This window comes from Microbulbifer epialgicus, assembly GCF_041447265.1.
Lineage (GTDB): Bacteria > Pseudomonadota > Gammaproteobacteria > Pseudomonadales > Cellvibrionaceae > Microbulbifer > Microbulbifer epialgicus.
This window is the reverse complement of sequence record NZ_JBGMEK010000033.1, coordinates 1-53,002: the sequence shown is the minus strand read 5'-3', so window position 1 is coordinate 53,002 and position 53,002 is coordinate 1. Positions and strand designations below refer to the sequence as shown.

Annotated in this window: 45 protein-coding genes and 1 pseudogene; 17 read left to right on the top strand and 29 right to left on the bottom strand. The window is 50.4% G+C overall.

All coding sequences use genetic code 11. The annotated features are described in order from the left end of the window. Positions 1-368 precede the first annotated feature (368 nt). The 5 genes from ACCI49_RS14610 to ACCI49_RS14590 form a co-directional block, all read right to left on the bottom strand. The gene (locus tag ACCI49_RS14610) at positions 369-1,304 is read right to left on the bottom strand and encodes an SPFH domain-containing protein (RefSeq protein ID WP_371839774.1); all 936 of its coding nucleotides are present in this window, start codon (positions 1,302-1,304) and stop codon (positions 369-371) included. 960 nt (positions 1,305-2,264) lie between these two features. After that, complete coding sequence (locus ACCI49_RS14605) at positions 2,265-5,411, bottom strand: efflux RND transporter permease subunit (protein ID WP_371839773.1); 3,147 nt, start codon at positions 5,409-5,411, stop codon at positions 2,265-2,267. Between the two features lie 13 nt (positions 5,412-5,424). Then, positions 5,425-6,678: an efflux RND transporter periplasmic adaptor subunit gene (locus ACCI49_RS14600; protein WP_371839772.1), complete on the bottom strand. Its 1,254-nt coding sequence runs from the start codon at positions 6,676-6,678 to the stop codon at positions 5,425-5,427. Positions 6,679-6,692: 14 nt separating this feature from the next. Then, positions 6,693-8,024: a TolC family protein gene (locus ACCI49_RS14595; RefSeq protein WP_371839770.1), complete on the bottom strand. Its 1,332-nt coding sequence runs from the start codon at positions 8,022-8,024 to the stop codon at positions 6,693-6,695. A gap of 75 nt (positions 8,025-8,099) precedes the next feature. Next, entirely contained in the window at positions 8,100-8,546 is a 447-nt protein-coding gene (locus ACCI49_RS14590) for a hypothetical protein (protein WP_371839769.1), read from the bottom strand. 201 nt (positions 8,547-8,747) lie between these two features. Here ACCI49_RS14590 and ACCI49_RS14585 point away from each other — a divergent pair, with 201 nt between their 5' ends. Continuing rightward, the gene (locus ACCI49_RS14585) at positions 8,748-9,671 is read left to right on the top strand and encodes a DUF2092 domain-containing protein (RefSeq protein WP_371839767.1); all 924 of its coding nucleotides are present in this window, start codon (positions 8,748-8,750) and stop codon (positions 9,669-9,671) included. Continuing rightward, complete coding sequence (locus ACCI49_RS14580) at positions 9,668-10,177, top strand: hypothetical protein (RefSeq protein WP_371839766.1); 510 nt, start codon at positions 9,668-9,670, stop codon at positions 10,175-10,177. Before ACCI49_RS14585 ends, ACCI49_RS14580 begins: the two co-directional genes overlap by 4 nt. Before the next feature lie 35 nt (positions 10,178-10,212). Here the strand turns inward: ACCI49_RS14580 and ACCI49_RS14575 are convergent, their stop codons facing one another. Both ACCI49_RS14575 and ACCI49_RS14570 read right to left on the bottom strand, forming a co-directional pair. Beyond that, positions 10,213-10,407, bottom strand: coding sequence for a zf-HC2 domain-containing protein (locus ACCI49_RS14575; RefSeq protein ID WP_371839765.1), 195 nt, complete (start codon positions 10,405-10,407; stop codon positions 10,213-10,215). A 4-nt stretch (positions 10,408-10,411) separates the two neighbouring features. Next, positions 10,412-11,032, bottom strand: a complete 621-nt coding sequence (locus ACCI49_RS14570) for an RNA polymerase factor sigma-70 (protein WP_371839764.1) — start codon at positions 11,030-11,032, stop codon at positions 10,412-10,414. Between the two features lie 235 nt (positions 11,033-11,267). On the opposite strand from ACCI49_RS14570, the gene ACCI49_RS14565 reads away from it, so the two are divergent. Next, positions 11,268-12,314 (top strand): methyltransferase domain-containing protein, encoded by a 1,047-nt coding sequence (locus ACCI49_RS14565; RefSeq protein WP_371839762.1) that lies wholly within the window; start codon positions 11,268-11,270, stop codon positions 12,312-12,314. 91 nt (positions 12,315-12,405) lie between these two features. On the opposite strand, the gene ACCI49_RS14560 is transcribed toward ACCI49_RS14565, so the two are convergent. Beyond that, positions 12,406-13,392, bottom strand: coding sequence for a hydrolase (locus ACCI49_RS14560; protein ID WP_371839761.1), 987 nt, complete (start codon positions 13,390-13,392; stop codon positions 12,406-12,408). Positions 13,393-13,659: 267 nt separating this feature from the next. Next, positions 13,660-14,868, bottom strand: a complete 1,209-nt coding sequence (locus tag ACCI49_RS14555) for an MFS transporter (RefSeq protein WP_371839760.1) — start codon at positions 14,866-14,868, stop codon at positions 13,660-13,662. Between the two features lie 115 nt (positions 14,869-14,983). On the opposite strand from ACCI49_RS14555, the gene ACCI49_RS14550 reads away from it, so the two are divergent. After that, positions 14,984-16,216 (top strand): ArsB/NhaD family transporter, encoded by a 1,233-nt coding sequence (locus ACCI49_RS14550; protein ID WP_371839759.1) that lies wholly within the window; start codon positions 14,984-14,986, stop codon positions 16,214-16,216. 55 nt (positions 16,217-16,271) lie between these two features. On the opposite strand, the gene ACCI49_RS14545 is transcribed toward ACCI49_RS14550, so the two are convergent. From ACCI49_RS14545 to ACCI49_RS14525, 5 genes are all read right to left on the bottom strand, one after another. Next, positions 16,272-17,126, bottom strand: a complete 855-nt coding sequence (locus ACCI49_RS14545) for a PDZ domain-containing protein (RefSeq protein ID WP_371839758.1) — start codon at positions 17,124-17,126, stop codon at positions 16,272-16,274. Between the two features lie 128 nt (positions 17,127-17,254). Next, positions 17,255-17,611, bottom strand: a complete 357-nt coding sequence (locus ACCI49_RS14540; protein ID WP_371839757.1) for a DUF411 domain-containing protein — start codon at positions 17,609-17,611, stop codon at positions 17,255-17,257. Between the two features lie 136 nt (positions 17,612-17,747). After that, positions 17,748-18,719 carry an L-histidine N(alpha)-methyltransferase gene (gene egtD / locus ACCI49_RS14535; protein ID WP_371839756.1) on the bottom strand — a complete coding sequence of 324 codons (972 nt, stop codon included), beginning with the start codon at positions 18,717-18,719 and terminating at the stop codon, positions 17,748-17,750. A gap of 2 nt (positions 18,720-18,721) precedes the next feature. Then, a complete protein-coding gene (gene egtB / locus ACCI49_RS14530; protein WP_371839755.1) occupies positions 18,722-20,023 on the bottom strand; it encodes an ergothioneine biosynthesis protein EgtB in 1,302 nt (433 codons plus the stop codon). Between the two features lie 169 nt (positions 20,024-20,192). After that, complete coding sequence (locus ACCI49_RS14525; protein WP_371839754.1) at positions 20,193-22,739, bottom strand: TonB-dependent receptor; 2,547 nt, start codon at positions 22,737-22,739, stop codon at positions 20,193-20,195. A 208-nt stretch (positions 22,740-22,947) separates the two neighbouring features. On the opposite strand from ACCI49_RS14525, the gene ACCI49_RS14520 reads away from it, so the two are divergent. Next, positions 22,948-25,395, top strand: coding sequence for a penicillin acylase family protein (locus tag ACCI49_RS14520; RefSeq protein WP_371839753.1), 2,448 nt, complete (start codon positions 22,948-22,950; stop codon positions 25,393-25,395). A gap of 52 nt (positions 25,396-25,447) precedes the next feature. Here ACCI49_RS14520 and ACCI49_RS14515 read toward each other — a convergent pair whose 3' ends face one another. The 8 genes from ACCI49_RS14515 to ACCI49_RS14480 form a co-directional block, all read right to left on the bottom strand. Next, the gene (locus tag ACCI49_RS14515) at positions 25,448-25,711 is read right to left on the bottom strand and encodes a hypothetical protein (protein WP_371839752.1); all 264 of its coding nucleotides are present in this window, start codon (positions 25,709-25,711) and stop codon (positions 25,448-25,450) included. Between the two features lie 96 nt (positions 25,712-25,807). After that, positions 25,808-27,190 (bottom strand): siroheme synthase CysG, encoded by a 1,383-nt coding sequence (cysG, locus tag ACCI49_RS14510; RefSeq protein WP_371839751.1) that lies wholly within the window; start codon positions 27,188-27,190, stop codon positions 25,808-25,810. Positions 27,191-27,285: 95 nt separating this feature from the next. Continuing rightward, positions 27,286-28,569, bottom strand: coding sequence for a serine--tRNA ligase (gene serS / locus ACCI49_RS14505; protein WP_371839750.1), 1,284 nt, complete (start codon positions 28,567-28,569; stop codon positions 27,286-27,288). Positions 28,570-28,621: 52 nt separating this feature from the next. Then, positions 28,622-28,996 (bottom strand): fluoride efflux transporter CrcB, encoded by a 375-nt coding sequence (gene crcB, locus ACCI49_RS14500; protein ID WP_371839749.1) that lies wholly within the window; start codon positions 28,994-28,996, stop codon positions 28,622-28,624. A gap of 27 nt (positions 28,997-29,023) precedes the next feature. Continuing rightward, complete coding sequence (locus ACCI49_RS14495) at positions 29,024-30,367, bottom strand: replication-associated recombination protein A (RefSeq protein ID WP_371839748.1); 1,344 nt, start codon at positions 30,365-30,367, stop codon at positions 29,024-29,026. Then, on the bottom strand, positions 30,360-30,971 hold the full coding sequence (gene lolA, locus ACCI49_RS14490) for an outer membrane lipoprotein periplasmic chaperone LolA (RefSeq protein WP_371839747.1): 612 nt from the start codon (positions 30,969-30,971) through the stop codon (positions 30,360-30,362). Before lolA ends, ACCI49_RS14495 begins: the two co-directional genes overlap by 8 nt. 92 nt (positions 30,972-31,063) lie before the next feature. Next, entirely contained in the window at positions 31,064-33,406 is a 2,343-nt protein-coding gene (locus ACCI49_RS14485) for a DNA translocase FtsK (protein ID WP_371839746.1), read from the bottom strand. A 205-nt stretch (positions 33,407-33,611) separates the two neighbouring features. Then, positions 33,612-34,649: a class I SAM-dependent methyltransferase gene (locus tag ACCI49_RS14480; protein WP_371839745.1), complete on the bottom strand. Its 1,038-nt coding sequence runs from the start codon at positions 34,647-34,649 to the stop codon at positions 33,612-33,614. Between the two features lie 414 nt (positions 34,650-35,063). Here ACCI49_RS14480 and trxB point away from each other — a divergent pair, with 414 nt between their 5' ends. From trxB to infA, 4 genes are all read left to right on the top strand, one after another. Further along, the gene (trxB, locus tag ACCI49_RS14475; protein ID WP_371839744.1) at positions 35,064-36,008 is read left to right on the top strand and encodes a thioredoxin-disulfide reductase; all 945 of its coding nucleotides are present in this window, start codon (positions 35,064-35,066) and stop codon (positions 36,006-36,008) included. An 89-nt stretch (positions 36,009-36,097) separates the two neighbouring features. Next, on the top strand, positions 36,098-36,793 hold the full coding sequence (gene aat, locus ACCI49_RS14470) for a leucyl/phenylalanyl-tRNA--protein transferase (RefSeq protein ID WP_371839775.1): 696 nt from the start codon (positions 36,098-36,100) through the stop codon (positions 36,791-36,793). After that, positions 36,786-37,505, top strand: a complete 720-nt coding sequence (locus ACCI49_RS14465) for an arginyltransferase (RefSeq protein WP_371839742.1) — start codon at positions 36,786-36,788, stop codon at positions 37,503-37,505. Before aat ends, ACCI49_RS14465 begins: the two co-directional genes overlap by 8 nt. Before the next feature lie 128 nt (positions 37,506-37,633). Beyond that, positions 37,634-37,852 carry a translation initiation factor IF-1 gene (gene infA / locus ACCI49_RS14460; protein WP_010130378.1) on the top strand — a complete coding sequence of 73 codons (219 nt, stop codon included), beginning with the start codon at positions 37,634-37,636 and terminating at the stop codon, positions 37,850-37,852. Between the two features lie 93 nt (positions 37,853-37,945). On the opposite strand, the gene clpA is transcribed toward infA, so the two are convergent. Together clpA and clpS are read right to left on the bottom strand one after the other, a co-directional pair. After that, positions 37,946-40,225: an ATP-dependent Clp protease ATP-binding subunit ClpA gene (gene clpA / locus ACCI49_RS14455; protein WP_371839740.1), complete on the bottom strand. Its 2,280-nt coding sequence runs from the start codon at positions 40,223-40,225 to the stop codon at positions 37,946-37,948. Between the two features lie 134 nt (positions 40,226-40,359). Then, a complete protein-coding gene (gene clpS, locus ACCI49_RS14450) occupies positions 40,360-40,740 on the bottom strand; it encodes an ATP-dependent Clp protease adapter ClpS (RefSeq protein ID WP_371839739.1) in 381 nt (126 codons plus the stop codon). Between the two features lie 279 nt (positions 40,741-41,019). On the opposite strand from clpS, the gene cspD reads away from it, so the two are divergent. Further along, the gene (gene cspD, locus ACCI49_RS14445; RefSeq protein WP_371839738.1) at positions 41,020-41,322 is read left to right on the top strand and encodes a cold shock domain-containing protein CspD; all 303 of its coding nucleotides are present in this window, start codon (positions 41,020-41,022) and stop codon (positions 41,320-41,322) included. Positions 41,323-41,427: 105 nt separating this feature from the next. Here cspD and icd read toward each other — a convergent pair whose 3' ends face one another. Continuing rightward, the gene (gene icd / locus ACCI49_RS14440) at positions 41,428-42,678 is read right to left on the bottom strand and encodes an NADP-dependent isocitrate dehydrogenase (protein ID WP_371839737.1); all 1,251 of its coding nucleotides are present in this window, start codon (positions 42,676-42,678) and stop codon (positions 41,428-41,430) included. A 149-nt stretch (positions 42,679-42,827) separates the two neighbouring features. Between icd and ACCI49_RS14435 the strand changes: the two genes are divergently transcribed. The 6 genes from ACCI49_RS14435 (at position 42,828) to ACCI49_RS14410 (ending at position 48,439) form a co-directional block, all read left to right on the top strand. Beyond that, positions 42,828-43,430: a pseudouridine synthase gene (locus ACCI49_RS14435; RefSeq protein WP_371839736.1), complete on the top strand. Its 603-nt coding sequence runs from the start codon at positions 42,828-42,830 to the stop codon at positions 43,428-43,430. Between the two features lie 96 nt (positions 43,431-43,526). Continuing rightward, complete coding sequence (mnmA, locus tag ACCI49_RS14430) at positions 43,527-44,669, top strand: tRNA 2-thiouridine(34) synthase MnmA (RefSeq protein ID WP_371839735.1); 1,143 nt, start codon at positions 43,527-43,529, stop codon at positions 44,667-44,669. 14 nt (positions 44,670-44,683) lie between these two features. Beyond that, positions 44,684-45,319, top strand: a complete 636-nt coding sequence (hflD, locus tag ACCI49_RS14425) for a high frequency lysogenization protein HflD (RefSeq protein WP_371839734.1) — start codon at positions 44,684-44,686, stop codon at positions 45,317-45,319. Between the two features lie 15 nt (positions 45,320-45,334). Beyond that, positions 45,335-46,708, top strand: a complete 1,374-nt coding sequence (gene purB / locus ACCI49_RS14420) for an adenylosuccinate lyase (RefSeq protein ID WP_371839733.1) — start codon at positions 45,335-45,337, stop codon at positions 46,706-46,708. Positions 46,709-46,859: 151 nt separating this feature from the next. Next, on the top strand, positions 46,860-48,014 hold the full coding sequence (locus ACCI49_RS14415; protein WP_371839732.1) for a cupin domain-containing protein: 1,155 nt from the start codon (positions 46,860-46,862) through the stop codon (positions 48,012-48,014). Between the two features lie 2 nt (positions 48,015-48,016). After that, on the top strand, positions 48,017-48,439 hold the full coding sequence (locus tag ACCI49_RS14410; RefSeq protein ID WP_371839731.1) for a GNAT family N-acetyltransferase: 423 nt from the start codon (positions 48,017-48,019) through the stop codon (positions 48,437-48,439). A 57-nt stretch (positions 48,440-48,496) separates the two neighbouring features. Here ACCI49_RS14410 and ACCI49_RS14405 read toward each other — a convergent pair whose 3' ends face one another. The 3 genes from ACCI49_RS14405 to ACCI49_RS14395 form a co-directional block, all read right to left on the bottom strand. Beyond that, entirely contained in the window at positions 48,497-49,102 is a 606-nt protein-coding gene (locus ACCI49_RS14405) for a TMEM175 family protein (protein ID WP_371839730.1), read from the bottom strand. Between the two features lie 783 nt (positions 49,103-49,885). Next, positions 49,886-50,263 (bottom strand): flavodoxin family protein, encoded by a 378-nt coding sequence (locus ACCI49_RS14400; RefSeq protein ID WP_371839729.1) that lies wholly within the window; start codon positions 50,261-50,263, stop codon positions 49,886-49,888. Beyond that, positions 50,260-51,150 carry an arylamine N-acetyltransferase family protein gene (locus ACCI49_RS14395; protein ID WP_371839728.1) on the bottom strand — a complete coding sequence of 297 codons (891 nt, stop codon included), beginning with the start codon at positions 51,148-51,150 and terminating at the stop codon, positions 50,260-50,262. Before ACCI49_RS14395 ends, ACCI49_RS14400 begins: the two co-directional genes overlap by 4 nt. 182 nt (positions 51,151-51,332) lie before the next feature. On the opposite strand from ACCI49_RS14395, the gene ACCI49_RS14390 reads away from it, so the two are divergent. Further along, positions 51,333-52,280, top strand: coding sequence for a ribonuclease Z (locus tag ACCI49_RS14390; protein WP_371839727.1), 948 nt, complete (start codon positions 51,333-51,335; stop codon positions 52,278-52,280). Positions 52,281-52,730: 450 nt separating this feature from the next. Here the strand turns inward: ACCI49_RS14390 and ACCI49_RS14385 are convergent. Then, positions 52,731-52,919: pseudogene (locus ACCI49_RS14385) on the bottom strand (IS3 family transposase); the annotation flags it as partial. Positions 52,920-53,002: the final 83 nt, after the last annotated feature.

The following is a 53,002-nucleotide window of genomic DNA, read 5'->3' as shown; positions in this document are numbered from 1 at the left end:
GTATTCCGAATCAACACCCGCCCAAGGAAGGTATTAAATTACTTGAGTCCGCTAGAATTTCTGGCGGGCAAGCGTGTGTCACTTATAGTGGCAATCTAGGAGATATCGATTAAGGGTATGGTGTATAAAAAGTATAAACCCAGTCTTCGCCAACCAAATATATATCTAGCAAAAAGTCCCAAGAATAGAACCACCCAAAAAGCAATTTCACAACCCAAAATAAGTATCAATAGAGTACTATCTAGCATGCACTTGTACCCAGTAAATGACTACCTACTCTCTCGACATGGCATAGCCAGAAAATATCATTGGCTGTGTTTATAGACAGGCCCAAAATTCAGGCCTGTCCCATGCAAGGAGGTGTGATATCAGGCGATCTGTGTTTCTCCCGGGGCCCTAGACTTGGTATTTGCACCAGTCTTCTCTGGCACCGGCAGAGCAACGGGCATCTGCTGTGCCTGACCGGTGGCCATGACCACGGTGCTACCATGGCGGGCGGCGGTCACCAGGGCATCGTTATCGGCGATGGCACTCATAAATCGCAGGGCCTCATCAGCGCTCGTACCGGCTTTGGTCAACACTTTAATGGCCTCAGCGGCACTCTCGGCGTATACACGTCGCGCCTCACCCATTTTCTCCATACGAATCTTAACCGACTCACCATCTGCCTTGGCCTTGCCCACTTCACGCTCACGGATTGCCTCGGCCTCATAAGTAGCCGCCTGCTTCTCCCTCTGCATTTCCATTACCTTATTGGCTTGGATCTCAACAGATTTGGGTAGGCGTGGCTCATCTGACAGCACATCGACAATCTCAACACCAAAGTCGTGGAAAAAGTGACGTAGCCGCTCCTTGGCCTTATCAGCAATCTGCTCTTTCTTGTTATATACATCTTCAAGCTCGATACCATTAGCGACGGGGATAGCCGCATCGGTAGCAAAGGACTTCAGCTGCGCCTGATAGTTCTCCAGATCATAAAGCGCCTTGTACGCAAGTTTCACATCAGACGAAACTTGGTGCTGTACCTTAAGGATCAGGCCGAAGGTAACATGGTTACTTGTCTTCAGACTAAGCTCTACAGGTGTCTCATGCAAGGCCGTAGAGGCTTTTTTGTCTACCCAGGAAAGATAGGGAATAATCAAGTTAAAACCGGGGGTGGCAGTTTTCCAGTATTTGCCTAGAAATAGTACAAAGTGGTACTGCTTGGGCTCTACAATCACAATGGCCTTGGCCAACAAAAAGACTAGAGACAGGCCAAGTGCAATAGGCCAGAAGGGAAAAATGTTAAAAATCTGATCAGGCACGTTTTAAAATCCTAAGTATGAAGTTCTCAGTTCGCCAATAATACAGGTTTTGATATTAAAAAAGCAGTGTATAAGTGCTTGTCCGGAAAATTCAGCGCAGTGAAACCAATTGATTATTCCACTTGTTCATTCGTACATTCATTCACTCTTCTCGCTAAGTGCAGCATATATCTATCCATACTATTCTTAACCTTTGATTCTCCTTGGCAAATACGCAGCTCCAACACGACCTTCTCTCCTATAAGTAGTCGCCTATAAATAATTGATAAAACAAGCTAAGTATAAGCAGTGAAATTGTGATTATAGCTTTTATCACTGAATTACCAATAAATAACTGGTACAAGAGTAGATAAGTGGCGCTGTGTGAGCACAAGTAAATACTGTTTTTATGGAAATCCGCTACTTTTTCTACAATCTTTGAGTATCACAACTCTCCTTAATAGATAAAGTATAATTATATCGATTCAGGCCCCAAGAAAATTAATAAGATTGCAGAAATTAATAAGATCTAAGAATAGTGAACCACCCCTACCCCCCAAAAATAGCTTAAACTTCCAGTTACTTAGTGCCATTTTGAAACTCCAGCTGTAATTGGGCACTCGAAATTTTAGCCGCAAAATAAATTACGCTAAAAGCTTTAACTTATGTTCCACAAAATTAATATCGTAAAGATTTTAGAAAAATTAATTAAGAGTATAAGCATCGCGCCCCAAGTACTCTTCAGCGAAACAGAATGGAAAATTATTGGTAACTATAGAATAGCTTGCAATGGAGATCCAACTAATACTAACTCTAGCTTCCTGAGATAGTACTACTGGGTCAGAAGGAAAGAATACACTGCACCCGAGACGCGCTGTAAATACATCCCTGTAAACTCGTAATCGGCATCCATGCCTCATACGGTCCCGAGCGCTGTGTATTCTTTCCTTCCCCTTTTTAGTATGAGTAAGGCTGGTTGATTTAATCGACTATCGCAGCATCCTTACTTGCCTCTTCCCTCCCATGTACAATCCGATATAACAACGGCAATACAAACAGGGTTAGGAGCGTAGAGGAAATAATGCCCCCAATCACCACCGTAGCCAGCGGTCTTTGAACCTCTGCTCCGGTACCCACATTCAAAGCCATGGGCACAAAACCTAGGCTTGCAACTAATGCAGTCATTAATACCGGGCGCAGGCGAATCATGGCGCCATCGATTATGGAGGCAAACAGCTCACCACCCCGCATACGCAGTTGGCGGATAAAGGAGAGCATTACCAAACCATTTAGTACCGCCACACCAGAAAGGGCGATAAAGCCTACTCCCGCGGAAATTGATAGCGGCATACCCCGCAGCCACAGGGCCAAGACACCCCCAGTTAGTGCCAGGGGAACGCCAGTGAAGATGATCAGGGCATCCTTGAATGAGCCGAAAGCCATTACCAAAAGACCCAGGATTACCAGTAGTGTTAGTGGGACCACAATAGAAAGGCGGGTACTGGCGGATTCCAGTTGTTCAAAAGTACCACCATAAACCAACCAGTAGCCCGCCGGCAGGGAGACTTGCTGGTCGATTCGCGCCCTTGCCTCTTCTACGAAAGATCCCAGATCGCGATCGCGCACATTGGCTGTTACCACAACACGACGCTTGCCATTTTCACGGCTGATCTGGTTGGGGGCCGGGGCCAATTCCAGGCTGGCGACTTCAGATAGGGGCACATAGCTACCCAGTGGGCTGCCAGCAGGTAACGGTACAGGCAAATCACCCAGATTTTCGTAATCCCTGCGCAGCTCTTCTGGTAGGCGTACTACCAACTGGAAACGGCGGTCACCTTCGTAAATCAATCCAGCCTCTTCACCCCCAATTGCGGTGGATATCAGATCCTGTAGAGTTTGCAGGTCTATACCGTAACGGGCGAGAGCGATGCGCCTGGGCACTACAGAAAGTACCGGCAGGCCTTCCACCTGCTCTACTCGTGCATCGGCAGCACCTTCGATCCCATTCAGCACGCCAAGAATTTCATTTGAAGAAGCCACCAGCTGATCCAGGTCATCGCCGAATACCTTGATACCCAGGTCAGCACGCACCCCGGAAATCAGCTCGTTAAAGCGCATCTGGATTGGCTGGGTAAACTCATAGTTGTTACCTGGCAATTGGCGCACAGCCTCTTCGATTTCTGCCACCAATTGTTCCTGGGGCAGTTTCGGGTTGGGCCATTGCTCCCTGGGTTTCAGGATCACAAAGTTATCGGCCACATTGGGCGGCATTGGGTCTGTTGCCACTTCTGGTGTACCAATCTTTGCGAATACCTTATCTACTTGGGGAAACTCCTTGATTCGCTGCTCCAACAAACGCTGCATTTCCACCGATTGCTCCAGGCCAGTACCGGGAATCCGCAATGCGTGCAGTGCGATATCACCTTCATTGAGCTGGGGAATAAATTCCGAGCCCAAAGTGGTGGCAAGCCAGCTACAGAACAGTACCAGCGCCAGTGCACCGGAAAGCACCAACCAGCGCACTTTCATTGCCGCAATTAACATTGGCTTGTACAGAGATTTGGTAGCAACGATTACCTTATTCTCTTTCTCACTGATTTTGCCAGTAAGGAAAACCGCAACCGCTGCGGGCACTACTGTAAGTGAAAGCACCAGTGCAGCCAGCAAAGCCATCACTACAGTGGCGGCCATGGGGTGGAACATCTTGCCTTCCACACCGGTAAGCGTGAACAGTGGGATATATACCACGGTAATAATCAGCACACCGAACAAGCTTGGGCGAATCACTTCGTTGGTAGCTTGGAAGACCAGCTCTAAACGTTCTTGCAGCGGCAACTTACCGCCCTTGCGCTGCTGAGCTTCGGCGAGTCTACGAATGGCATTCTCCACAATAATCACCGCCCCATCGACAATCAGGCCGAAGTCGAGAGCACCGAGACTCATCAGGTTAGCGGAAACACCGGTTTGCACCATACCGAAAATGGTGGCGAGCATAGAGAGCGGAATTACCGCTGCAGTAATAAAGGCAGCGCGAATATTCCCTAGCAACAGGAACAGCACCACAATTACCAACAGCGCACCTTCGACAAGGTTTTTCTGCACCGTGGCGATAGCTTTATCTACCAGGGTAGTGCGATCGTAAACCGCTTCCACCTTGATACCTTCGGGTACAGTGGATTTTACCTGCTCTAAAGCTTCCGCCACATTGCCGGCTACCTCGCGGGAGTTCTCCCCCACCAGCATCATGGCGGTGCCAAGCACCGTTTCTACGCCATCGCGAGTGGCAGCACCAGTGCGCAGTTCTTTACCAATAGCCACCTCCGCCACGTCCGAAATTTTGACTGGCACTCCAGCACGGCTGGCAATCACCACTTCTTCGATTTCAAAGATATTTTGCAGCTGGCCCGGTGAGCGCACCAAGAGTTGGCGACCATTATTCTCCAGATAGCCGGCACCGCGACTTTCGTTGTTGCGGAGTAGGGCTTCGGCAATATCTTCCATGGATACACCGAAGTTGAGCATCTGCCGGGGATCGGGAGTAACGTGATACTGCTTGTTGTAGCCACCAATGGTGTTCAGCTCAGTAACACCTGGTACCAGGGACAGTTGCGGCTTAATAATCCAGTCCTGGATTTCTCGCAATGCGGTGGCATCATAGGGCTGTCCGTTTGGCTGGGTGGCGCCGGGCAATGCCTCCACGGTGTACATAAATATCTCACCGAGCCCGGTGGCAATCGGTCCCATTTCAGGCTCGAGTTCCGGGGGGAGACTACTCTTTATGGCACTGAGACGGCTATTAATTAAGTTACGAGCAAAATAGAGATCTGTGCCCTCTTTAAAAACCACCGTGACTTGGGATAGCCCGTAGCGGGAAATCGAACGGGTATATTCCAGGTTGGGAAGGCCAACAAGTGCCGCTTCTACCGGATAGGTAATCCGCTGTTCAGCCTCCAGGGGCGAATAACCGGGAGCCTCAGTATTAATCTGCACCTGAACATTGGTGATATCGGGGACCGCGTCGATCGGTAGTTTCTGGTAACTCCAAACCCCCAGCCCCATTAGTACAAAGATCAGGGACAAAACGAAGTAGCGCCGCTCAATTGAGAAGCGCAGGATGCTTTCAATCATCTTCTGGCCTCAATTAGTGGTTATGCGCAGCGCCGGATTTTTCTATATCCGCTTTAATCAGGTAGCTGTTCTCAGTGACATAGCGATCACCCACATTGAGGCCACTCAGCACTTCGGTAACAGTGCCATCGCTTCGCCCCAATTTCAGCGGCCGAATTTCGTAGGTTTCTCCCACGTTGATAAACACCACCGTCCAATTGCGAAAAGGCTGCAGTGCACGGTTTTCTACCACTAACGAAACCGGCTTTTCGCTGGTCACCACCTGGCCCTGGACCATTAAGTCGGTAGCCCAAAGGTCGTTAGGGTTATCGATCATCGCTCTTGCAATCGCAAACGGCTGACCGTTGCCGCCGGGGGCGAGGCTGGTAATAGTTGAGTCGAAGGTTTGATCCCCAGCAATAATGGAAACCTTCTGACCACGGTTGATCTGGCCACGACGGGTAGGAAATACCTGTAGCTCGGCCCACAATTGGTTGTAGTTGGCAATTGTAAACAGCACTCGTTCGCCACTGAATTCACCGCGACTGGCCTGTTTATCGATAATCTGGCCACTAATAGGCGCAACTAGCGGATAAGTTTGCAAGCTGTCATTGGATTCGATGGTAGCGAGTTTTTCCCCTTTCTCTACCAAGTCACCAAGCGCTTTTTCGATAGTGACTACAGTTCCCGGATAGCGCGCACGCACATGGCTGATACTGCGATGATCAATTGCAGTTTTGCCGTACAGGGTAACGCTTTCTTTAATAGTGCCGGGGCCAGCCACAGCGGTTTTAATACCGGCCTTTTCCGCCATTTTCTCAGAGATCTGGACGCGTCCTTCATGGGATTCATATTTCCATTCAGTGCGCTCCCCCTTGTGAAAAACAGAAACGATGACATCGAAGGAGTGCGGCTCCCCTACTACGCCTTCCCCCCGGTAATACCCGGTGCTGAATTCCCAGGTAAACGGAATTTGATCCACTTTACCACCGAGCCTTTCCAAGGCTAGGGAAAGGCGGGCATTTTCCAGGAGTTTATCATCGCGAGAAATCCAGGCACGGAATTCTGGCTGTACGCCGCTTTCATAAATAAGCAGCTCTACTGTGAGATCGCCCTTTTCCAACAGGCGGCCACCATTAGGTCCACGCGCCTCTTCATGTTCATCATGCCCGCCACGGCTATCACCATGGCCCCCGCTCGCGTAACTTTGCGATGCCAGCCAAACCCCGGAAAGAAGCAGGGAAATGGACAGTATCGCCAGCCGAATCGCTTTAGTTGATTTGTTCATATCTCAATCCAAAATTATTTACTGCTATCAACGCCCATGGGCCCCAAGGGTCTGGCGGTCAGCTGTTCAATCTCTGCACCGAAAAGAAGGACGGACCGCGCTGCTTCGATACGATTACGCTTTGCATCAAGTAGCTCCTCTCGGGCGACAATTAAGTCGACATAGGAACTCCGGCCGCTGCGATAAGCACGATCCACTTCCTTTAATACCTGGCGAAGTTTGGGAATGATGGAATTTTCCAAAGTGGACACAGTGCCGAGCGCCTGTTCGCGACTGGTCACTGCGAGGAAAAGTTGTGGGTATAGATGCAACAAGGCCGCTTCACGGCGCAGCATTACCTGATCGAGCTCAGCCATCGCAGTAGTGAGGGCTCCACGATTGCGCTTTGCGGTAAAGAGCGGCACCTCAAAACCGGCCAGAACAGTGTTCTCATCTACCGCCCTATTTTTAAGAAAGCCTGCATACCACCCCACATCAGGCTTGGAGTGGGTCTGGGTCAGGCGTAGCTGGGAGGACTGAAGACGCTCCTCGGAAGCGAAACGGGCGATAGCTGGGTTTTCCTGGGCACGCGCGTAAAGCTCCTCAAAACTGGCGCTGGGTTCAAAGCGATAGAGTTCGCTGGAATCCAGGTGATAATTTTCGCCCGGCTGACCCCACGATGCAGAAAGCGCATGCTTGTAGTAAATCAGCATGCTCTTATCCGTCTGCTCCCCGAGAATTGCTGTGGCTAGGGCAGCTTCTGCATGCAGGCGTTCTGATTCGGAACTCGCAGCAGCGCTCACCCGCGCACTGACAGCACTCAGAGATTCTTTCGCCAGAGAGACTTTCTCTTCGGCAAGCACCACCAGTTCTTGTGCGGCGAGTACTTGTACGTAGCGACGAATTACGTCGGCCAATAAATCGAGGGCTTTGGCCTGTTCATTGGCGATCAGCAGGTCACGCTGGGCATTAACCACATCTACCCTTGCTCGACGTTTATCTCCCAGCTCAATTACAGAGGATAAAGTAACCGCCAGCTCAAACTCGTTGTCAGCATCATCGTCAGGGTCGGGGGCAATGTTGGAGCCGCCTTCACCGAAGCGCCTATACTCCGTCTCAACCCCCAAGTTCAAAACTGGTCTTAACGCGGCGGTTTGTCCAATGCCATCCAGGCCTCGTCTCTGTAATGGGAATACCGCGAGTTCCGGATTTCGCGCAAGCGTCAGTTCGATCGCATCCGGCAGTGTTAACAGTTCCCCCTTCTGCGCAAACACAGTCTGCGCAGATGAACAAAAAATTGTCAGCGTCAGTAGCCAAGCGGCACGACGGCAAGTCACACTCGTAAGTAGTGTGCGATAAAAATCCATGGATATCTCCCAAATCACATCTCGATTGCGCGAGGGAGCCTAATGACTCTCCATAATCGCGCAGCATTAGAGTAATCAGGCTTGGGCTATGGGCGGACGGAGTAGAGGGGAAAAATAACCGCTGGGAACAGAACCATTGCCAAACTCCCGGTAGGTTATGCTACCGCGAAGAATAGGCTGGAATGATTGGCCCAACAGACCCGTCAGGGTACTGCCATGGCAGTGACAGCAGTGATTACAGAAGTCCAAAAGAGGCGCAGACTGACCGGAGTCATCCCCGCTCAGTGGATTCTGAAAAACTACATCGAACACGGAATTATCGGACGGGAGTTGCCCTGGGTGGTCTGCCTGGTCTACATGATGTAGCGACAAATGACTGGTGACATCCTGAACCTCTTCATGACTGTCATAGAAAGCACCTGCGGTCTGGAAGACCAGCAGTACAATCAGTAAAAGTGACAGTCGAACTACATTCATAGAGGCAACAGAACCACATTGGTTAGGCTGGACTCTAGCAAACAAGGCGTAACACCTCAAATTGATCCTTCTTTTTCAGCCCATTTTAGTCAATAACTGCCCACTCAATCACGCTATCTGCCTCCAAGCGATAAGGGACCAGCAAGTCAATTCGGGCGATAAAGCTCCTGGCACACCGATCCGTGCACATCCTCTACACTGATTTTGATGCCATGAGAATGACTAAGCATTGAGAGGTACCGGTAAATGCTCGCTCCTAAACCGTTAGGTGGCTTGGCTCGCGCACTTATCTTGGTGGTCGCGGTAATCGTACTCCCCACCACAATCGCCCAACCCTCTACTTCTCCCCTACCGGAAAGTACTGAAACCCAGAGCGAGCCCACCGAACCCAATGGCTCGCCCCCCAAACACTCTCCGCCACCAGGCCAACCTGATAATACCCAGACACCCACTGCACAAATGGAAAGTGCACAAAGCGCAGAAACTGAGCAGCCTGTAGACCCCAAAGCCATGGAAGCGCTCGACCGTATGGGGCGCTACCTGGCAAGCTTGAGAGTGCTGATGTTCAACGCCAGGATCTTTACCGAGGTGGTGCTGGAAAATACGCAGAAACTGCTTATTGGTGGCAAAGTCAATTATATGGCCGTACCCCCTAACCAACTTCGTGTCGACTTGACCACAGATTCAATCACACGCCAGTTTTTTCACAATAACGACAAGTTCACTATGCTGGCTCCCAGGGATGGCTATTTCGCAGAAATGCAGGCTTCCCAACCTACCGCTGAGGTTCTCTCACAAGCAGCCAAAGACTATGGTCTCGAGATTCCTTTTGCTGACTTGCTTGAGTGGGGCCGTAACAAGGATGTCTGGGCGGGGATTAAAGAGGCCTTCCTGGTCAATTCACCTAAGGTCGATGGGAAGCGTACCCAGCACTGGGCTTTTCGCTCCGATAACCTGGACTGGGAGGTCTGGATTGCTGTGGGCGAAAAGCCCCTACCCGTGCGCATCTCTACCGTCAATACAAAAGACCCTGCAAAACCCCGATTCCTGGCCACCCTGAAGTGGGTAGAGGGAGAACAAAGTGATGCCAGTCAGTTCAGGCCACCCACCTCAAAACTCAAGCAGATCAAGTTTAAAAAGGCGGAACCGACTAAGGAGAGAGCGCAATGATTGCCCGTTACCATCGAATGCCGAGGGCTGTAACCCGACTGGTAGCAACTCTTCTTATGTCCGGGGCCCTTCTAGGATCAATATTCAGCCCCCAAGTTGAAGCGCGAGGTCATTTTGGTGGGGGTGGTGCCCACTTTAATGTCGGGGAGCACTTTAATGCCTTTCGGCCCGTGCCCGGCGGCGGCTTTCACGGTGAATTCAGGGCTGGGGAGTTTGAGCGTAGATTTCCCAACCATCCTCCTTTTTACCCGGTCCGTCCTTTGCATCCGCGTCACCCACCCTACCCACCACCCTGGCGTCCTCGTCACTGGCCCTATCCCGGCCCGGCCTATTGGGGGGTAACAGCCGTGGGTGTGGGTGGCTGGCTATACACTCTGCCGCCCAGCTGTGTACGGGTCACCATTGGGAATGTGACCTATGAACGGTGTGGGACCTATTGGTATGAACCCCACTTTGTTGCGGGACATATTGCCTACCGGCATGTACCTCCACCCAGGCGACGCTAATTTGGAAACGGCCCCGCCAATCTTATTTGGTGGGGCTACTCTTCAGCCTTTTCCGGTCCACCCTCAGCATAAGACTTACTAATACGGCGGAGAATATTCATTTGCTTGCTGAAGTTTCTGCACGGAGCACACAATGCCAAATGCAGTTTCAGGCTGGCCTGCTCACGTAATGGCAGTTTACGCTCCTGAGATTCGGACATCAGCCGCGTGGCTTCCCGGCATGATTTCATTTGCTCAGTCCTCCACGCCAAACCAGTGATCTTCGAGGCACTCACGCAAGCGCAGGCGCGCGCGGTGCAGTGTGACATTCAAATTGCTCACTGAGACCTCTGCGGCAGCACAGATCTCGTGACTTTCCAATTCAATAAACTCCCGCATCATAAAAAGCTGCGCTTGGCGGGAAGGCAGGTAATTGAGGCAAGCCTCAAAGATTCGCCAGAAATGTTTATCGTGGATTGCTGACTCAGGATCTGCCCACTTCTTGGGGCGCTCATCCTTTTGCCAGTGGCCTGTTTGGTCAAACAGTTCATCGTGATCATGCTCCTCCCTATCGCCGTGGACCAAGTGGTCTGCATCCACAAAACGCTGGCGCTGACGCAGGATGTCGGCGATCTTGTTCTTCAAGATGGCAAAAACCCAAGTCTTAAGCGCGGAGCGGCCACTAAAACTTCGGGAGTTTTTCAATGCCCCCATCAGGGCCTCCTGCACGGCATCTTCGGCAAGCTGGGTATCTTGCAGTTGCAAGCTGGCAAAACGGAGCATCTGCTGGCGCAAATCCACAAGAAACTGTGAATTTTCCAGGGAGTCATGGGCTCTCGTTTCAGACGAGGCACTCGGGACAAGGTAATCGCTCAATTACGTTCCCTCATAATATCAACGCGGAAACTATGGATAGTAACCAAAAAACAGAGATTATCTAACAACCAGCTCCCACTGACACCAAAAGGCAACTTTAACCCTATCCCTACTACTAATATTTTGTCGTGCAAACACTGCACTTGTTACAACCTTAAAGCACAGGTAAAAAGGCATTCATAAAGGCGCGTTGGCGCCCGACAGGAAAACAACTCTGCGAAAGGTAAAAAAACCGATGCACGACATTGTACAGGACTACTACGGACGCCAACTGAAAAGCTCATCGGACCTAAAGACCGACGCTTGCTGTGACGCCAGCGCTATACCGAATTGGTTAAAGCCACTGCTGGCAAATATTCATCCGGAGGTTCTGTCGCGCTACTACGGCTGTGGACTTGTTTGCCCACCGCTACTCGAGGGGTGCCGGGTACTGGACCTGGGGTGTGGCTCTGGACGTGATGTCTATCTGTTATCCCAATTAGTGGGCGCTAGCGGGGAAGTGGTCGGCGTGGATATGACCGAAGAACAGCTACAGGTTGCCAACCAGCATTTGAACTATCACGTGGACAAGTTCGGTTTTAATAATGTGACTTTCCTGCATGGCTATATCGAGCAACTGGAGGAACTCAATCTGGAGCCTGGCAGCTTCGATGTGATCGTGTCGAACTGTGTTGTGAACCTATCAACAGACAAAGGTGCGGTGCTGCGCGGCCTCCATCGATTGTTGAAAGAGGGTGGAGAATTCTACTTCTCTGATGTATATGCAGACCGCCGTATTCCCGATGCCCTGCGCACAGACCCTGAATTGGTCGGCGAGTGCCTAGGTGGTGCGCTGTACTGGAATGACTTCCTGGCGCTGACTGAAAGCAGTGGATTTCGAGACAGCCGCCTGATGGAGAGTCGCCCCTTGGAAGTGACCAATCCCGCCCTATCTGCGCGCTCTGGTTCCGTTCGCTATTACTCCGCTACTTACCGTCTATTCAAATTAGCCCAGTTGGAGAAGGATTGTGAAGACTATGGGCAGGCGGTGGTCTATAAAGGCAGCATTCCTGGAAGCCCGCACGAATTTATCCTGGATGAGCGCCACATTATTGAGAAGGGACGGGTTTTCCCGGTGTGTGGCAATACCTGGAGGATGCTCTCCGAGACACGTATGGGACCACACTTTGATTTCATCGGAGACTTTTCCCAGCATTTCGGCCTGTTCCCGGGATGTGGCCGTGAAATACCCTTCCTTGATGGACAGCGACAAAGTGATGGAGCCAGTAAGCAGTGCTGCTGAGCAGCTCAGTAACTTGTTAAATTGAAAATAGCGGCGGTCTTCTCACTGCGACAGCAAGTGTGGCCGCCAACATTTATTATCGGAATCCATTTCAAGACCTACTGCGACCAACCGCGGAATCCAGAAAGCTGGGGATTTTCAGTTCCAGCCAATAACTCGGGCGCCACAGAGTCCCACCAACAAACCCAACATGTCCACCCTTTTCACTGATTTCAAGGCTTACCATTGCGCTAACTTCATTCTCTTTGGGAATGGCCGATGGGCAAACAAATGGGTCATCAATCGCATTGATAATCATTGTCGGCACGCGGATTTCTCCCAAGAGGTGTTTGCTTGAGGCCCGAGTATAATAGTCATCTACATCACGGAACCCATGCAAGGGGGCAGTAAAAATGTTGTCAAAGCAGCGAAAATTCATGAAATAAGCGGCGTCATCAATATTGGGCAAGGCCGCGGCAATACCGGGATCTTCCGCTTTCTGCCTTAGGGTAAGGCGGAGGCAACTCAGTAAGTGACGCTGGTAAAGTCTGGAAAGCCCCCTATTAATCCGGCGACTGCAAGCGTGTAGATCCATTGGCGAAGATATCGCCACTGCGCCAACGACCGGGCTACAACTGCCATCCTCCCCCAACATCTTCAATAGCACATTGCCACCAAGGGAATAACCGACAACCAAGATTGGTGTTAATGGCAGCTGCCCCCTGAGCTGTTCAACCACCCAACGTGGGTCTTCACTGTCGCCGCTATGATAGGCGCGTGGCAAACGGTTGGGGATTCCGCCGCAGCCGCGAAAATGCATCACCGCTACTTGGTAGCGTCGCTCGAGAAGAGTTTGCATCAATCCCTGCACATAGGGAGAAGCTACTGACCCGCCCAAGCCGTGGAGTATCAGGACCAGTGGAAAATCTGGGTCATCCACCAGAGGGCGTGGATGGTGCATTGCCAAGCAGTCACCATCGGGAGTTTCATACCAGCGACAATCGGTATCTATCCAGGGAGAGGGTCGGTGTAGACGGCCAAAAACAGTTTGAATGTGACAGTTTCCAAGGCCTGCTGCTGGCGTAAATTTATCAGTCATACTTCAGATCCAACTGGCACAATAAGCCCCCTGCAACCCTTCCAGATAGTGTCTTCGAAGGGGAAGCTGACCCCTATCATTTCGACACCATTCTCGGCGCCTGGATATTACGCTTTTAGGCGGGGAAAACAGATTTCGCATAGTTCAGAGTAACCTGCAAATCTAATGCAACCCTATCCAGTATATAGCGGAGGGCAGTTTGGTACCGCGGAAAAATCAGTGTCCCTTTTGACCATTCAGGTCCATACGAGACAAGATCTCAGCTGTTTACGCTACCTGGGATTTACGCATAGTCTCAGGAACAAACATCAGGAAGAAGACAGCAGCCACAGTGGCAACCACAGCCAGCGACAGGAATGCCGTATCGTATCCAAAGTACTGAGCAACATATTCGGCGGAGAAGTTACTGCATGCCGACCCGATCCCCACAAGCGCGGCCATAGCGCCCTGCGTCACATTAAAACGCCCGGTGCCGTGGGTGAGATCAGCACACATCAGGATAATAATCACTCCAAATATGCCATTAGCCACTCCATCCAGAGATTGGATGGCCACAAGAAAGAGTGGGTTATCCGTAGACATAAAAAGAATGGCCCGAATCGGGTTGATACCGAAACCAATCAGGAAAATGAGCTTTCGTCCCCACCTATCCGCTTTGGCAGCACACAGGAAGGACATCAACATCATCATAAACTGTGCGGCGATAATACACGCTGAAGTAAAGGCGATTGCTTCATTGACATTAGCTTTCAGGGACAACTTCTGACTGACCAGAGGCAACATGGCCGCATTGCCAAAGTGAAATAGAAAAATGCTAATCGCCAAGGCAACAAGCCTCCTATCTGTTAACAGGACTGAGAAGCCCGCAGCGCGTTCTTTACCCGAGGCACCAGCCCGCTCACCGCCCCGAGCCCGTAGATGGTCGATTGATTTGGCTGGAATAAAAGCGACTGAGACCGCCATCAGTATGCCCATAGCCGCCATCAACCAAAAGACCCCCTCCGCTGCGAGGGTCAGGGCCAATATGGCCGCGAGCGCTGCAGCAAAAACATTACCTGCATGGTTTGCCGCCTGATTGGCACTGGTTTGCAGAGTAAATGTTTTGTCAGTGCAAACTCCCAGAGTAATGGCTGCAATACATGGCGCGACAAATGCAATCGCCGCCCCCATCATCACTTGAGACAAATAAATGACCGGCTTATAGCTGGTGAGAATCACTATAGCGATAGATACGGCGGCAATGATCACCCCGCAAGTGGCGATCAAGCCACGCTTAAATCGAGTACTGTCAATAAAAGCGCCAGCAGGAGTTTGCAGTAGCACAGTAGTAATCCCAGCAATTGCAAGGACAATACCGATCTCACCGGCCTGCCAGTGCATAGCCGATAGCAGGTAAATAGCGAGGTAAGGCCCCAGCCCCGCAACCACATCTCCAGCAAAGAAGTTCGTAAAGAGAAGCGGTTTGTTTAAACTCATAATTAAGTCTTAAATGTGAATCTCTTCAACTGAACTTGTGCTTTGGTACTTTAGGAATAGCAAACATCAGTTTCCAGAGTAGCAGCTGCGAGGAGCCAGTCCCGGACCTGTACTTATGTCGATAAGCCTCTTTATCTCCGCAATCATTTTTATATTGATTGCCGCGCGCCAGTGGCTTCCATCGGCAATACGTATCTGGCACATAATGACATTCGGCGCTATTGCCTTACTGTTAATGCGCCAAATCTCTCTGAAAGAGGCTTTTTTTGCTATTGATTGGGACCTTATTCTTTATCTTTTTGCAGTATTTTCCATTGCTTCAGCACTATACGACACTGGAATATCTGAACAAATCAGCAAACGAATTTTGTCCGTCAAACACCCCAGCATGGTGCTGACCAGTTATGTCATCGCAATGGCTTTATGTGCGGCGGTACTCACCAACGATGCCGCAGCGGTGATTGGTGTTCCCATCGCAATTATGCTTGCACGCAATATGAAGTGGGGCTTGATCCCTCTGCTTATTATCCTGTGCGCCACAGTAACCATCGGCAGTATGGTTTCGCCTGTGGGTAATCCTCAAAACATATTGATCGCCAATGCGGGCAACTTCGACAATATGTTTATTGTCTTTGGCCAATGGATACTGGTGCCCGCAGCAATTACCCTGCTGGTATCTATGATTTGGCTCAAGCGATTTCTTAAGACCACTGATATTGCCAACTATGAGGCAACTCGGAATTATCGAAAACAAAATGAAATCGGTCAGAAATGGCCTGCCCTATTGTCCGCAGCTCTATTACTGTTATTTATTGTGGCGGGTAGTGTTTTACATAACGTGAATAGTATTTATCAGCCAACTTTTGGCCAGATCGGATTGGCCGCCTGCCTGCCTATATACATTGTCAGTCGCGAAAGACAGCGCATCTTACGGGAGGTTGACTGGCCTACCCTCTTCTTCTTTATCTCAATGTTTGTCGTCACTGGCTCACTGCTAAAGTCGGGCTCACTGCAGTTTTTCCTGGAAGTAAGCGGCATCGATCTCGCTGAACCAGAAACCGTGGCTTTTGTCAGCTTCTTTGCCAGCCAATTGTTTTCCAATGTACCTGTCGTGGAAATTTATCTAAAACTCCTACATCAACATGACACTCAGACATTAATGATGCTGTCCGCCATATCTACTGTTGCAGGCAACCTGTTCATCATCAGCGCAGCGAGCAATGTTATTGTTCTGCAACAAGCGGAGAAATTCGGTATCAAACCATTTAATTTCTGGCAATTCTTTTTCCTAATGCTGCCAGTCAGTATTGCAAGTATATTAATCAGTTATTTTTGGATTCTTTGGTAAATGTAAAAATACCAAACACATTCCTTACTATAAGATTCTGACAGCATTTATCCTATTAATAGACAGGAACAGGCAATCCGCTTACATCGGAAGTTAAAATTCCCAATGGGCCACTAGGCACATAAATAGTCTCCGTTACCCTGCTGCCTTTCCTGATAAGTTCAATCGGGATAGCCTGACCAGGGGGGAAGTTCTGCATTTTTAGACGAAGATCATGAATAGAGAACACCGGCAAGTCATTATAAGAAGTGATCCGGTCTCCGGGGTTTATACCAGATGCAACTGCTGGGGAACCTGGAATCATATCCCCGACTGTAAACTCTGAGCTAAGTCCCTGTGATTTCATATATAGATTGAATTCCTCCTTACTAAGTTCTTGATGCATCATTATATGTGGAGAGTTAAGCATATGCATCTCCTTGATCAGGTTCCTTGCTTCACTTGATGAATGATCAGGCATATGTCTCAACTTATATCCCTTTAACATCTGCTCATAAAAATACTTATCTTTCAGAGAAATAATATGCTCCGCGCGCTCCCTAACAAAACCAGAATCGATTAGCCGCTTAACCTGCTGCTCTTTAAAATTCAGCTTCGTATGTTTCAAGATTTCATTAACTTCACCCCCAGCCAAAACCTTTGCACCGAGATCACTTGGTTCCTTCCCGGTAACATTTGCTTCACTGCCTGCAGCATTTGCAGTTACTCCAAGATCCAGTTTTTGCACAAGTGCTTGTAGTTTTAGCTGGGCTTTGTTGAGTTCCTGAATACGCTTTTCAACGTTTGCCAGCCTCTCAACCGTATCGTTTTCGTTTTGTTCTGCATTTACGAAAGGCGACATTATCTTCCCTTGACTGATAAGAAAAGCAGAAACCAAAACAACCACTGTTACCCATAATATATGCTTCACTAATATCTCCTTTAGCCACATTAGAGAGCAGTCAACTTTACCAGATATATGATAGAAAGGGAGAAAGTAATTAAAAGATCTGTCATTAAGGATTTCTGCAATATCTCTGACTTGCAGAGGCGCCCTCACTACTGGGATAACTCAGGCACATCCTTAATTTCTTCGGATAACACCCGGGTATAAAACCTGTAGTCACCGTTTTCTAGCAGTAAATAGATAATATATGGTTCAAACTCACCCTCCATGCCTGGACTGCCCTCTGGCATCCCAGGCACCACCAAACCGATCCCATCTTCTGGGGGAGAGTCCAGGAACTGCTGTATGTATTGCGCCGGGACATGGCCTTCGAATACATAACGACCCTGCCATACTGCAGTATGGCACCCCTCCATCCCCTTCGGAATACGCCACTGACGTTTTACCATCTGCATATTAACTTTGAAGATGGAGGAAACCTGAAGCTCATTATCTTCCAGGTGGCTCATCCACTTTTTGCAGCAAAAACACAGTGGATGTTTATAAACTACAAAATCTGCCGCATCTCTGCTGCTTTCCGCAGCACTAATACCTCCAGTAAAGAAACTGAATATCGTCAGGAGCAGAAGTATTCGGCGCTGAATACTAAACAACCTGAGCATAATGAATAGCGTAGGATTTGGCTGAATCTTTCCAATGGCAAATTGGGGCAAATCCCCCTTTGGAAAGCAGCTTACTGAATCCATTAATGGAATACTTGTGGCTGTTTTCCGTATGGATTGTTTCGCCCTCTAAAAAATCCACCTGGCTTCCAGCTACGGACACACTGTGATTTTTCAAGCAGACTAGATGCATTTCGACTCGCTGACGAAGTTGGTGGTAAAAAGAGCGGTGGGCAAACAATGTGTGATCAAAATCTGCACCCAACTCAGCGTTAATGCGATTGAGGATATTCTTATTAAATTTCTCAGTGACATGCTCGCTATCATGATAGGCCCGCTCCAGCCTTACCGAGTCCTTAACCAAATCGGTACCGATAAGCAGTCCGTCGCCAACACCCAGGTTTGCAGCAAATAATTCTAGCAGCTGCTCTGCCTTATCCAGTTCAAAATTTCCGATAGTTGACCCGGGGAAAAATACAACCCTTTTACGCGAAGATATACGGGCTAGCTTATCCCACACATCTGGCTGAGTGAAATCTCCAACCTGACTCCAAACTTGCATGCCGGGCAGATTACGCTTAATTCTCCGCTCTGCCTGAAAAAGAATTTCAGAGGATATATCAATCGGGTAGTAACCCTTAGGGGACTCAAGGACTGCGAGTAGTGCTTCCACTTTTTCGCAGTTTCCAGCTCCCGGCTCAATCATCAGCGCTTCAGGGCCAATCGTGAAAGCAATATCTTTCAAGTTTTTTGAGAAAATATCTGCTTCGGTACGAGTCAGGTAATAATCCTCTACCTCACAGATGTCCTCAAAAAGACGGGAGCCCAACTCATCGTACAAATATTTACAGGGCAGTGTTTTTATTTTACCTCCCAACCCCTCCAGTACATCCTTGAGAAACTCGCTATCCTGTTGTTGCTGCTCTGGAACGATGGACGATAAGGCTGCTTTCACATTTAGTCTCCTGCTAAACGGACACCAGTAAATTGCCACGCTTGATGTGGGTAAAAGAAATTTCGATAACTGATCCTGATATGATCAGAAGGCGTGGCAAATGAACCACCGCGCAAGACTTTCTGGTTACACATAAACTTGCCATTGTATTCACCTACTGCATCCTTACGAGCCTTGAAACCTGGATAGGGCAAGTAGGCACTGGAGGTCCACTCCCATAAATCGCCCAGGAACTGGGTCTGTCCGCGGCGGGCAGGAAGGGGCTGCAGGAAGCGTTTTTCCAGCAAGTTCGCAGTAGCAAGCTGGTCCAGCTGGCGCAAATGGCAAGCAGCCGCCTCCCACTCAAATTCAGTGGGCAGACGCTTATCTGCCCAGGTAGCGAACGCATCAGCCTCATAAAATGACAGATGGTGAACGGGTTCCGTCCCATTCAGTGGTTGTAATCCATGCAGGGTAAACTGTTGCCAACCATCCTCTGTATCCCGCCAGTACATCGGATGTCTTTGGGCATGTTTCTGAACCAGTGCCCAACCATCTGACAACCACAACCTGTGCTGCTGATAACCACCATCTTCAATAAATGCCAAGTACTCGGCATTGGTCACCAAACGGGAGGAGATCGAGAACGCTTGTAGAAGCTGTTGATGAGTAGGGCCTTCATTATCAAAGTGGAAGTCTTCCCCATCACTGCCAATACCATAGCACCCACCGGGAATCTCCAGCCAACGCAAAGGCTCAACCGTGTCTGATTCATCCTCCAGAACCCCATCACTGTATGCGGGCGACATAGGGTTAAGAGATAGCGCATGCTTTATATCAGTGAGCAAAAGCTCCTGGTGCTGTTGCTCATGATTAAGGCCAAGTTCAATCAACGAATTCAAACTGGAAGAACAGGAATATTCACTCAACAGCTTTTCCATCGCCATATCTACTGCCTTGCGGTAGGCGTAAATACGATCGATATCTGGTCTGGATATCAAGCCCCGCTGCGACCGTGTAAAAGGAGTACCCAGACTGTTGTAGTAAGAATTAAACAGGTGGTGAAAGTCCGAATCAAAAATCCGGTAATCAGGGTGTGAAGCAAGAATAAAGGTTTCAAAAAACCAACTGGTGTGTGCCAAGTGCCATTTTGTCGGACTGGCATCAGGCATGGATTGTAGCTGCATGTCTTCAGCTGACAAAGACTCAGCAAGACGCTCTGTCTCCCCTCGAACTCTTCGATATGCTGTAAGAATTTGTTCCTGTACTTCTTCTATAGATACTTCATTCGCAAATATTGCCATATCGGTAATCAACTGCGACACAATTTAGTTCCATTCAAATCATCATACGCAGTTTTAGGAGTATTCCTATGAGCTTGCAGGTTTACAAGAGAGATTTCGCGCCAGTTTGTGAACAAAAAGCAAAACTACGTAAAAAAAAAGGGCCGGTAAAACCGGCCCACACTCTCATCATACTGACATAAATAACCAATTAAAATCTTACAGTAAAATCTGCTCCATACATTCTCGGCATAAAGCGCCAGGCGGGACTTGCTCCGATTGCGGAGCCTGTACCACCGTAACCACCGGCAATTTCTTCATCTGTCAGGTTCTGTACCCACAGTGCCATGGAATAATTATCTGAGGCGCTATTCCAAGTCGCGCGCAAGTTAAACAGCTCATAGTCTTCAACGATGCGGGTTCTATCGGTGATTGAACCTATACGCTCATCTGTCCAATTATAGTCACCACGGAACTTAAGTTCACCCCCGCTAGCCAGGTCCAAGGTGTACTCAGCCATCAGATTAAATTTGTTTTCAGGCGTGGAAACCCTGGATTGGCCTACTTTGGAATCCTCTTCCGTTTCACCAATGGCCTCAATGATCTGATAATCCGTGAACTCTGTATCCAGGTAAGAGTAGTTGCCAGCAATAAAGAGGCTGTCTGTAGCAGCCCACTGAACTTCTATTTCAGCGCCGTTACCTTCTGCATCGGAGTTCCTCAAGTTGTAGCTGGGAATGGGGGTGCCTACCAGGTCCAGCTCCTGCAGGTTTTTGTACTCGTAACCATAGACAGAGGCATTCAGGCGCACACGATTATCGAAGAAGCTACTCTTGAGGCCAACTTCCAGGTTGACCACATCCTCCTGATCAAATGAAGCGTCTACGCCTGGGCCGAAGTTAAGACTGTTAAAACCACCAGCCTTAAAGCCATCGGCCAGGGAGATATAGGTCATCACCTCCTCTGTCCAACGGTAGTCCAGCACGATACGACCGGAGATATCACTCCAGCTATCACTCAATTTGGAATCAAGCACTGGCTGGCCGTTATTAAAGAAGGCGATTCCGAACAGTTGAGACCCCAGGTCTATTCCTGGGAGTGTAATTTCACCAATAACATTTCCATCACTATCGACTAGGGGTACCGGTCCACCAGAAAGTGACAGGGGAATGCTGTTGCCATAGGCTGTTTCTATGGTGAAATCCTTTTGATCGTAGGTATAGCGCGCACCTACAGTAAGGTCCATCTTGTCAGTGATACTCCAAGTCATATCCCCGTAAATGGCACTGGAGCGATAATCCCCTGTATTGCGAACACTCTCATTCCATGGCGTATCAGAGGCAACCCAAGGTTGAAAACCAGCCATCATTTGCGCTACGAAAGCGTCGGATTGCAGCATGCTTCCTGTGACGCCTGGCGCCCCCCGCGATGCAAGTAATGCGTCTACTTGCCCGGTTTGCAGCATCAAGTCGTACACAAAGGTGGCACTGGCAAAACCTTCTCGACCAGCTTGCTGCATGAGTTGCCGGGTAACCACCGCCAACTCTTCCTGTTCGGTCTGGCTAAGATCCGGATTTTCAGCCTTGACCCATTCATACACAGCGAAGGACTCCACCGAGCCGGTGGTGAAGTAGGCATGGGTTGTGTGATCCACTTCTTCCTGGGAATAAGAGGCACCGAGGGTCCACTTGATTTTGTCAGTGGCACCATTCAACCTGAATTCTTGGGAAAACTGGCTCTGGTCATCAGTATTGGCCGAGCCAAACATATAGTCTGGGTTCGCAGTGCCATCTTCATCCTGCTGCAGATGTGCATCGAATTCACGGTAGGCAGTGATTGAGGTAAAGGTAAAGTGATCGAAGTCGCTGGTCAGCGTCAGCGAGGTACCAAAAGAGTCCCGATCCTCAATCGTCGGTGTATCCAGGGCGTAGTCACCAAATACATCTGTGTCCCCTTCCAAGCTCGGTACAATTGTCGTGCGCAGAGCGCTACCCTGATCCATCACACCATAGTCGGCGCGCCATAACACCTCGGTATTTGATGTCGGTTCCCACAATACCGATGCGCGATAGGTCTGGGTATCCTGGTCTCCTACCACGAATCCGCCGGCCAGGTTATCTGCGAAAGGATCACGGCGATTGCTTGACGCAGAAAAACGCCCGTACAGGTTGTCGGTAAACTGACTGTTTACCAGGAAATCCGAGGATTGGCGCCCATAATTGCCAGCGGTGAGGTTCAACTCCACCGAATTATCAGCCTGTGGCTTGGTCGTAATAATATGGATTGCACCGCCAGTGGCGTTGCGTCCAAAAAGCGTGCCCTGGGGCCCTTTAAGAACCTCCACCCGTTCAATATCGGTCAAGGGTATTTCAGCCCCTGCGCCGCGACCGGTGTAAACTCCATCGACATAAACGGCAACAGCGGGATCTGAGCCCACAGTCCAATCGTTGGTTTGAATACCGCGAATGCTATAGGTGGGCTGCAGCGCGGTGTCATTGTGCATTTCGACACCTGGCGTATATTTGCCCAAGTCCGTCAGATTTTTGACTCCTGACTCTTTTATATTTTCACCGGTAAAGGCGGATATCGCGATCGGAACTTCTTGTAGATTTTCCGCCCGCTTCTGTGCAGTAACGACCACCTCTTCGATTTCAGCCGCGTACACATTACTGCTGACAGCGGTAATGAAAGCAATAGCTCCGGAGAGGATGGACAAATTAAACTGACGGTTTTTTAGCGTGCTACGAACTTCGTGCATCATCGCGTCCTCGCGTTTATTGTTATACAGCGTGATGATATCGGTGTATTATTTTTGTTATTCCACGCCATCTTACGGTCGCAATTATGGATTTAAAACCTCAATATGACCTTTTTCGGATGACTGGTCAGTTTTACTCATAAATACCTGAAAAGGCAGGTTAGTCGACGATACTGTACACAAAACTGTGTCACGAAAAGTTACTTTGATGTGTGATCAAGTAACCTTGTTGACAAAAGGCTTGGTTTCATTTGATGTGCCTAATAACAAAAGAAACAATGTAATTGCAGGAAAAACTATGGTGCGCCCGTCTTATTTAAATAGCAAAATTATTCGCTCACTTATTGTTATCGCAGCCCTTGTAATCCTGATCACAGCAACCCTCTGGGCCTGGTGGCGACTGAGCCTGCCAAAATTAAATGGTGAAATTATAACTGGGACTCTAAAAGAGCCCGCCGTTATACAACGCGATGCCCAAGGCATTGTCATGATTCAGTCACCGGATCGAAACAGTTCCGCCTTTGCACTGGGCTTTTTGCACGCACAAGAACGTTTTTTCCAAATGGACTTGCTGCGACGTAATTCTGCCGGGGAACTTTCAGAACTTGTTGGACCGGCCGCATTGATTAAAGACAAGAATGTGCGCAGACATCAGTTCCGCAAGCGAGCACAGCGAAATATTGCAGTAATGCCTTCGGGGCAACTGGAATTACTCAATAATTATGTACAAGGTGTCAACTTTGGTTTGTCGCAACTTAGGACAAAACCCTGGGAATACTTCCTTTTGGGCCAAGAGCCCAAGCCCTGGACCCCCGCCGATAGCCTGCTGGCAACCTACACCATGTATCTGACACTGCAAAGCGAAGAGGGGAACTTTGAAAGGGGAGATACTGCTCTGGCTGAGCTGTTACCAGAAGACCTTTACAACTTCTTTTTCCCGGCTGGTGGTAACTGGGATGCCCCCCTGCAAGGGCCGAGTAAAATTGAGGCCCCGATCCCTAAAACCCCGATTACTACGCTGCTAGATTCGAATGACGCCATCGTCTACCAAGCAATGGAAAGCGACGATAAAGTGTACGGTAGTAACAACTGGGTAGTTGGCGGGGCACTGACCGAGCATGGCAGTGCTATTCTGGCAAATGATATGCATCTCGGACTAAGCGTGCCCAATATCTGGTTCCGCGCTGGTTGGAACATTCCCGGTACCGATAGAAGTATTCGCGGTGTGACTCTGCCCGGTGGCCCGATCATAGTTGCCGGCAGTAATGATGCAGTGGCCTGGGGCTTTACAAATACTAACGGGGACTGGGGGGATCTGATCCCACTGGAATTAAGTGAAGATGGCACTCAATACCGAACCCCCGATGGCTGGCGCAATTTCGATATTGAAAGGGAGGCAATCGCGGTAAAGGGCGCTACGGATGAAACACTCGAGGTCAAAAAAACCATCTGGGGGCCAATCATCGGCAAGAACCATCATGAGGCTCCTCTCGCCTACCGCTGGGTAGCGCACGATATCCGCGGTGGCAATATGAATTTGCAACGCATTGAATCTATCACCAATGCGAGTGAGGCCCTCGATCTTGGACCAGAAATCGGCATTCCCCACCAGAATTTTGTCGTCGGCGACAAGGAGGGAAATATCGGCTGGACTGTTGCAGGGGCGATTCCCCGAAGAATCGGTTTTGATGGCAGTCGCTCTGTCAGCTGGGCTGATGGCCAGGCCTACTGGGATGGCTACCTTTCCCTGAAGGAGCAACCACGTATCTATAATCCCCCTTCCCACCGGATATGGACCGCTAACGCGCGCACCCTGGATGGAAAATGGTTGAAGTTAATGGGCGATCACGGTTATGCCCTCGGTGCGCGCCAACAACAGATACGCGATGGTCTGCTCGCACGCCAACAATTCGATGAACAAGCCCTCCTCGATATTCAACTGGACGACCGCGCCGTATTCCTACAGCGTTGGCAGCGACATCTTGTCGACCTGCTGGCAAACCAAGAGGGCTACAGCGAAGTCCACCAACTGGTTCAAAACTGGGGCGGGCGCGCCAGTGCCGACTCTGTTGGCTATCGGATAGTACGCAATTATCGCCTAAAGTTTATGGAGCTGAGCACCGCGCCGATACTCACCTATATGCGTCAGTTCGAGCCGAATTTTTCTTTCGGCAAGCTAAAACGGCAATTTGAATACCCTATGTGGGCCATGGCACAGCAAGAACCGCAGCAATTATTAAATCCCGATTTCGAATCCTGGAAAGTACTCAAGCTCGAAGCGCTGGATCAGGTTCTGAGCAAGATGGCAGCAACTGGGGCCTCATTGGAACAACAAACCTGGGGTGTCCAAAACACTGCAGCTATCCGCCACCCACTTGCCAGGGCAGTCTCAGCTATAGACTGGTTTACTGCAATGCCCAGTGACGCACTGGCCGGCGATACCCATATGCCTCGCTTCCAGTCGCCAACCCACGGCGCATCTCAGCGGTTGGTGGTTGCCCCCGGCCGGGAGTCTAAGGGGGTTTTTCATATGGCTACTGGGCAAAGTGCCCACCCTCTTTCCCCGTTTTTTGCCAACGGCCACCTCGATTGGGTAGAGGGGAATCCATCCCCGCTAGTGGAGCAGGAACCACTTTACCAACTCACCCTTAAGTAGTGTAAAAGATAGCCGGGGTAAACTGCTTGAGCGCCCTCCTATTAATGAGGCCTCAGGCGGTTTCGTCGAGGATGGCAAAAGAGAGAAAAGCAGTGAAGAAGCCGAGCCCAAGCACAAGGGGTAATAGCGGAATACACAACATCACAAGTGACACAGTGATCCATAGCCATTTCACAAGGTCTTTCTTTTGCCTGTATTGATATGTGTAGCGACGGGAGTGGCAATCGTTGCCACCAATGGTAGGAAACTCCCGCCGCTGCGGAAGGAAGAAGTGCACGAAGTTGGTGCAATAAAAGCAAAGAAGCGCCAGCAGCATGCTACACACCCTACTGAAAAACTACTTTCAGTATAGGTTCTGCGGCAGCTTTGGCCGCGTCCGGTTCCTCTTTCTAGCCTCAAGCAGTTTTTTAGCCTAGCTGTGATACCAATTCAGCTTCTCATGCAGGCTGACAACCCCACCAATTATTGTCAGGGTCGGAGCCCGCACCGCTTTCTCCTCAGCGAGTGCCGGCAATGTGGTGAGGCTCCCCACAATCACTCGCTGTGCTCGTGTGGTCCCCTTCTCAATCAGTGCTACCGGCGTATCCTCCGGAAGCCCATGGAGAGCAAGCTCTGTGCAAATTGTCTGAAGCCCAGTCAATCCCATATAGAAGACCAGGGTCTGTCCCGGCGAGGCCAGCTCCTCCCAGGGCAGATCGAGGCTACCCTCTTTCAGGTGCCCGGTGATAAAACGTACCGACTGTGCATGATCCCGGTGCGTTAGTGGAATACCCGCGTAACTGGCACAGCCCGAGGCGGCGGTAATTCCCGGCACCACCTGGAAGGGAATGCCTGCCTCTGCCAATTTATCAATTTCCTCGCCGCCGCGACCAAATATGAAGGGGTCTCCGCCTTTCAGGCGCAATACCTTTTTACCCTGAGTGGCCAGATCTACCAGCAACTGGTTGATATTCCCCTGGGGTACGGAGTGAAATGCCTTCCTTTTGCCGACGTAAATACGCTCGGCATCTCTGCGCACCAGCTCCAGGACTTCTGGTGATACCAAGCGGTCGTAAAGCACAACATCCGCCTGTTGCATCAATCGCAATGCGCGAAAAGTGAGCAGGTCGGGGTCTCCCGGCCCACCCCCCACCAGATAAACTTCACCAACTGGACTAGGGCGCCCCTGCCAGTCATGTAAAGCATTAAGCAACTCTCTTTCAGCATCTGCTAATTGGCCCGATTCCATACGGCTGGCAACAGGCCCAGCAAAAACCCATTCCCAGAAGTTCTTGCGCCGTGCTTCCGGCAGTTCAGTTTTCACCCTCAAGCGCACTCGCGCGGCCAGATCCACCAATGATGCGACTCCCGGTGATAACAGCGCTTCCAGCTGGGCACGAATACGCCGCGCCAGCACTGGAGCTGCCCCACCACTACTAATACCTATGGAAAGGTCTCCACGCTCAACAATTGCGGGAAAGGTAAATGTGCACAACTCAGGAGCATCCACCACATTGACCGGAAGTCGTTTAGCCTGAGCATCTGAGGACACCAATGCATTGACCTTGGTATCATCCGATGCAGCCACGACCAGCTCAGCTTGTTGCAACCTCTCTGCGGAATACACTCCCTTAAACCACTCCCCTTTTGAGTCGGTAACCAGCTGCTGGAGCTCATGAGCAATTTCTGGAGAAACCACCGATATACGGGCGCCAGCTTTGTTGAGTAATCGCGCCTTGCGAGTGGCTATAGAACCTCCGCCAACTATTAGGCATGGACGATCTTTGACATCAAATGCAAGGGGTAAATAGCGCAACTTCTTATTCCATCAAATAGCAGGCAGAGGGGAATTCAGCTTGGGAAATAAAAAAGGGCTCACTTATAAAGTTCACCCTTTCAGATCAACATATTTCAGGAAGCGGGGATCACTTCCTGACCACGCATGTAAGGGCGCAATACTTCAGGAATTTCAATGCTGCCATCTTCACGCTGGTAATTCTCCAGTACCGCAATCAGGGTACGTCCCACCGCAAGACCAGAACCATTCAGCGTATGCACCAGCTCGGGCTTACCAGTTTCTGGGTTACGCCAGCGCGCTTTCATACGACGTGCCTGGAAGTCTCCGATCAGAGAGCAAGAAGAGATTTCCCGATATTTGTCCTGGGAGGGAATCCAAACTTCAATATCGTAGGTCTTGCGCGCGGCAAAGCCGATATCGCCACCACACAGCACTACAGTGCGATACGGCAGGTTGAGTTTCTGCAAAATGGTTTCGGCATTTTGCGTAAGGGTTTCCAGCGCTTCCTCAGACTGCTCAGGGCGGGTCACCCAGACCAACTCCACTTTTTCAAATTGGTGCTGGCGAATCATACCGCGAGTGTCGCGACCGTGGGAGCCGGCTTCAGAGCGAAAGCAAGTTGTATGGGCAACCAGCTTGTGTGGCAACGAGGCTCCATCCTCAACAATATGGTCGCGGTACATATTGGTGAGCGGCACTTCCGCCGTCGGAATCAGGTAGAAGCCGCGCTCATCTTTGAGCTTGAACAGGTCTTCTTCAAATTTGGGCAGTTGAGAGGTGCCATAGAGGGAATCACTGTTAACAACTACCGGTACATTGGTTTCCTTGTAGCCATGCTCTTCGATATGGGTATCCAGCATAAACTGGGCCAAAGCGCGATGCAGACGGGCCACCTCACCAGTCATTACCGCAAAGCGCGAACCTGTCAGCTTAACGGCCATTTCAAAGTCGAGGCCGCCCAGCTGGGTGCCGAGGTCCACATGGTCCTTAACCTCAAAATTAAATGCGCGTGGCTGCCCCCAGCGACGGACTTCAACATTATCATCTTCACTATCGCCCTCAGGCACAGAGGCGTCCAGCAGATTTGGGATTGCTGACAGGATTGCATCCAGCTCTTCATGCAGCTCAGTCAAGGAATGCTTTGCATTCTGCAACTCGCCCCCAAGGGACTCTACTTCTTTGAGTAATGGAGCTATATCTTCACCGGCGGCCTTCGCACGCCCGATATTTTTCGATTTGCTATTACGCTCATTTTGTAAACTCTCGGTGCGCACCTGCAATGCTTTGCGGCGCTCTTCAAGAGCTTCCAATTTGGCAGTATCCAGTTCCACACCGCGCTTTTTCAGGGCCGCGGCCACCTGGTCCATATCCGTGCGAATCAGTTTGGGGTCGAGCATCGTTTCCAGTTCGCCTGCTATCAGGCTCCTACAACATAATATTGAATTTTGATTAAAAATAACGCGTCGCCAAGGCGACAGCACCCCCAGCAGCTAACAGGCAGCAAACAACACTGCCGACAATATAGCCAATGGCCACTAGCGGCTGGCCATTGTGCCACAGTATCAGGCTTTCGAGGGAGAAAGTGGAGAAGGTTGTTAGGGCGCCGAACATGCCGGTCATCAGCAGGAGACGCCACTCCTCGCCCAGCATGGCCCGCTGGGTGATCAATATGTAGGCAATACCGATTAAAAATGACCCAACGATATTGACTACCAGAGTCCCCAAGGGGAACTTACCGCTGAACACCGGATAACACCAGACAGTGATCAAGTGGCGAAGAATTGCCCCAACAGCACCGCCAATAGCAATCGCCAGCCACTGCATTTATTGTTCCCCCAAAACCTCTATTGCCTATGCATTATTTTTGTAACGCTGCTCAACGCTCTCACTATTTAGTCGGCGCAGCATTTGCAACTTTTCAGAAATTTTCAATTCCAGTCCGCGCGGCACTGGCTGGTAATACTGACGGTACGCAATCTCTTCAGGGAAATAGCTCTCTCCAGCCGCAAAAGCATCAGGCTCATCATGGGCATAGCGGTATTCCGCCCCATGGGATAGGCTTTTTGCAAGTTTGGTGGGGGCATTACGTAAATGGATGGGCACATCATAGCTGGGATCATGACGTACATCTGCCATGGCGCGCTTGTACGCAGTGTAAACCGCATTGCTTTTTGCAGCCACAGCGAGATAAGTAATTGCCTGAGCTATAGCCAACTCCCCTTCCGGGCTGCCCAGGCGCTCCTGCACATCCCAAGCATTCAAGGCTAACTGTAATGCGCGCGGGTCCGCGTTACCGACATCTTCACTGGCCATGCGCACCACCCGGCGGGCAATATAGAGAGGGTCACAACCGCCATCAAGCATCCGCACAAACCAGTAAAGTGCCGCATCGGGGTCGGAACCGCGAACTGATTTGTGCATTGCCGAAATCTGATCGTAGAAGTAATCACCCCCCTTGTCGAAGCGACGCACATCGGCACTGAGCACCTCTGTGAGAACCGCTTCATCAACAATCAATTTCCCGGACTCCTCCCGGGCTAGGTCGCAAGCTACTTCAAGTAGGTTAAGGGCACTGCGCGCATCCCCATCAGCGGCACGGGCAATCTTGCGCAACACCTTCTCTGGTACACCGATTTTACGATCGAGTAGTTGATCATCGGTTTGCAATGCCCTCTGCAATAGTTCTACCAAGTCCTCCTCCGGAATACTGCGCAGTAAGTAGACTCGACAGCGGGACAGCAACGCATTATTCAATTCAAAGGCGGGATTCTCGGTGGTGGCACCAACAAAAGTCACTGTACCCTCCTCCACATAAGGAAGGAACGCATCCTGCTGTGCCTTATTGAAGCGGTGGACTTCATCCACAAACAGGATAGTGCCACGACCAGACTGCATCCTGTTCTGCTCGGCTTCCGCAACCGCCTGGCGAATATCCTTTACCCCTGCCAGTACCGCAGAGAGAGTTGCGAAACGCGCATCGCATTCCTGGGCGAGCAATCGGGCGAAAGTGGTTTTACCGACCCCCGGCGGTCCCCACAGGATCATTGAGTGCAACTGGCCTCGCTCTACCGCTTCACGCAGTGGTTTTCCTTCCCCCAATAAATGTGACTGGCCTACAAAGCAGGCCAGGGAATCTGGCCGCATACGCGCGGCCAGGGGTTGATGTTTTTGAGGGGACTGAAACAGATCACTCATCTTTAATAATATCGGTACCAGCTGGCGGCTTGAAGTTAAAAATAGAGGCGGAAAGCTTGGGGTTGGCCTTAACTCCGCTGAATTCGATTTTGGTGGTCTGTCCCATACTATCGCGAACAGTCATCAAGGAAGGCAGGCCATTCTCAGAGAAGTGGATTTCCATCGCCTTGAAAGGTGCTTTGGGATTTTTCGGAGTCAGGTGATAAACGCCATCCTTCAAGTTAACATTGAAGGAATTTCGAATATCCTCAACCTTGCCACCCAGCAGTAATGCAGGGGTCTCTTTCATACGCGCATCAACTGGTCGTACTGTCACTTGTTCCAGGTCAGGATCATAAAGCCACAGGGTTTTGTTGTTCGTTACCAGCAACTGGGCATAGGGTTCCCCAGTTTTCCAGCGCAGCTTTCCAGGCCGCTGCACGGAAAAGTTACCATTACTCTCTTGAGTCACTTTGCCGCGTTCATCTTTCAGGGTCTGCTTGAAATTCCCGGACAGCGCCGATAAAGGCTGTAACAGCTTACTGAGATCTTCAGTGGCATCGGCCCATGCTGCACTGGTCGCAACAGTCAAACTCATTAATAAGTTGCGCAGAATAGTTTTCATATATGAATCCCAGTGTGTTGATTTCCTTAAAGACTAGCCACGGACAGGTGAACAGTAGCTTAACCTGTCACCTGACCTACAGACACCTCCACTTATGCAGGAGGGGGAGCCAGCACTTCACGATTACCGTTATGTCCGGCAGGGGAAACAACACCAGCCGCTTCCATGGCATCGATAATTCGCGCGGCCCGATTGTAGCCGATGCGCAGCTGGCGCTGCACAGAAGAGATAGAAGCTTTACGCGATTTTGTTACAAAGGCGACTGCCTCATCATAAAGGGCATCTGATTCGGGATCTTCATCCTCACCACCTTCGGACTGCAGGCCGGGTACCGGGATGCTGTTGTTACTGTCATCGATAATGCCTTCAATATAATCGGGCTCGCCTCGGCGCCCCCAGTCCGCAACTACTTTGTGTACTTCGTGATCATCCACAAAAGCACCGTGTACACGCACGGGCACGCCACTGCCGGGAGGCAGGTACAGCATATCGCCGTGACCCAGCAATTGCTCGGCCCCACCCTGGTCAAGAATGGTGCGGGAATCTACTTTAGAAGAGACCTGAAATCCGATACGGGTAGGGACATTTGCCTTGATCAGGCCGGTGATCACATCCACTGATGGGCGCTGAGTGGCGAGCAGCAGATGAATCCCAGCGGCACGGGCTTTCTGTGCAATACGCGCAATTAATTGTTCAACTTTCTTGCCGACAATCATCATCATATCGGCAAATTCATCGATAACCACTACGATTGCGGGCAGAGCCTTTAACGCCGGCGCTGTTTGATCCTCTTCTGGCACACTTAAAGCGGGGTCCGGTTGCCACAAGGGGTCGAGCATGGGCTCACCCGCTTCTTCAGCTTCTTTTACCTTGCGGTTGAAGCCCGCCAAGTTGCGCACCCCCATTGCAGCCATCAACTTGTAGCGACGCTCCATTTCACCAACACACCAGCGCAGGCCGTTGGCGGCATCATTCATATCAGTGATAACAGGTGTCAGCAGATGGGGAATCCCTTCATAAACAGACAACTCCAACATCTTTGGGTCCACCAGGATCAGGCGCACCTCATCGGGTGTCGATTTATACAGCAGACTGAGCAACATCACATTGATACCCACAGATTTACCGGATCCTGTGGTACCCGCCACCAATAGATGGGGCATTTTAGCGAGGTCCGCAACAACCGGTTGACCGGAGATATCATGCCCCAAGGCCAGAGTCAGTGGGGACTTGGCGTTATCGTAGACGTCCGCTGACAGGACTTCGCTGAGACGCACCATCTGGCGATTTTCGTTAGGGATCTCGATCCCCACCACGGACTTGCCGGGGATCACTTCTACAACGCGCACACTGATAACTGCCAGGGAACGCGCTAGGTCCTTGGCCAAGTTAGAAATCTTGCTGACTTTTACTCCTGGTGCAGGCTGGATTTCAAAGCGGGTTACCACCGGGCCAGGCAGCACAGAAACGACCTCGGCAACTACGCCGAAGTCTTTGAGCTTAAGCTCCAGCAAGCGCGATAGCGCTTCAAGAGAATCCCGAGAAAAGCCGGCTTTCTTGTTCTGGTCGGCGGGGTCGAGTAACCCCAGGGGCGGCAAGGTACCAGTGACGGGACCACTTTTGAATAGCTCACCCTGCTTCTCTTTGGCTGCGCGCGGGCTCTGCTTGGGCTTGGGCGCTGCCGCCTCAATCTTAGGTGGGATACGTTTGGCCGTGCGCTGCTTTTCCTCTTCCACAGCGGCCTTGCGCACCACGATAGCCTCCCGTGCCACACGGGCCTCCGTGCGCTTCTGGCGCCAACGCTTGAAGAGGCTACCAAGCAACGCAAAGACGCCCAGCACATTGCGGCCGATGGACTCCGCCAGCTTGAGCCAGGACAGCCCGGTAAATATCGTAATACCAATGGCAAAAACCGCCAGCAATAAAATGGTGGCTCCCACATACCCGAGACTGGCACCAGTAGCCCCTGACAACGCTGCGCCAATGATGCCGCCATTGGAGAACGGCAGCGGCTTATCCGCAGGAGCAAAGCAAAGTGTTGCGAGCGCCGCGCCACTGACCAGTACCAGAATCAGACCAAAAACCCTGAGCGCAAAAAGTGGTCCATGGAAACGGGCATTGCGATCTCGCAAAATGCGGTAGGCACGTAAACCAATTAGCAACGGGAATAGATAAGCCATCCAGCCGAGCAAAGACAAGCAAACATCGGCCAGCCAGGCACCGGCAGGACCGATAGCATTGTGAATCTGGCTGGAATGCCCGGTATGAGACCAGCCGGGGTCCTGCGAATCGTAACTCAGCAAGCTGATTGCGAGTAACAGAGCCCCTGCCAGTAGGCTGATCAGCGCCCCCTCGCGAATTAAGCGGGCGATCAGTGAATCCGGCAGAGTACCGCTCTTGTCAGAAGTCTCTTCAGTTACGCTTTCGGCCTTCAATGGCTTACCTCAAAATTTTTATGTTGTTTCTTTACCAGGTTAACTCGATGGCAATCTTCTAAATTATTTTGCCAACTTAATTAACTGATAAGTTAAGGAATATACTTCTAGCCCTTCCGCTATCATCTAGGGCCCAATTTTTTCGTGTGCTTGTTTAAGCAATAGCCAATCCCTTGGCTATCAATAGTGTTGTTTCATTTTATGTTTACATAGGCTTATCAGCACGGAAAATGCAGTTCGGCACTCCGATAGTGATATTGTCCCCGCTGTCCTGCCAATGCACCTCATCGCGCAGTTTTTGGGAGACCCTCTCCCTTGTAAAGTTATTCAGTATCGCCAACTTGCTGTGATCTCCAGCTAGTTCATCTTTTAATCTTGCCAATGTGCTATAGGAAAATTCTGTTTGAAGGAGGGGCTCAATATTCTTAAAGCCCGCGCTCTTCAGAAGCCACAACAATTGATCACCCCGGGGAAAATAGCGATCGAATGCCTGGGATTCACAGCGAGCAAGCATATTGGATTTATGTACAATATCTGTGAACGCATCCTGAATCTCTCCCGTTCCTGGCAGCAGCTCCCAAATTACGAATCGCCCTCCAGGTTTCAAGACTCGATATATCTCCTGCACAACCAACGATTGATCTGCCTGCGGCACTTCATGCAGGCCCATTTTGAGCACAACAGCATCAAAAGATTCCTTCGTATAAGGTAGCGCCCTTGCGTCTCCCACAGTGATATCTGCAGCACACTCATGTGTTTCTGAGTCTGCCCGCTCCAATTGCGATCTGTGGGCATCGCACATGCTGAGCTCAATTTCCATTGCATTTTGAGCCGCAAACCGTCGTAATGCTTGGCTTATTTCTCCGGCACCGCACATTAAATCCAGTACTTTAGCGCCATTTTGAAGCTCCAGGCCCTCAACAATTTTCTCCGTTGTTCCCGCAGATACTGTATCCATATCAAGAGCATCCAGGACGCGGACATTGTAGCCATCTGCAACGATATCGCATCTTGCCTGTAAATTCAGTGATGCAAAAAGTTCTGCTAGATCTGGGGGGCCGTGCAAACTGGCCCGGTGACGACCATCAGGCTCCATATCGAGAGAAAGTCGGATCGAGAATGTATCGTCCACGATCTCAGAAACAAACGCCTGCGCCTCTTCACTCAAACTGAAAAGCAACGTTGGATGTCCGACAATATCCTCATCAAGATTGAGTGCCACAAACCTTCTATTTTGCCTCATGATGACCCCGAGCATCGCCAATATTTACCTTGAAGTAAGCTGACTCACTGACAATGCATCGGCCTCCTAAACCATGACCAATGGTTAAGTTATAGCCACATCCAGGTTCCGCACTTAGACTAATCTTCAATAAAATGAAATGATTTTTATCTATAAAAATCAGGGAATTAACTTCGTTTTCTAATGTCGATTATACAGTTTTTCATGAGAAGATGACGCGGCGACACGAGGTAGTCGATACGACAGATAGCACATTCCAATAGAACTAATTAAGTCAAACTATTTCGCCGACTAGTTACTATCACCTATTATATCGGCCAGTTTGATAGTCTCGACTGATCAAAAAATGGCCGAGCAAGTTTACCCCTGCTCGCAGGATAAACCTTGCACACAGACAGTTTTAAAGAGAACTTCATGAGCAACAACCATCATCGACTGATCATTCTCGGCTCTGGCCCCGCAGGCTACACAGCCGCTATTTACGCTGCCCGCGCTAACTTGAACCCGGTAGTTATTACCGGTATGCAGCAAGGTGGACAGCTGACCACCACTACCGAAGTGGAAAACTGGCCCGGCGGCATCCCAGATTTGCAGGGGCCGGACCTGATGATTCAGATGCAGCAGCACGCAGAACGCTTCGATACCCAGGTCATTTTTGATCACATCGAATCCGTAGATCTGGAGCAGCGTCCTTTCACTCTGAAGGGCAACGATACTTACACTTGTGACTCCCTGATTATCGCCACCGGCGCTTCCGCCCAATACCTGGGACTACCTTCAGAAGAGGCCTTCCAGGGGCGCGGTGTCAGTGCCTGCGCTACTTGCGATGGTTTCTTTTACCGCGACCAGAAAGTTGCCGTCGTTGGCGGTGGTAACACCGCAGTTGAAGAGGCCCTTTACCTATCTAATATCGCCAGTGAAGTGACCCTGATTCATCGCCGCGACGAGCTGCGCGCGGAGAAGATCCTTCAGGACCGCCTGATAGACAAAGTGGAAAACGGCAATATCAAGGTTTGCTGGCACCATACCCTGGACGAGGTTCTGGGCGATGACAATGGTGTAACCGGGCTGCGGGTTCGCAGTACCCAGGACGACTCTACCAAGGAGTTGGATGTGTCCGGCGTGTTTATTGCAATTGGGCACAAACCGAATACCGGTATCTTTGAAGGCCAATTGGAGATGAACGGCGGCTATATCATCGTTCAAAGTGGTCTAGAAGGTAATGCCAGCCAAACTTCTGTTCCCGGTGTATTTGCCGCGGGAGACGTATCTGACCATATCTACCGCCAAGCCGTAACCTCCGCCGGTACTGGCTGTATGGCGGCCCTGGACGCAGAGCGCTTCCTCGACGCCCAGTAACGGCCTTAACCCCGGGGAAGCCTCTCCCCGGGAATCTCCCACCCCGCTTGGACAGGAGTCAGCTCGTGGCAAGGGACACCCAAAGCCGCATGATGTGGCTCGATGAAAACCATATCAATTTCCCCCCCACAGAATCCGCTCTGGATGACCCAAATGGCTTGCTCGCAGTCGGAGGGGACCTGACTCCCGAGTGGCTGCTCGCAGCTTACCGACGCGGCATATTTCCCTGGTTTTCGGATGAACAGCCCATTCTATGGTGGAGCCCCTCGCCACGCTCTGTAGTAATTCCCCAGGATTTCAAGGTCGGCCGCAGCCTTCGCAAGGTACTGCGCCGCGGAACTTTTCAGGTTACATTTGACCGGGCATTCGAGGAGGTTATCGATGCTTGCCGCGCCCCCAGATCCGGCGAAGATGGCACCTGGATTACCGATGAGATGTGCCAGGCCTATATAGATATGCACTATCTCGGCCATGCCCACTCTGTAGAAGTATGGCGAGCGGACAAGCTCGTTGGCGGACTCTATGGCCTGGCCATTGGCAGTGTATTTTTTGGCGAGTCGATGTTCCACAAGGAAACCGACGCCTCCAAAGTCGCTTTTGTCCACCTCATTCGGCAATTAGAATTGTGGGGCTGCCGGCTGGTTGACTGCCAGATAAGCAACCCGCACCTGACCAGTCTGGGCGCTATTGAGTTGTGTCGTCAGGATTTCGAACACCTGCTGGAAAGTGGCGTGAAACAGCCAGCCTTCCCACAGCCTTGGAAGCTTTCGTGGACTTATGGGTAAATATTCTCAACTGGATTCTGTACGTTTGTTGGCCACTCTACCTCACCCTTGCGGCTACCTGCCGGACCGGGAGGCCACCACTGTGTTTGTGGACCCACAGACTAAAGTCGACCAGCGCCTGTACAACCGCCTATCCGAGCTGGGCTTCCGGCGTAGTGGTGCCTATCTGTATCGTCCTCAGTGCGCCACATGTAGGGCATGTGTACCGGCAAGGGTACCAGTGAACCTGTTTGTACCAGATCGCAACCAACGCCGCTGCTGGAAACGCAACCGGGATCTGGACATCTTCCACATCGAATCCATCGATACTGACGAACACTACGAGCTGTATGCCCGCTACATCGAGCAACGCCATGCCGACGGCGAGATGTACCCTCCCAGCCGCGAACAGTACCGTAGCTTCCTGTGCCAAGCTTGGGGAGCCACGCGCTACATTGAGCTGCGCGCACGTGGCAAGCTGGTTGCCGTAGCAGTGACCGACCTGCTCACTGCGGGCCTATCCGCCATCTATACTTTCTTCGATCCGGATGAGGGCAAACGCAGCCTGGGGAGTTACTGTATTCTTTATCAGATCGAATGGGCCAGGCGACTGGGGATCCCCAGTCTCTACTTGGGCTATTGGATCGAGAATTGCCATAAAATGGCCTATAAAAGCCAGTTCCGGCCAATTGAAATGCTTAAGGAAAACCGTTGGAGTCTGAAGTCTCTCTAGCGCATTAACACGCGCCCTTTGCTCTATTCAGCCTTTTCGTGCAAAATGCTCGCCCGTCGAGCCGCGGCTAGGCCAGTGTGCCACCGGGGTAAATGGTCTGATAAAGTTTATTTGAAGGTTGCTGCCGCATGGCAAAAGACGATTATATTGAAATGGAAGGCGAGGTGATTGACACCCTGCCAAATACCACTTTCCGCGTAAAGCTGGAAAATGGACACGTGGTAATTGCGCACATTTCTGGAAAGATGCGCAAAAACTACATCCGCATCCTCACCGGCGACAAGGTCAAGGTGGAACTCACTCCTTACGACCTGAGCAAAGGCCGCATTACTTACCGCGCCCGCTAAACTGCTCGCCTGGAAAAGCGCCTTTACTGGCCGCTTGTCCAGATACTAAAAAGCCACCTCCCGGTGGCTTTTTCAATTGGACCTGCGCTAAGGTCAGACTGGAACCGCAGTTTTTATAGCCAGTTCATCACCCTCGATAGTGACCGCAACACGTCCACCCTCTTCCGCCAACTCTCCAAATAGCACGGCTTCGGCCAGTGGCTTGCGCAGCTTGTCACGAATCAGCCGCGACATCGGACGCGCACCCATTTTTTCATCATAACCGCGAATTGCCAGCCACTCACGGGCCTCGTCATCCACAACCAGGGTTACGCGTGAGTCATCAAGTTGCGCCTGCAACTCAACAATAAACTTGTCCACTACCGTCTTCACCACATCCAGCGGCAGGGATCCAAACTGGATAACGCTATCCAAGCGATTGCGGAATTCCGGGGTAAACATTTTCTTGATCTCCTCCATACCGTCAGTGGAGTGATCCTGGTTTGAAAATCCAATAGAGCGCCGGCTCATCAGCTCGGCACCCGCGTTGGTGGTCATGATGAGAATAACGTTGCGGAAATCAGCCTTGCGGCCGTTATTGTCAGTCAGAGTACCGTGATCCATCACCTGCAGTAACAGGTTAAACACTTCTGGGTGCGCCTTCTCAATCTCATCCAGCAGCACGACACTGTGAGGATGCTTGGTCACAGAGTCAGTCAGTAGTCCGCCCTGGTCAAAACCCACATAGCCAGGTGGCGCGCCAATCAGGCGAGAGACCGTGTGACGCTCCATATACTCGGACATATCGAAGCGAATCAGCTCGATTCCCATCACTTTCGCCAACTGGCGACACAGCTCAGTTTTTCCGACACCGGTGGGGCCCGAGAATAGGAAAGAGCCTATGGGCTTCTCCTCGGCACCGAGACCTGCGCGACTAAGCTTGATTGCCGTGCTAAGGGCTTCAATTGCACTATCCTGGCCAAAAACAACCATCTTCAGATTGTCATCCAATTTCGACAGCTGCTCTTTATCCGACGCAGATACGCTCTTGGCAGGAATCCGTGCCATTTTCGCAATCACGGACTCGATTTCACCGACACCGATCACTTCTTTGCGATTCTCAGAAGGCAGCAGAGACTGATAGGCTCCGGCCTCATCAATAACGTCAATTGCCTTATCGGGCAGGAATCGTTCGGTAATATGGCGGCTGGAGAGCTGTGCCGCGGCATCCAAGGCCGCATCGGTAAAACGCACTTTGTGGTGATTTTCGAAACAACTCCGCAACCCCTGCAGGATTTGAATGGTTTCTTCAACCGAGGGTTCACTTACATCAATTTTCTGAAAGCGCCTGGAAAGTGCGCGATCTTTTTCAAAAATCCCACGGTATTCAGTAAACGTAGTAGAACCTATACAGCGCAGCTGGCCACTAGATAAGAGTGGCTTGAGCAGGTTGGAAGCATCCATCACACCACCAGAGGCTGCGCCGGCACCGATAATCGTGTGAATTTCATCAATAAACAGTACCGCATGCTCACGCTTCTTTAATTCAGCCAACAGTGCTTTGAAACGCTTCTCAAAATCACCGCGGTATTTGGTCCCGGCCAACAGAGAGCCGAGATCCAGCGAATAAATTGTGCTGTCTTTGAGCGGCTCGGGAATATCCTCATCCACGATGCGGCGAGCGAGCCCCTCAGCGATGGCGGTCTTACCAACACCTGACTCACCAACCAACAGCGGGTTGTTTTTACGGCGTCTGGCCAGAACCTGGGTTACCCGCTCCACTTCGGGCCCACGCCCCACCAGGGGATCAATACGGCCGAGGATAGCCTCTTGATTCAGGTTGGTTGCGTAGCTCTCCAGAGGGTCTGTGCCACCCGGTTCTGCGCCACCACTAATCTCTTCATCGACCTGCTCAGGCGCCGTATCCGAGCCGTGATGATGATTGTTACCACTGGAACCTACTCGGGAAATACCATGCGTGATGTAATTCACCACATCAATACGCGCAACACTCTGCTGCTTCAGATAGTAAACAGCCTGGCTTTCCTGCTCACAGAAAATGGCAACAAGGACATTAGCCCCTGTGACTTCCTTCTTACCAGATGACTGGACATGGAAAACGGCCCTCTGCAGGACCCTCTGAAACCCGAGTGTGGGCTGAGTTTCACGGTCTGTGTCAGCCTCTGGAATTAACGGTGTTGTAGAGTCTACAAACTCCAGCAACTCACGTCGCAACGCGCTTAGATCAGCTCCACAGGCATGCAACACATCAGCTGCAGATTCATTGTCCAAAAGCGCCAGCAATAGGTGCTCTACGGTCATGAATTCGTGCCGTTTTGCGCGCGCACCCTTGAACGCCAGATTAAGCGTTACCTCTAAGTCCTTGCTGAGCATCTAAACCTCAAACCCTAATCGCCAATATTTCCCGCCGACTCCGCTGTTAGGCGCGCACCCTTTGCCGGCGTCTATATCCTGGCTGATTCCCTTCAGGTGACGGGACCCTTGTTTAAAAGCAGCTCTATTCAAGATCAATCGTCTTTACTTTCATCCGCCTCAATTTCGCATAACAGGGGGTGCTCATTCTCCTGGGCGAATTGATTGACCTGCGCGGCCTTTGTCTCCGCTATATCCCGAGTATAGACACCGCACACTGCTTTTCCCCGCGTGTGTACTTGCAGCATCAACTGTGTGGCGCGCTCCCGGTTGACTAAAAAAAACAGCTCCAGAGTCTCTACAACAAAGTCCATCGGTGTGTAGTCATCGTTGAGCATGATGACCTTATACATGGGAGGCTGCTTTAACTTAGGTGGCGCCTCCTCCAGCGCGAGCCCGCCATCGGAATCCCCCAAGTCGTAACGGTCTCCCTCTGACTTATCGGAGCTTAGTGTAATGATCTGCGGAATACTCATAACAATTATCAATGAATTCTCTAAAACTTCGATGTAGCGACCTGCGCAACCATCAACAACCTGCCATTGTAACCTTATTTGACCTACGACACAGGAACATCACAGAGTCCACTTGCGTTTCTTGACATTCCCATACCAGTTGACTACAAGAGTTAGTGCCTGCACGTTCACAGCCGTTAATCGCAGATAGGATCGCAGTCGATTAATCCGCAGGTCAAATAAATATAAAAACTCTGTAAGGTGGCCAGTTGGTCACTCAGGCAATTAGAGGGAATCGTTATGCCTACCGGTACCGTGAAGTGGTTCAACAACGCAAAGGGATATGGGTTTATTCTTGCAGATGAAGGAGGGGAGGATCTGTTCGCGCACTATTCCGCTATTCAGATGGAAGGCTACCGAACCCTGAAGGCTGGCCAACAAGTCACCTTTGACATCGTCAGGGGTGACAAAGGCTATCACGCTGCCAATATTTCTACTGTGCCCTCGGGCGATGCCGCCCCTGCCAGCAAACCTTCCATACCGAACTCCGAACCGGCCTATGCCGAAAGCGTGAGAGAAAAGGAAGCTGAGGCTCTCGACTAGCCTCTTTCTGGCAATCCGCACGCACAAAAAAGCCCTTCACTGCAAAGTGAAAGGCTTTTTTGCTATCGGGACCGGGCCTTAGAGCCCGGCATCCAATTTGGCAATCTAGGCCATGTGCTTGATAACTTCGTCACCGAACTCGGAGCAGGACTTAAGCTCAGCACCGTCCATCAGGCGCTCGAAGTCGTAAGTTACAGTCTTGGCTTCAATCGCACCTTCCATGCCTTTGATAACCAGGTCCGCAGCTTCGTTCCAGCCCAGGTGACGCAGCATCATCTCAGCGGAGAGAATCAGGGAACCCGGGTTAACCTTGTCCTGACCAGCGTACTTGGGCGCAGTACCGTGGGTTGCTTCGAACAGGGCAACGTCATCAGACAGGTTTGCACCCGGAGCGATACCAATACCACCAACCTGTGCAGCCAGTGCGTCGGACAGGTAGTCGCCATTCAGGTTCAAGGTAGCAATTACGTCGTACTCAGCAGGACGCAGCAGGATCTGCTGCAGCATAGCGTCAGCAATTACGTCCTTGATAACGATCTCTTTGCCTGTCTTCGGGTTCTTGAAACTGTGCCAAGGACCACCATCCAGCGGCTGGGCGCCAAACTCGTCGCGAGCCAGCTCGTAACCCCAATCAGCGAAGGCACCTTCGGTGAACTTCATGATGTTACCTTTGTGTACCAGGGTTACGGAATCTCGGTCCTGGTCAACGGCGTACTGGATTGCCTTGCGCACGAGACGCTTGGTGCCTTCGGCAGATACCGGCTTAACACCAATACCGCAATGCTCGGGGAAACGAATTTTCTTAACACCCATCTCGTCCTGCAGGAACTTAATGACTTTCTTCGCTTCGTCAGAATCAGCTTTCCACTCGATGCCAGCGTAGATGTCTTCAGAGTTCTCACGGAAGATCACCATGTCTACCTTGTTCGGCTCTTTAACCGGAGAAGGTACGCCACTAAACCAGCGAACCGGGCGCTGACATACGTACAGATCCAGCTCCTGACGCAGAGCAACGTTCAGGGAACGGAAGCCGCCGCCTACTGGAGTGGTCAGGGGGCCTTTGATGCTAACAACGTAGTCTTTGATCGCTTCCAGAGTTTCAGCCGGGAACCAGTCACCAGCGTAGGTCTCTGCCGCTTTCTCGCCACAGTAGATTTCCATCCACTCGATTTTCTTGTCGCCGCCGAAAGCTTTTTCTACGGACGCGTCGATCACCTTGCGCATTACCGGGGTGATATCCACACCGATGCCGTCACCCTCAATGAAAGGAATAACCGGGCGATTCGGAACATTCAGCGAACCGTCGGAATTGACTGTAACTTTTTCGCCGTCTGCCGGCACTTGGATATGACCCATATTGCGTAAACTCCCAATATTCTATGACGTTTTAGGTCCAGCGTTGCTTGCACCGCTCCCCCGGGACCTTAGGGCGGGGATAAAAAACGGCGGGATTATAGCAGCCTCGGTTAATTTTTGTAGTTGGATTACAATACTCAATTTTTGTCATGGCTAAGATTATTCTCCTCAACAAGCCTTTTGGCGTGTTAAGCCAATTCACGGATGACCAAGGGCGCGCCACACTAGCGAACTATATCCGGCACAAAGGCTTCTATGCTGCCGGCCGACTCGACTACGACTCAGAGGGACTGCTGTTACTTACAAATGATGGTGCGCTACAACACCAGATAAGTCATCCCAAGAAAAAGGTGGCTAAAACCTACTGGGCCCAAGTAGAGGGTGAGATAGATGAAGAGGCACTAATGGCTCTACGTCAGGGAGTTGAGCTAAAAGATGGGCGCACAGCGCCGGCTAAGGCCAAACGCCTTGCCGGTGTGGAGCTATGGCCTCGCACTCCACCGATCCGCGAGCGTAAATCCATCCCCACCAGCTGGCTGGAGCTAACTATCTCCGAAGGGCGCAATCGGCAGGTTCGGCGTATGACTGCCGCTGTTGGTTTCCCTACCCTACGACTGGTGCGTATGGGAATTGGCAACTGGAAACTCAACACGCTTCAGCCTGGCGAGTACCGTATAGAGGAGGTTTTTAGCACCTCTAGGCCCAAACAAAGGCTTAAGCAGGGGCGCAACCAACCCCGTAGACGGCGCTAAATATAACCGAAGATCAAAGCAGTCTTGGTCAGGAGGCACATTCACAGGTAAAATTCGCCTCCTTTCCATAACAGTGAAGTAGTGACTGTCCTCCTTATGTCAGATTCCACGCACAACAAACAGCCAAAGCGCGTCATCGTCGGTATGTCCGGCGGTGTTGATTCCTCTGTAGCCGCACTTCTGCTCATGCAGCAAGGCTACCAGGTGGAAGGCCTGTTTATGAAAAACTGGGATGAGGACGACGGCACAGAGTACTGCACCGCAAAAGCAGACCTGGCCGACGCTCAGGCTGTCTGCGAAAGGCTCGGTATCAAGTTACATACCGCTAATTTTGCTGCTGAATATTGGGACCACGTTTTCGAGTACTTCCTCGCAGAATACCAGGCTGGGCGCACACCGAACCCCGATATCCTTTGCAATCGGGAGATCAAGTTCAAAGTCTTCCTGGAGTACGCTGAGGTACTGGGCGCGGATGCTATTGCCACCGGACATTACACCCGTCGCCGCGATAGAGATGGCCGTACTTACCTGCTTAAAGGCCTCGATGGCAACAAAGACCAGAGCTACTTTCTACACGCGGTGGGCGAAGCCGAATTTGCACGCTCGCTCTTCCCCCTGGGCGAATTGGAAAAGCCTGAGGTACGACGTATTGCCGAAGAAAATGGCTTTATTACCCACAATAAAAAAGACAGTACCGGCATCTGCTTTATCGGCGAGCGCCGCTTTAAGGACTTCCTGGAGCAGTACTTACCCGCACAACCTGGCGATATGGAGACCCCTGAAGGGAGCATCATGGGCCACCATGCAGGCCTGATGTACCACACCATCGGTCAGCGTCAGGGGCTTGGTATCGGTGGCGTTAAAGGTGCTGGCGAGGAACCTTGGTATGTAGTGGGTAAAGACCTCGAGCGCAATGTACTAATCGTTGCTCAAGGTGCACACCACCCCCTTTTATACTCAACCGGTCTCCAAGCAACCCAAACTCACTGGATCAATGGTGTGGCACCGGCGGTAGAATTCCGTTGTCAGGCCAAGACCCGCTACCGTCAACCCGATCAGGACTGCACTGTGTTTGTGCAAGATAGTGGTAACTTGGTAGTAAAATTTGACGAGCCACAACGCGCGGTAACCCCTGGGCAATCTTTGGTACTGTACGATGGGGAGGTTTGCCTCGGCGGCGCAGTAATAGAAAATGCAACAGGAGTCGGCACCGCCGTACCGGAAAAATACAAGAAGTAAATTAAGGAGCAATTTTGGATAATTGGCGGGATCAGGCACTGGCACTGGCCGGAATATTTCAATCGGCCACGTTAGTGGAACGCCTGGCGAAAACCGGCACCGCACCTCAAGCTCAGCTGGAAACGGGGGTTCACAGCTTGTTCCAACTCAATCCCGATCGCACCGAGGATGTCTTTGACGGGGCAAAGAACCTGCTGCCCGGCCTGCAGGTTTCAAAACAACTCTTACAGTCCCGGCAGCACCCCGAGTATACCGATTGCCTGCGCTATGCACTTTCTGTCTTGTATCTACAACGACAGCTGAGCAAGAAAAGCGATTTGCTGTCCATCATCGGCAGTCGCCTGGAAAAAGCCAAGGTGCAGGCCGAACACTTTGCTCCAACCCACGAGAATGTATTCTCCAACCTGGCCGGTATCTACAGCGATACTCTGGGCACTTTCCGTTTTCGTATCCAAGTGCTTGGAGACTTCAATTTTCTGCAACAACAACGTGTTGCTAACCAAATACGCTCCATGTTGTTTGCCGGCGTGCGCGCCGCGACCCTTTGGCGGCAACTAGGCGGCCGACGCCTACACCTGCTGTTCCAACGTAAAAAGCTTTTGCATGCGACCAACGAATGGATCGCACATATCGAATCTAAAAATTCATAATCCCGGAGATTTACTATGACAGTTGAGCTTTCCGCACTCACAGCGGTATCCCCTATTGATGGTCGCTACGAGAGCAAGACTGCCCCCCTTCGTGAAATATTCAGTGAGTACGGCCTGATTCGCGCCCGCGTTGAAGTGGAAGTGCGCTGGTTGCAAAAACTTTCCGCGCACAATGAAATCGCTGAGGTAGAACAGTTTGAAGATGCAGCCAACCAACTGCTGAATAGCATCGTTGCCGATTTTTCTCTGGAGGATGCCCAGCGTATCAAGGAAATTGAGCGCACCACCAACCACGACGTTAAAGCGGTTGAGTACTTCCTCAAAGAAAAAATCAGCAGCAATGCGCAACTGGCTAAAGTTAGTGAGTTCGTTCATTTTGCGTGTACTTCCGAAGACATCAACAACCTCTCCCACGCGCTGATGCTACGTGCTGGACGCGACAATGTGATGCTGCCAGCAATGAACGCACTGGTAGAAAGCATTGCCGAACTCGCAAAAACCTTTGCCGATGTTCCCATGCTATCCCGCACCCATGGACAAACTGCCAGCCCCAGCACTGTTGGAAAGGAATTGGCCAATGTGGTAGCTCGCCTGCGTCGCCAAGTCACTCAGATACAAGCCGTGCCACTATTAGGTAAAATCAACGGTGCAGTCGGTAACTACAATGCGCACCTTTCCGCCTACCCAACTATCGAGTGGGAGAAAAATGCGGAAGAATTTATTTCCTCCCTAGGCCTTACCTGGAACCCCTATACCACACAGATTGAGCCGCACGACTATATTGCCGAACTGTTCGACGCGATCGCGCGTTTTAACACTATTCTGATCGATTTTGATCGCGATATCTGGGGCTACATTTCTCTCGGCTACTTCAAACAAAAGGTCGTTGCTGGTGAGGTGGGCTCCTCTACCATGCCGCACAAGGTTAACCCTATCGACTTCGAAAACTCTGAAGGTAACCTAGGCCTGGCCAACGCCGTATTTCAGCACTTGGCTGCAAAATTACCCGTTTCTCGCTGGCAGCGCGATCTGACCGATTCCACTGTACTGCGCAACATGGGTGTGGGCGCCGGTTACTCAGCAATTGCCTACGCCGCCACGATGAAAGGCCTGGGCAAGCTGGAAATCAACCGTGAACGCCTTGCGGAAGACCTGGACAACTCCTGGGAAGTTCTGGCTGAGCCCATTCAGACCGTAATGCGTCGCTACAATATCGAAGAGCCCTATGAAAAACTGAAGGCTCTCACTCGCGGCCAGGGCATCACCCGTGAAACCCTGAAAATATTTATCGAGAACCTGGAAATTCCCACAGATGCCAAAAATGCTTTGCTGGAAATGACTCCAGCTTCCTATATCGGTAATGCCATAGAGCAGGCTCGCAAAATTTAAGTGAGCTTAGCTACCGGCCACTTCGCAGTGGTCGGTAGATCACCAATAATTATTACTGCTTTTCCTTGCCGAGTCGGCGTACTGCTGCTGATTCATAATCAAGTGCAGGTGTTGAGAGTAATCCCCAGCCTATCTGACAATGAGAGTTACCGTGGCCAGCCCCCTTACCCACCTAGGCGATATGCCAATCGAAGTATTCATGCGCGATTATTGGCAACAGAAGCCCCTGCTGATCCGCAATGCTTTTCCCAATTTCGAATCACCAATATCCGGTGAGGAACTCGCCGGCATGGCGCTGGAAGATGCTGTGGAATCTCGCCTGGTATTGGAAAACGGCGAGACTGGCCCATGGGAATTGCGTACAGGCCCCTTTAGCGAAGAGGACTTCCTCTCCCTGCCCCGCACCCACTGGACTCTATTAGTACAAGCGGTAGATCAATGGCTATCAGAGATAGCGGAGTTGAAAGATTACTTCCGCTTCATCCCTGACTGGCGCCTGGATGACATAATGATCAGCTATGCCGCTGACCAGGGCAGCGTCGGCCCTCACTACGATCATTACGACGTTTTCCTTTTGCAAGCCGAAGGCAAGCGCCTATGGCAACAAGGTCCTAAAGTGGATGAAACCAACCCTCGATTGGAGGGAACTCCTCTTAACATCCTTAAAGAATTCAATGCCGAAAACAGTTGGGTACTAGAGCCCGGAGATATGCTCTACCTCCCGCCACAATACAGCCATTGGGGCATTGCCGAAGGTGCTTGTACCACCATTTCCGTTGGTTTTCGAGCTCCTTCAGCTGCTGCAATTCTCGAAGATCTCGCTGCTGAAGTAGCAATAGGGTTACCAGATAGCCAACGCTATACCGATTCTGGCGCAGAGCCAGCGAAGAACCCCTCCGAAATAGATCCCGCTTCCGTTGCTCGGCTGCAACAACAACTCGGGGAGTGGTTAAAACAACCGAAGAAAATCGCCCAGTGGTTTGGCGCAGTTATGACTGAGGCAAAATATCCGGATACCGTTGCGCTTGATGCAGGTGATGCCGCCGACTGGCGTGAACAATTGCCACAAGGAGTTCAGTTAGTGCTGAATCCCGCATCGCGAGCGGCATTCTGCCGAGAACCTTCAACCCTTTTTGTCGATGGCGAAGCCTTCACCGCTCCACTTGTTTTTGTCGAGCAATTTACCAAGTCCCATGAAATTACCTGGAACGAGATAGAGACCTTCCCAGAAATTGCCAAGGACAACGGGCTGATTGATCAACTGGTATCTCAAGGCACTCTAATCTACCCTCCTGAGGATTTCTGATTATGGCAATTTTCGTACGCCCAGCAGATTGGCAAACTGAAAGAGATAGCATTCGTGCAATTCGGCAAGCAGTCTTTGTCGAAGAGCAGAAAGTACCCGCAGACCTTGAGTGGGATAACCAGGAAGAGAGTTCACAGCACTTCCTGGTTTTTCAGGGTGGTGCAGCTGTAGGCACCGGTCGCCTGACGCAAGCTGGGAAGATTGGCCGTATGGCGATCGACAAAAAAGTAAGGGGGCAAGGTCTGGGAGCAGAATTACTCAAGGCAATTTTTGAATACGCCCAACAACAAGGCTATCGGCAGATATTTCTGCATGCGCAACAACAAGCACAAGGCTTTTATTCCAAGGCTGGCTTTAGTGCTGAAGGGAAAGTTTTCTTTGAAGCTGGCATACCCCATATCAAGATGGTGCAGAACTTAAGCTGACATCACCGTAAAGTGCTGGTATATCTGCCTCCATCTACCAGCGCTCACCACTTACTACTAATCCTCCCCAGTAAAAACATAACGCTCCATTAAATAAGCGAGCGGAGCAATTCCCACCACATACACTAACCAGAGTGCCAACCCCCAGTAGGGATTAATGACTGTTAAAAGGCAGGCCAATATACTGGTGAGCAGCATCACCATACTCACTAACAATACCCTTTTCGCCCCGACGCTAGACCGATTTGGGGCTATACACCACATTCCCGCTATCGCCAGTGCAGCCACAGCATAAGTGATAGACAGGAGAATTATCGACCAAGCCTGATTTGGATACTCTCCCAACAACCCCGCAGGAAAAGGGATAAATGCTACCGCCCCTAGCAATAAGAAATTAAGCCCGGTAAATCCTGCTGACTTGGATTCATGATTAGACATCAGGTGATTGTGGTTAAGCCATAACCGACAAAGGATGGCAAAACTCAGCAACCAAGAAAATACATGAGGAATTTGTTGGTGGATATTGGTCTGGAAGTTTTCACCTAGCTTGATATCTGCCAAGTCTGGAATTTGGATGTTAAATACCAAAAGCGTCATAGCAATAGCGAAGACGCCATCGCTAAGCGCATTGATACGGCTGGAAAGAAAAGACTTGTGATGCATACCTACCACTTTGCGTTAGTGAAAATTACAGTAAAGCCCAGCCAGCCGGTGATTATGTCCAAGTCAATCTGATTCTCACACAAACCTATTCTCTGGTTACATTTCTTTGAGATGTTTCTAGCGCTTATAAAAAACACAGTTTGATAACGACTTTGTAAGTGCATTCTTTATGAAAAATAAATATCAGAACACCACCTCGACAAATTTGTTGGGTAAATGACTTGCCTCAATGGAGTGAGTACAAGACCATCCTTGGAGAAATCATAGGTATTTTGAGTGTTTCTTCCGGCAAAAAGTTTGTTAACTGGCTCACTAAAACGATAATTTTAGAGCCTGCAAATATGATGTGAGCTACCCCACTTCAATGAAATGAGCTTCTCATTTTTCACAACCTAAAACTGAAACTTTATCTAGAAGTCCACCTTTAATTGGCAAGTGGACCCAGCATAAGGAGTAAACTAAACGACAAAATGTTACTAATCGCTGACAAAGGACCCGATAACCGGCACTTATAGCCCCACTATCGCAGTAATCAATTCCCCCAACGCCAAAGACAATACCTCCATAGACTTAGCGCCAGGAATATGAAATAGCTAGTGAGGCAGCAGACGGGATGAAAGGTGCCCTACTCTCTCCCAAGTACAAGGCAGTGAGAAGATCTAGTTGATTTACGTCTCGCTCTTTATCTGTCACAGCAACCAAGCCAGATTGACACCCTACGCGGTTCATGCCCTTCCCTGCCGAGTCAGGCAGCACCCCCAGAGGGGCCCAAAGCATTCCCATTTACGCCGCAAATATCTGCATGGTTTGGATAGTATTCAGCTGATCTCCGCTGAAGTTACCACCAATAGTAAAACCCGCTGCAAACTTATCGATCCAGCTACGATCGCTGTATCGGCCACTAGCAGCATCCATGAATGCCTTAAATTGAGCTGTCACATTACCCATAAAAGTTGGTGATCCCAGCACAATAGCTTCGCATTGATCTAGCTGGATCATAAGATCATGGTTTCTATAGCGGCCCTGTTGAATATCCTCCCCACAAACAGGAAGCTCTACGCCCTCACAGCCCGAGATGTTAGCCGCTCCCACAACAACTGCTTGCGCCAGTTCTCTGGTACTGCCGCAAATCGAATGATAGACAACCCCGATTTTGTTCATAACGCCACCGGACTGATGAGAGCACCAGTATCTTCCCCCCGTCGTTGTTCTGATTTTCCCAAGAAGATAGTCCTAAGTTTTTCATCCGCGACTGCCCCTGTTGGAACTTCAATACCAAATATATCCACTAGGGTACGGCGTAGTTCTTCTATATTTGCCAGCATAATGACACTCTTCGGGCCCACAATGGGCTGGTAACTCAACTGACGATCCACTAACGCATGGCGTCCCTCAGAGAAGGCCCTCGCTGCAATTAGGTGTTGAACAAAACGAGAGTCAGGGTGGGTGCAACAAAACCAATTGGCAATCTTGTAGTCACCCCCGGTGCGGGGCCGGAGATCAAAGCTATACATTGGCCGCCAAATACCTTCTACTCTCACCTGGAGCAGATAATCTTCACCATCACCGTTCCGGGTGAACCGATAAGTTCCGTGAGGTGTGCTTTGCGGATTTGGTGAGTTCAGGCGTAGCGGCGCCGTCAAAGTGTTACCGCCAAACCCCACATCCACCAAGTAAGGGCCCCCATCAATTTCCACCAATAGAATCATGTGGGACTGAGCCGGTTGATGGTCCGGCGGAGTTTGCCATAGGACACGAGCAGCGAGCCCCGTGACTGTAAAACCAATCTGCTGCAACACATCCCGCAGCAAAGCATTTTGCTCAAAGCAATAGCCCCCCCGTTGATGGCGTACTAATTTGTCCTCAATCGCAAGTATCTCAATATCTACCGGACTCCCAAGAAAGGAGGTTACGTTCTCGAACGGTATGGCTCGAACGTGATACGCAAGAAGGTCTCCAAGAGTTTGCAGATCAACAGCGGGCGCACCGTTGTAGCCAATGCGCTTAAAATAACCTTGTAGGTCAACGCCATTTGTATTCTTTGTCATATACCTGAACTCCTCTTGGCCATTTAAGTGGGAGGCAGTCTAATACCTAAACCTTGCTTGAGGTCAATACCAATCAGTAGATCTCTCAATTTCTATTTTCACAATGCTATTACCAAACTTTAAGGCCCCCCTCTACTTCGTTATCGTATGCTTGGAGTGGTGACTACAGAGGTAACTATCCATTGGAACTATTGTTTTTAGGCACATCATCAGGTACACCGACAAAAGATCGAAATGTAACCGCTATTGCATTAATTGAAAGCCAGAGAAAAAACTGGTACCTGATCGACTGTGGAGAAGGCACCCAGCACCAAATCCTTCGCACCAGTCTGTCTTTGAATTCACTTGGCGCCATTTTCATCACTCATATCCACGGCGATCATTGCTATGGGCTTCCAGGGTTGCTGGCAAGTGCTGGCATGCAGGGTAGGACTGCACCGCTGACACTTGTAGCGCCAAAAGCCATCCGTGATTGGCTCTCTTCTACGCAGGCACTAATCAAACTTTATCTTCCCTTTGAGTTAAACTTTATTTCATCAGAGGAATTACCTATCCTGGATCTGGGGCAGTTCACAATTTCCCTGGCCAAACTTTCCCACAGAGCCCCCTCATACGCTTACAGTTTTACCGAAAGGAAAGTAGAGGCTTCATTAAATATTGAAAAATTGCGTGTATCTGGGATTCCACAGGGCCCTCTATGGGGAAAACTAAGAGCCGGGATTAACATCATCCATCAGGGCCAAGAATATCCTTTCGCCGAATTTCTCCTATATGAACAAAAGCCAAGAAAAATTGTAATCTGTGGAGATAATGACAGCCCGGAACTTTTAAAAGACTTTTGTATCGATAGTAATATTCTCGTTCATGAGTCAACTTATACAGAAGATATGGCTGAAAAAGCCGCTAAAGCTGGACATAGCTATGCAAAGCAGGTGGCATCTTTTGCTGAGCGGGCCTCCGTACCGATCCTGATTCTTACCCACTTTAGTCCCCGTTATCAATTAGGGACTGGTACAACACCATCAATCGATGACGTGCACTGTGAAGCCCAATCTGTATATAGTGGTAACCTGCAACTGGCATCTGATTTTAAGCGGTTTCAACTAGATAAATCTGGAAATTTAAAATGATACACACAAAACTGAGCGATGACCTTAACGTGGCACTATGAACTCCTGGGAAACAGGAAATTTGGATAATGATATCGCGTGTGATTAGGCCGATGAATTAGCAGAGAATTCAGATATCTCTGTAATTGAAAAAAGTATCGAGTCAGTCATTGAGGAATATTGTATTGATTAGGATATACTAAAATGGGAGAAGGAAAGAATACACTGCGCTCAGGACCGTATGCGGTATGGATGCCGATTACAAGCTTACAGGGATGTATTCACAGCGCGTCTCGAGTGCAGTGTATTCTTTCTGACCCAGCAGTAGGTTATGAAGTCTTGGCGGCTTTTGATACTCTGACCAAGCTAAAAGGAGAACCTGGAAGTAAAAATAGGTACTCCTAATATGTAGTAGTTCAGACTTGATCTGACAGTTACCGGTTTTTCAGAAGGTGCTTTGTCAGGTCAAATTCAGTTTACGAGTTTTTCCTTCCAGATGCTTTTTCCATCTTCAAGTGTTGCCATCGGAGTGCGGCCACAACACTTTTTACCCTGATGGGTACGGTCATTATTGTAATATGTGAGCCATTCGTCCAGATCCTTTTGTAACTCTTCTATTGATCCATAGATCTTCCGGCGTAATGAAGGCTGGTAGAACTCGAGTTATTGTCAATTCTGGTGTTTAGCCAGTCTGATCAAGCAGCGCTCTGATCGGTGGTTGTCGCTTCCTCTCCATCCGTGAA

Coding starts and splice junctions, on each gene's coding strand:
- icd (WP_371839737.1), bottom strand. CDS start 42,678: ATGGGTCATATCCAAGTGCCGGCAGACGGCGAAAAAGTTACAGTCAAT.
- ACCI49_RS14435 (WP_371839736.1), top strand. CDS start 42,828: ATGGCTAAGATTATTCTCCTCAACAAGCCTTTTGGCGTGTTAAGCCAA.
- clpA (WP_371839740.1), bottom strand. CDS start 40,225: ATGCTCAGCAAGGACTTAGAGGTAACGCTTAATCTGGCGTTCAAGGGT.
- ACCI49_RS14600 (WP_371839772.1), bottom strand. CDS start 6,678: ATGAACAAATCAACTAAAGCGATTCGGCTGGCGATACTGTCCATTTCC.
- serS (WP_371839750.1), bottom strand. CDS start 28,569: ATGCTCGACCCCAAACTGATTCGCACGGATATGGACCAGGTGGCCGCG.
- ACCI49_RS14540 (WP_371839757.1), bottom strand. CDS start 17,611: ATGAGCCACCTGGAAGATAATGAGCTTCAGGTTTCCTCCATCTTCAAA.
- ACCI49_RS14555 (WP_371839760.1), bottom strand. CDS start 14,868: ATGAGTTTAAACAAACCGCTTCTCTTTACGAACTTCTTTGCTGGAGAT.
- ACCI49_RS14560 (WP_371839761.1), bottom strand. CDS start 13,392: ATGACTGATAAATTTACGCCAGCAGCAGGCCTTGGAAACTGTCACATT.
- crcB (WP_371839749.1), bottom strand. CDS start 28,996: ATGCAGTGGCTGGCGATTGCTATTGGCGGTGCTGTTGGGGCAATTCTT.
- ACCI49_RS14595 (WP_371839770.1), bottom strand. CDS start 8,024: ATGGATTTTTATCGCACACTACTTACGAGTGTGACTTGCCGTCGTGCC.
- ACCI49_RS14580 (WP_371839766.1), top strand. CDS start 9,668: ATGATTGCCCGTTACCATCGAATGCCGAGGGCTGTAACCCGACTGGTA.
- ACCI49_RS14550 (WP_371839759.1), top strand. CDS start 14,984: ATGTCGATAAGCCTCTTTATCTCCGCAATCATTTTTATATTGATTGCC.
- purB (WP_371839733.1), top strand. CDS start 45,335: ATGACAGTTGAGCTTTCCGCACTCACAGCGGTATCCCCTATTGATGGT.
- cspD (WP_371839738.1), top strand. CDS start 41,020: ATGCCTACCGGTACCGTGAAGTGGTTCAACAACGCAAAGGGATATGGG.
- ACCI49_RS14605 (WP_371839773.1), bottom strand. CDS start 5,411: ATGATTGAAAGCATCCTGCGCTTCTCAATTGAGCGGCGCTACTTCGTT.
- trxB (WP_371839744.1), top strand. CDS start 35,064: ATGAGCAACAACCATCATCGACTGATCATTCTCGGCTCTGGCCCCGCA.
- ACCI49_RS14525 (WP_371839754.1), bottom strand. CDS start 22,739: ATGCACGAAGTTCGTAGCACGCTAAAAAACCGTCAGTTTAATTTGTCC.
- ACCI49_RS14465 (WP_371839742.1), top strand. CDS start 36,786: ATGGGTAAATATTCTCAACTGGATTCTGTACGTTTGTTGGCCACTCTA.
- ACCI49_RS14405 (WP_371839730.1), bottom strand. CDS start 49,102: ATGCATCACAAGTCTTTTCTTTCCAGCCGTATCAATGCGCTTAGCGAT.
- ACCI49_RS14585 (WP_371839767.1), top strand. CDS start 8,748: ATGCTCGCTCCTAAACCGTTAGGTGGCTTGGCTCGCGCACTTATCTTG.
- ACCI49_RS14495 (WP_371839748.1), bottom strand. CDS start 30,367: ATGAGTGATCTGTTTCAGTCCCCTCAAAAACATCAACCCCTGGCCGCG.
- mnmA (WP_371839735.1), top strand. CDS start 43,527: ATGTCAGATTCCACGCACAACAAACAGCCAAAGCGCGTCATCGTCGGT.
- ACCI49_RS14565 (WP_371839762.1), top strand. CDS start 11,268: ATGCACGACATTGTACAGGACTACTACGGACGCCAACTGAAAAGCTCA.
- ACCI49_RS14410 (WP_371839731.1), top strand. CDS start 48,017: ATGGCAATTTTCGTACGCCCAGCAGATTGGCAAACTGAAAGAGATAGC.
- ACCI49_RS14575 (WP_371839765.1), bottom strand. CDS start 10,407: ATGAAATCATGCCGGGAAGCCACGCGGCTGATGTCCGAATCTCAGGAG.
- ACCI49_RS14520 (WP_371839753.1), top strand. CDS start 22,948: ATGTGTGATCAAGTAACCTTGTTGACAAAAGGCTTGGTTTCATTTGAT.
- lolA (WP_371839747.1), bottom strand. CDS start 30,971: ATGAAAACTATTCTGCGCAACTTATTAATGAGTTTGACTGTTGCGACC.
- ACCI49_RS14395 (WP_371839728.1), bottom strand. CDS start 51,150: ATGACAAAGAATACAAATGGCGTTGACCTACAAGGTTATTTTAAGCGC.
- clpS (WP_371839739.1), bottom strand. CDS start 40,740: ATGAGTATTCCGCAGATCATTACACTAAGCTCCGATAAGTCAGAGGGA.
- ACCI49_RS14515 (WP_371839752.1), bottom strand. CDS start 25,711: ATGCTGCTGGCGCTTCTTTGCTTTTATTGCACCAACTTCGTGCACTTC.
- ACCI49_RS14400 (WP_371839729.1), bottom strand. CDS start 50,263: ATGAACAAAATCGGGGTTGTCTATCATTCGATTTGCGGCAGTACCAGA.
- aat (WP_371839775.1), top strand. CDS start 36,098: ATGATGTGGCTCGATGAAAACCATATCAATTTCCCCCCCACAGAATCC.
- ACCI49_RS14480 (WP_371839745.1), bottom strand. CDS start 34,649: ATGAGGCAAAATAGAAGGTTTGTGGCACTCAATCTTGATGAGGATATT.
- infA (WP_010130378.1), top strand. CDS start 37,634: ATGGCAAAAGACGATTATATTGAAATGGAAGGCGAGGTGATTGACACC.